At 66.7% G+C, this 57,671-nt stretch carries 49 protein-coding genes and 1 tRNA gene (2 of these 50 cut by a window edge); 15 read left to right on the forward strand and 35 right to left on the reverse strand.

Annotation, left to right across the window (positions count from 1 at the left end; all coding sequences use genetic code 11):
- From AC5JDC_RS04545 to AC5JDC_RS04570, 6 genes are all read left to right on the forward strand, one after another.
- Positions 1-596 carry the 3' portion of a glutathione S-transferase family protein gene (locus AC5JDC_RS04545; RefSeq protein ID WP_495839504.1) on the forward strand. It extends 46 nt beyond the left edge of the window, so the window shows 596 of its 642 coding nt (coding positions 47-642); the start codon falls outside the window, past its left edge; it ends in the stop codon at positions 594-596.
- Positions 593-1,582 (forward strand): threonine/serine dehydratase family protein, encoded by a 990-nt coding sequence (locus AC5JDC_RS04550; RefSeq protein WP_495839506.1) that lies wholly within the window; start codon positions 593-595, stop codon positions 1,580-1,582. Before AC5JDC_RS04545 ends, AC5JDC_RS04550 begins: the two co-directional genes overlap by 4 nt.
- Positions 1,575-3,227: a choline dehydrogenase gene (gene betA / locus AC5JDC_RS04555; protein ID WP_495839508.1), complete on the forward strand. Its 1,653-nt coding sequence runs from the start codon at positions 1,575-1,577 to the stop codon at positions 3,225-3,227. Before AC5JDC_RS04550 ends, betA begins: the two co-directional genes overlap by 8 nt.
- 49 nt (positions 3,228-3,276) lie before the next feature.
- The gene (locus AC5JDC_RS04560) at positions 3,277-3,438 is read left to right on the forward strand and encodes a CcmD family protein (RefSeq protein WP_495839605.1); all 162 of its coding nucleotides are present in this window, start codon (positions 3,277-3,279) and stop codon (positions 3,436-3,438) included.
- Positions 3,439-3,448: 10 nt separating this feature from the next.
- Positions 3,449-4,912 (forward strand): betaine-aldehyde dehydrogenase, encoded by a 1,464-nt coding sequence (gene betB / locus AC5JDC_RS04565; protein WP_495839510.1) that lies wholly within the window; start codon positions 3,449-3,451, stop codon positions 4,910-4,912.
- A 149-nt stretch (positions 4,913-5,061) separates the two neighbouring features.
- Positions 5,062-5,138: transfer RNA gene (locus AC5JDC_RS04570), tRNA-Pro, on the forward strand.
- Positions 5,139-5,286: 148 nt separating this feature from the next.
- Here the strand turns inward: AC5JDC_RS04570 and AC5JDC_RS04575 are convergent.
- The 5 genes from AC5JDC_RS04575 to AC5JDC_RS04595 all read right to left on the reverse strand — a co-directional run bounded on the left by AC5JDC_RS04575 (position 5,287) and on the right by AC5JDC_RS04595 (position 10,969).
- Positions 5,287-5,712: a helix-turn-helix transcriptional regulator gene (locus AC5JDC_RS04575; RefSeq protein ID WP_495839512.1), complete on the reverse strand. Its 426-nt coding sequence runs from the start codon at positions 5,710-5,712 to the stop codon at positions 5,287-5,289.
- An 18-nt stretch (positions 5,713-5,730) separates the two neighbouring features.
- Complete coding sequence (locus tag AC5JDC_RS04580; protein WP_495839514.1) at positions 5,731-7,359, reverse strand: ABC transporter ATP-binding protein; 1,629 nt, start codon at positions 7,357-7,359, stop codon at positions 5,731-5,733.
- A complete protein-coding gene (locus tag AC5JDC_RS04585) occupies positions 7,349-8,224 on the reverse strand; it encodes an ABC transporter permease (RefSeq protein ID WP_495839516.1) in 876 nt (291 codons plus the stop codon). Before AC5JDC_RS04585 ends, AC5JDC_RS04580 begins: the two co-directional genes overlap by 11 nt.
- Before the next feature lie 8 nt (positions 8,225-8,232).
- On the reverse strand, positions 8,233-9,216 hold the full coding sequence (locus AC5JDC_RS04590) for an ABC transporter permease (protein ID WP_495839518.1): 984 nt from the start codon (positions 9,214-9,216) through the stop codon (positions 8,233-8,235).
- A 142-nt stretch (positions 9,217-9,358) separates the two neighbouring features.
- The gene (locus AC5JDC_RS04595; protein WP_495839520.1) at positions 9,359-10,969 is read right to left on the reverse strand and encodes an ABC transporter substrate-binding protein; all 1,611 of its coding nucleotides are present in this window, start codon (positions 10,967-10,969) and stop codon (positions 9,359-9,361) included.
- 191 nt (positions 10,970-11,160) lie between these two features.
- Here AC5JDC_RS04595 and AC5JDC_RS04600 point away from each other — a divergent pair, with 191 nt between their 5' ends.
- Both AC5JDC_RS04600 and AC5JDC_RS04605 read left to right on the forward strand, forming a co-directional pair.
- Entirely contained in the window at positions 11,161-12,600 is a 1,440-nt protein-coding gene (locus tag AC5JDC_RS04600) for an amidase (protein WP_495839522.1), read from the forward strand.
- Positions 12,601-12,653: 53 nt separating this feature from the next.
- Positions 12,654-13,685 (forward strand): histone deacetylase family protein, encoded by a 1,032-nt coding sequence (locus AC5JDC_RS04605; RefSeq protein WP_495839524.1) that lies wholly within the window; start codon positions 12,654-12,656, stop codon positions 13,683-13,685.
- A gap of 9 nt (positions 13,686-13,694) precedes the next feature.
- Here AC5JDC_RS04605 and AC5JDC_RS04610 read toward each other — a convergent pair whose 3' ends face one another.
- The 6 genes from AC5JDC_RS04610 to AC5JDC_RS04635 all read right to left on the reverse strand — a co-directional run bounded on the left by AC5JDC_RS04610 (position 13,695) and on the right by AC5JDC_RS04635 (position 21,570).
- Entirely contained in the window at positions 13,695-14,339 is a 645-nt protein-coding gene (locus tag AC5JDC_RS04610) for a TetR family transcriptional regulator C-terminal domain-containing protein (RefSeq protein WP_106774808.1), read from the reverse strand.
- A gap of 140 nt (positions 14,340-14,479) precedes the next feature.
- Positions 14,480-15,343: an amidohydrolase family protein gene (locus AC5JDC_RS04615; RefSeq protein WP_495839526.1), complete on the reverse strand. Its 864-nt coding sequence runs from the start codon at positions 15,341-15,343 to the stop codon at positions 14,480-14,482.
- A gap of 3 nt (positions 15,344-15,346) precedes the next feature.
- Complete coding sequence (locus AC5JDC_RS04620; RefSeq protein ID WP_495839528.1) at positions 15,347-16,942, reverse strand: phytoene desaturase family protein; 1,596 nt, start codon at positions 16,940-16,942, stop codon at positions 15,347-15,349.
- A gap of 4 nt (positions 16,943-16,946) precedes the next feature.
- Positions 16,947-18,596, reverse strand: a complete 1,650-nt coding sequence (locus AC5JDC_RS04625) for a class I adenylate-forming enzyme family protein (RefSeq protein ID WP_495839530.1) — start codon at positions 18,594-18,596, stop codon at positions 16,947-16,949.
- Between the two features lie 56 nt (positions 18,597-18,652).
- Positions 18,653-20,143: an aldehyde dehydrogenase gene (locus AC5JDC_RS04630; protein ID WP_495839532.1), complete on the reverse strand. Its 1,491-nt coding sequence runs from the start codon at positions 20,141-20,143 to the stop codon at positions 18,653-18,655.
- A 41-nt stretch (positions 20,144-20,184) separates the two neighbouring features.
- Positions 20,185-21,570: an aminotransferase gene (locus tag AC5JDC_RS04635; protein ID WP_495839534.1), complete on the reverse strand. Its 1,386-nt coding sequence runs from the start codon at positions 21,568-21,570 to the stop codon at positions 20,185-20,187.
- Positions 21,571-21,905: 335 nt separating this feature from the next.
- Here AC5JDC_RS04635 and AC5JDC_RS04640 point away from each other — a divergent pair, with 335 nt between their 5' ends.
- Both AC5JDC_RS04640 and AC5JDC_RS04645 read left to right on the forward strand, forming a co-directional pair.
- Positions 21,906-22,208, forward strand: a complete 303-nt coding sequence (locus AC5JDC_RS04640; protein WP_495839536.1) for a hypothetical protein — start codon at positions 21,906-21,908, stop codon at positions 22,206-22,208.
- Entirely contained in the window at positions 22,205-22,570 is a 366-nt protein-coding gene (locus tag AC5JDC_RS04645) for a hypothetical protein (RefSeq protein WP_495839538.1), read from the forward strand. Before AC5JDC_RS04640 ends, AC5JDC_RS04645 begins: the two co-directional genes overlap by 4 nt.
- Before the next feature lie 20 nt (positions 22,571-22,590).
- Here the strand turns inward: AC5JDC_RS04645 and AC5JDC_RS04650 are convergent, their stop codons facing one another.
- The 12 genes from AC5JDC_RS04650 to AC5JDC_RS04705 form a co-directional block, all read right to left on the reverse strand.
- The gene (locus tag AC5JDC_RS04650) at positions 22,591-23,625 is read right to left on the reverse strand and encodes a phosphotransferase family protein (protein ID WP_495839540.1); all 1,035 of its coding nucleotides are present in this window, start codon (positions 23,623-23,625) and stop codon (positions 22,591-22,593) included.
- A gap of 38 nt (positions 23,626-23,663) precedes the next feature.
- Complete coding sequence (locus AC5JDC_RS04655) at positions 23,664-25,259, reverse strand: AMP-binding protein (RefSeq protein ID WP_495839542.1); 1,596 nt, start codon at positions 25,257-25,259, stop codon at positions 23,664-23,666.
- A complete protein-coding gene (locus AC5JDC_RS04660; RefSeq protein ID WP_495839544.1) occupies positions 25,252-26,472 on the reverse strand; it encodes an acyl-CoA dehydrogenase family protein in 1,221 nt (406 codons plus the stop codon). Before AC5JDC_RS04660 ends, AC5JDC_RS04655 begins: the two co-directional genes overlap by 8 nt.
- Positions 26,473-26,481: 9 nt before the next feature.
- Positions 26,482-27,231: an SDR family NAD(P)-dependent oxidoreductase gene (locus AC5JDC_RS04665; RefSeq protein WP_495839546.1), complete on the reverse strand. Its 750-nt coding sequence runs from the start codon at positions 27,229-27,231 to the stop codon at positions 26,482-26,484.
- Positions 27,232-27,321: 90 nt separating this feature from the next.
- Complete coding sequence (locus tag AC5JDC_RS04670) at positions 27,322-28,236, reverse strand: alpha/beta hydrolase (protein WP_495839548.1); 915 nt, start codon at positions 28,234-28,236, stop codon at positions 27,322-27,324.
- 65 nt (positions 28,237-28,301) lie between these two features.
- The gene (locus tag AC5JDC_RS04675; protein WP_495839550.1) at positions 28,302-30,329 is read right to left on the reverse strand and encodes an alpha-ketoacid dehydrogenase subunit alpha/beta; all 2,028 of its coding nucleotides are present in this window, start codon (positions 30,327-30,329) and stop codon (positions 28,302-28,304) included.
- Entirely contained in the window at positions 30,326-31,099 is a 774-nt protein-coding gene (locus AC5JDC_RS04680; protein WP_495839552.1) for an SDR family NAD(P)-dependent oxidoreductase, read from the reverse strand. The genes AC5JDC_RS04675 and AC5JDC_RS04680 overlap by 4 nt, the downstream gene beginning before the upstream one ends.
- A complete protein-coding gene (locus AC5JDC_RS04685; RefSeq protein WP_495839554.1) occupies positions 31,096-31,881 on the reverse strand; it encodes an SDR family NAD(P)-dependent oxidoreductase in 786 nt (261 codons plus the stop codon). Before AC5JDC_RS04685 ends, AC5JDC_RS04680 begins: the two co-directional genes overlap by 4 nt.
- 45 nt (positions 31,882-31,926) lie before the next feature.
- The gene (locus AC5JDC_RS04690; protein WP_495839556.1) at positions 31,927-32,886 is read right to left on the reverse strand and encodes an ABC transporter permease; all 960 of its coding nucleotides are present in this window, start codon (positions 32,884-32,886) and stop codon (positions 31,927-31,929) included.
- On the reverse strand, positions 32,883-33,878 hold the full coding sequence (locus AC5JDC_RS04695) for an ABC transporter permease (protein ID WP_495839558.1): 996 nt from the start codon (positions 33,876-33,878) through the stop codon (positions 32,883-32,885). The genes AC5JDC_RS04690 and AC5JDC_RS04695 overlap by 4 nt, the downstream gene beginning before the upstream one ends.
- A complete protein-coding gene (locus tag AC5JDC_RS04700; protein WP_495839560.1) occupies positions 33,856-35,322 on the reverse strand; it encodes a sugar ABC transporter ATP-binding protein in 1,467 nt (488 codons plus the stop codon). The genes AC5JDC_RS04695 and AC5JDC_RS04700 overlap by 23 nt, the downstream gene beginning before the upstream one ends.
- A 101-nt stretch (positions 35,323-35,423) precedes the next feature.
- Positions 35,424-36,545, reverse strand: a complete 1,122-nt coding sequence (locus AC5JDC_RS04705) for a sugar ABC transporter substrate-binding protein (RefSeq protein WP_495839562.1) — start codon at positions 36,543-36,545, stop codon at positions 35,424-35,426.
- Between the two features lie 319 nt (positions 36,546-36,864).
- On the opposite strand from AC5JDC_RS04705, the gene AC5JDC_RS04710 reads away from it, so the two are divergent.
- The 5 genes from AC5JDC_RS04710 (at position 36,865) to AC5JDC_RS04730 (ending at position 43,178) form a co-directional block, all read left to right on the forward strand.
- Entirely contained in the window at positions 36,865-37,875 is a 1,011-nt protein-coding gene (locus AC5JDC_RS04710; RefSeq protein WP_495839564.1) for a LacI family DNA-binding transcriptional regulator, read from the forward strand.
- Positions 37,876-38,336: 461 nt separating this feature from the next.
- Positions 38,337-39,596 (forward strand): sugar ABC transporter substrate-binding protein, encoded by a 1,260-nt coding sequence (locus AC5JDC_RS04715; RefSeq protein WP_106774789.1) that lies wholly within the window; start codon positions 38,337-38,339, stop codon positions 39,594-39,596.
- A complete protein-coding gene (locus tag AC5JDC_RS04720; protein WP_495839567.1) occupies positions 39,596-41,167 on the forward strand; it encodes a sugar ABC transporter ATP-binding protein in 1,572 nt (523 codons plus the stop codon). Before AC5JDC_RS04715 ends, AC5JDC_RS04720 begins: the two co-directional genes overlap by 1 nt.
- A gap of 8 nt (positions 41,168-41,175) precedes the next feature.
- On the forward strand, positions 41,176-42,150 hold the full coding sequence (locus AC5JDC_RS04725) for an ABC transporter permease (protein WP_495839569.1): 975 nt from the start codon (positions 41,176-41,178) through the stop codon (positions 42,148-42,150).
- A 14-nt stretch (positions 42,151-42,164) separates the two neighbouring features.
- Entirely contained in the window at positions 42,165-43,178 is a 1,014-nt protein-coding gene (locus AC5JDC_RS04730; RefSeq protein ID WP_495839571.1) for an aldo/keto reductase, read from the forward strand.
- Positions 43,179-43,271: 93 nt separating this feature from the next.
- On the opposite strand, the gene AC5JDC_RS04735 is transcribed toward AC5JDC_RS04730, so the two are convergent.
- From AC5JDC_RS04735 to glgA, 12 genes are all read right to left on the reverse strand, one after another.
- Positions 43,272-44,285 carry a hypothetical protein gene (locus AC5JDC_RS04735; protein WP_495839573.1) on the reverse strand — a complete coding sequence of 338 codons (1,014 nt, stop codon included), beginning with the start codon at positions 44,283-44,285 and terminating at the stop codon, positions 43,272-43,274.
- Positions 44,286-44,864: 579 nt separating this feature from the next.
- Entirely contained in the window at positions 44,865-45,113 is a 249-nt protein-coding gene (locus tag AC5JDC_RS04740; protein WP_106774783.1) for a YMGG-like glycine zipper-containing protein, read from the reverse strand.
- Positions 45,114-45,354: 241 nt separating this feature from the next.
- Complete coding sequence (locus AC5JDC_RS04745; RefSeq protein ID WP_106774782.1) at positions 45,355-46,977, reverse strand: ABC transporter ATP-binding protein; 1,623 nt, start codon at positions 46,975-46,977, stop codon at positions 45,355-45,357.
- A 2-nt stretch (positions 46,978-46,979) separates the two neighbouring features.
- Entirely contained in the window at positions 46,980-48,110 is a 1,131-nt protein-coding gene (locus AC5JDC_RS04750; protein WP_495839576.1) for an ABC transporter permease, read from the reverse strand.
- A 158-nt stretch (positions 48,111-48,268) separates the two neighbouring features.
- Positions 48,269-49,192, reverse strand: a complete 924-nt coding sequence (locus AC5JDC_RS04755; RefSeq protein ID WP_495839578.1) for an ABC transporter permease subunit — start codon at positions 49,190-49,192, stop codon at positions 48,269-48,271.
- A gap of 57 nt (positions 49,193-49,249) precedes the next feature.
- The gene (locus tag AC5JDC_RS04760; RefSeq protein WP_495839607.1) at positions 49,250-50,848 is read right to left on the reverse strand and encodes a peptide ABC transporter substrate-binding protein; all 1,599 of its coding nucleotides are present in this window, start codon (positions 50,846-50,848) and stop codon (positions 49,250-49,252) included.
- 264 nt (positions 50,849-51,112) lie between these two features.
- Positions 51,113-52,732, reverse strand: a complete 1,620-nt coding sequence (gene bglA / locus AC5JDC_RS04765; protein ID WP_495839580.1) for a beta-galactosidase BglA — start codon at positions 52,730-52,732, stop codon at positions 51,113-51,115.
- Positions 52,729-54,747 carry a glycogen debranching protein GlgX gene (gene glgX / locus AC5JDC_RS04770; protein WP_495839582.1) on the reverse strand — a complete coding sequence of 673 codons (2,019 nt, stop codon included), beginning with the start codon at positions 54,745-54,747 and terminating at the stop codon, positions 52,729-52,731. The genes bglA and glgX overlap by 4 nt, the downstream gene beginning before the upstream one ends.
- Positions 54,731-55,081 carry a type II toxin-antitoxin system PemK/MazF family toxin gene (locus AC5JDC_RS04775; protein ID WP_495839583.1) on the reverse strand — a complete coding sequence of 117 codons (351 nt, stop codon included), beginning with the start codon at positions 55,079-55,081 and terminating at the stop codon, positions 54,731-54,733. The genes glgX and AC5JDC_RS04775 overlap by 17 nt, the downstream gene beginning before the upstream one ends.
- Positions 55,078-55,308, reverse strand: coding sequence for an antitoxin MazE family protein (locus AC5JDC_RS04780; protein WP_495839585.1), 231 nt, complete (start codon positions 55,306-55,308; stop codon positions 55,078-55,080). Before AC5JDC_RS04780 ends, AC5JDC_RS04775 begins: the two co-directional genes overlap by 4 nt.
- Before the next feature lie 50 nt (positions 55,309-55,358).
- Entirely contained in the window at positions 55,359-56,984 is a 1,626-nt protein-coding gene (locus AC5JDC_RS04785) for an alpha-D-glucose phosphate-specific phosphoglucomutase (protein ID WP_495839587.1), read from the reverse strand.
- Positions 56,985-56,987: 3 nt separating this feature from the next.
- Positions 56,988-57,671, reverse strand: the end of a protein-coding gene (glgA, locus tag AC5JDC_RS04790; RefSeq protein WP_495839589.1) for a glycogen synthase GlgA. 762 nt of this gene lie beyond the right edge of the window; only the last 684 of its 1,446 coding nucleotides appear in the window; its start codon lies off the right edge, out of view; the stop codon is at positions 56,988-56,990.

Consider the following 57,671-nt stretch of genomic DNA (forward strand, 5'->3'; position numbering starts at 1 on the left):
TCATGTGGGCGCTGGCCGAGCTCGGCCTCGACAGCGAGCGCCACGACGTGGGCGGCGCCTTCGGCGGCAACGACACGCCGGACTTCCTCGCCATGAACCCCAACGGGCTGGTGCCGGTGCTGCGCGACGGCGATGGGCCGTTCCTGTGGGAGAGCGCGGCGATCGTGCGCTATCTCGGCGCCGGCTATGGCGACGGACAGTTCTGGCCGGTCTCGCCCGCGGCGCGCGCCACGGTCGACAAATGGGCGGAGTGGATCAAGACCAGCTTCGGCCCGGCCTTCCTCACCGGCATCTTCTGGCCGTCGATCGCCGTGCCCGAAGCCAAGCGCGACCTGGCGGCGATCGCGGCTGCGGAGAAGCGGCTGAAGACGCTCGCCGCCATGCTCGACGCGCGGCTGGCCGAGGGCGCCTATCTCGGCGGCGAGGATGTCTGCTTCGCCGACATGGTGGTGGGCGCGCCGCTCTACCGCTATTACACGCTCGATTTCGAACGCGCCGACACGCCCAACCTGCGCGCCTACTACGAGCGGCTCACCGCAAGGCCGGCCTATGCCGAGCACGTCATGGTCTCCTACGACAGTCTGAGGGCGAAATGATCCCCGATCTCGACCATCTTAGGCGCGCCTACGCGGCGACGTCGAAGGCCACGCAGGTCACGCCGATGCTGGAATCGGGGGCGCTGGCCGCGCGAACCGGCGCGGCGCGCGTCTTCGTCAAGCCGGAATCGCTGCAATGGGCCGGCTCCTTCAAGGTGCGCGGCGCCTACTGGCGGCTCAAGCAGCTTTCGCCCGACGAGGCGAAGCGCGGCGTGGTCGCCTATTCCTCCGGCAATTTCGCGCAGGGGCTCGCCGCCGCCGGCCAGGCGCTCGGCATTCCCGTCACCATCGTCATGCCGATCGACGCGCCGGCCGCCAAGCGCGACGCCACCGCCGGCTACGGCGCCACCGTGGTCGTCACCGACCACGGCCAGCGGGCGCGGGAAGAAGTCGCCTCCGAGCGGGCCCGGCAGATCGCGGCGGAAGAAAACCTCGTGCTGCTCCATCCGTTCGACGATCCTGAGATCGTCGCCGGCCAGGGCGGCGCCGGGCTGGAGGCGCTGGACCAGCTTGCCGCGCGCGGCGCCGAGGCCGAAGTCCTGTTCTGCCCGGTCGGCGGCGGCGGACTGATCGGCGGCGTGGCGCTCGCCTTCCATTATCTCTCACCGCAGACCGCGATCCACGGCGTCGAGCCCGAGGGTTTCAACGGCATGGGCAATTCGATCGCCCATGGCGGGATCGAGACCATGCCGCTGGTGGCGCCGTCGATCTGCGACGGGCTGATGGCGCGGCGGCCGGGCGTGGCGCCCTTCGCGGCAGCGCAGGCCGCCGGCGTGCGGGGCATGACTGTCAGCGACAGCGCGGTGCGCACCGCCATGAAGATCGCCTTCGAGCGGCTGAAGCTGGTGCTCGAGCCGTCGGGCGCGGCCTCGCTGGCGGCGCTGCTCTCCGGCCAGGTCGATGTCAAGGGCAAGAACGTGCTCGTCATCGCCAGCGGCGGCAACGTCTCGCTCGCCGACTTCACAAGACACGTCGCCGATGCTTGAGGCGGATTTCGTCATCGTCGGCTCGGGCTCGGCCGGCTCGGCCATGGCCTATCGCCTTTCGGAGGACGGAAAGCACTCCGTCATCGTCATCGAATTTGGCGGCACCGACATCGGCCCGCTTATCCAGATGCCGTCGGCGCTGTCCTTCCCGATGAATATGAGCCTCTACGACTGGGGTTTTGCCAGCGAGCCGGAGCCGCATCTCGGTCGCCGCGTGCTCGCCACCCCGCGGGGCAAGGTTCTGGGCGGCTCCTCCTCGATCAACGGCATGGTCTATGTGCGCGGCCATGCCGGCGACTTCGACCACTGGGCGGAATCCGGCGCCACCGGCTGGAGTTATGCCGACGTGCTGCCCTATTTCAAGCGCATGGAGAACGTGCGCGGCGGCGAGGACGGCTGGCGCGGCACCGACGGTCCGCTCCATGTGCAGCGCGGCGCCCGCAAGAACCCGCTCTATGCCGCCTTCGTCGAGGCTGGCGCCGAGGCCGGCTTCGAGCTCACCGACGACTACAACGGCTCCAAACAGGAAGGTTTCGGCGCGATGGAGCAGACCATCCATCGCGGCCGCCGCTGGTCCGCCGCCAACGCCTATCTGCGGCCCGCGCTGAAGCGGCAGAACGTGAGTCTCGTCAAAGGCTTCGCGCGAAAAATTGTCATCGAGAACCACCGCGCCGTAGGCGTCGAGATCGAGACGGGAAAGCGGATCCTAACCATCCGCGCCCGCCGCGAAGTGATCGTCGCGGCCTCCTCGATCAACTCGCCGAAGCTGCTGATGCTGTCCGGCATCGGCCCGGCCGCGCAGCTCAGGGCCAACGGCATCGAGGTGGTGGCGGACCGCCCGGGCGTCGGCGCCAATTTGCAGGATCACCTCGAGCTCTACATCCAGCAGGAAGCAACGCAGCCGGTCACGCTCTATTCGGTGCTGAACCCCTTCTCAAAGGCGATGATCGGCGCCGAATGGCTGTTCTTCAAGACCGGCCTCGGCGCCACCAATCATTTCGAGGCCGCGGCCTTCGTGCGCTCGAAGGCGGGCGTGGATTACCCCGATATCCAGTTCCACTTCCTGCCGGCGGCGATCCGCTACGACGGCAAGTCGGCCGCCAAGTCGCACGGTTTTCAGGCGCATGTCGGGCCGATGCGCTCGAAGTCGCGCGGCACCGTCAGCCTGCGCTCGCCCGATCCCCGGGCGAAACCGGTGATCCGCTTCAACTACATGTCGCACGCCGAGGACTGGGCCGATTTCCGCCACTGCATCCGGCTGACCCGCGAAATCTTCGGCCAGCCCGCCTTCCAGGCCTATCGCGGCGCCGAACTGTCGCCGGGATCGCATGTGCAGAGCGACGACGAACTCGATGCCTTCATCCGCGAGCACGCCGAGAGCGCCTACCACCCCTGCGGCACCTGCCGCATGGGCCGCGCCGATGACCTGACGAGCGTCGTCGACCCCGAATGCCGGGTCATAGGCGTAGACGGCCTGCGCGTCGCCGATTCCTCGATCTTCCCGCGTGTCACCAACGGCAATCTCAACGCGCCGTCGATCATGACCGGCGAGAAGGCCGCCGACCACATCCTCGGCCGCGCGCCGCTGCCGCCCTCCAACCAGCAGCCGTGGTACAATCCGCGCTGGCGCGAGAGCGACCGGTGAGGCCGCTCCCGCTGGCGTCCGCAGGCAAACGCCGCTAGACCCAACGGAAATCGGAACAGGACTGATGCAGCAGAACAAGCTCTATATCGTCATCGCCGTCCTTGCGGTGATCGTCGTCGCCCTCGGCGCCTATGTCTGGCGCGAGGAGAGCAAGCCGGACGGGGTGGAGATCAAGCTCGACGAGAACGGCGTTTCCATCGAACAGAACTAGTGGAGTGGTCGTGAAAGCCCAGCCGAAAGCCTCGCACTACATCAATGGCCGCCACGTCGAGGACGAGCAGGGCCCGGCCCTGCCGGTGATCTATCCGGCGACGGGCGAGACCATCGCCATGCTGCACGCGGCGACGTCGAACACGGTCGAACTCGCCGTCGAGGCGGCGCGCGCGGCGCAGCCCGCCTGGGCGCGGCTGAAGCCGGTCGAGCGCGGCCGCATCCTGCGCCGCGCCGCCGACCTGCTGCGCGAGCGCAACGGCGAGCTGGCGCGGCTGGAGACCCTCGACACCGGCAAGGCGATCCAGGAAACGCTGGTGGCGGACGCCGCCTCCGCCGCCGACGCGCTCGAATATTTCGGCGGCGCGGTTGCGGCTTTCGGCGGGGACTACACCGATCTCGGGGGTCCCTTCGCCTATACGCGCCGCGAGCCGCTCGGCGTCTGCGTCGGCATCGGCGCCTGGAACTATCCGATCCAGGTCGCCGGCTGGAAATCGGCGCCGGCACTCGCCATGGGCAACGCCATGGTGTTCAAGCCGTCGGAGAACACGCCGCTGTCGGCACTGGCGCTTGCCGAGATCTACACCGAGGCCGGCCTGCCGGACGGCGTCTTCAACGTCGTCCAGGGTTTTGGCGATGTCGGCACGGCGCTGGCCTCCCACGAGGCGGTGGCGAAAGTCTCCATGACCGGCTCGGTGCCGACCGGCAAGAAGGTGCTGGGCATGGCCGGCTCGCTGATGAAGCACGCCACGATGGAACTCGGCGGAAAATCGCCGCTGATCGTCTTCGACGACGCCGACCTGGAAAACGCCGTCGGCGGTGCCATGCTCGGCAATTTCTATTCGACCGGCCAGGTCTGCTCCAACGGCACGCGCGTCTTCGTGCAGAAAGGGCTGCACGATCGCTTCGTCGAGCGGCTGGTCGAGCGCACGAAGAAAATCCGGATCGGCGATCCGCTCGACCCGGAGACGCAGATGGGACCGCTGGTCAGCAAGGCGCAGCACGACAAGGTGCTGGGCTACATCGCCATCGGCAGGGACGAAGGCGCGACGCTGCGCCATGGCGGCGGCGTGCCGTCGCTGCAGGGTTTTGAAGGCGGCTGCTTCGTCGAGCCTACCATCTTCACCGACGTGGCCGATTCCATGCGCATCGCCCGCGAGGAGATTTTCGGCCCGGTCATGACGGTGCTCTCCTTCGACGACGAGGACGAGGCGGTGACGCGCGCCAACGACACCGAGTTCGGGCTCGCCGCCGGCGTCTTCACCCGCGACCTGCCGCGCGCCCATCGCGTCGTCGCCGAGCTGCAGGCCGGTACCTGCTGGATCAACGCCTACAATCTGACGCCGGTGGAAGTGCCGTTCGGCGGCTACAAGCAGTCCGGAATCGGCCGCGAGAACGCGCTGGAGGCGCTGCGTCACTATTCGCAGGTGAAGTCGGTCTATGTCGAGACCGGCGACGTCGCCAGCCCCTATTGAGCGGCCTCGCCCTGACGGAAACCTGCGGGAATTCAGCCTGTTGCGGCCGTTTCGGCAGTTTTTGAATCGGCTCCGGGAATCGGCGGCGAACCGGTCGTTTCCCGCTTGCGGCTTTTGCCGGCGACAGTTATAAGCCGCCCGTCTGGTCGCGGAGTGTAGCGCAGCCTGGTAGCGCACATCGTTCGGGACGATGGGGTCGCAGGTTCGAATCCTGCCACTCCGACCAGAAAAATCAATTAGTTAGGTTCTCTCAAATATCTGTTCAGCACAGTTTCGCAGCACAGATTGGTTTGTAGCCGCAAGCCCGCACCGGTATCGGTTTGAAAGCTCGGACACGCAAGCTTGGGTTAGCCGTTCACCGCGCCGGCTGCTCGTCAGTTCGGAATTCCGCAACTCATCAGCAGTGCGACGAGCTCGCTCTGCCGGTGCGTGCCTGTCTTGGCGAAGACGCGGTCGAGATATGTGCGACCCGTCTTGAAGGTCAGTCCGGCCGCGTCCGGCGCCTGACGCAGCGAACTGCCCGATATCAGCGATCTGGCCAGGGTAGCTTCGGCGTTCGTGAGGCCGAACACCTGCCTTGCGGTTTTTTCGAAGCCGTCCGGCACGGCTATGCCGATCGAGCGCATCATCACGACCGCACGCGAGCCGCTCATGATTCCGAACGGATCGGCATCCGTGTGAGGAGCTACCGAAAGCGACATCCTGTTGCCGGCATTGAGCGAGCCGACGCAGACCATGCCGCCCGGGTCCGGCGCCAAACCGTCAGGTGACGAGCAGACATCTTCGACAAGCCTGCGCAATTCGGCGTCCTGGCGCGGTTATGCCGCCCGTCGTTCGACAAGCCGGTCGAGCCAGTTGGGCGTCATCTCCGGCACGGATTCCAGCAGCAGCCGCGTATAGTCCTGGAACGGCGGCGACAGGACGTCCGCCTTCGCGCCCTGGTCGACCACCCGCCCCTTGTTCAGCACCACCACGCGGTCGGCGATCGCCCGCACCACCTCGATGTCGTGGGTGATGAACAGGTAGGACACGCCGAGGCGCCGCTGCAAATCCGCCAGCATGGTCAGGATGCCGGCCTGGACGATCTGGTCGAGTGCCGAGGTGATCTCGTCGCAGATGATCAGCTCCGGCTCGGCCGCCAGCGCACGGGCGATCGCCACCCGCTGCCGCTGCCCGCCGGACAATTGCGCCGGAAGCCGGTCGGCGTAGCTCTCCTCCAGCTCCACCATGCGCAGCAGTTCGAGGACGCGTCTTTCCCGCTGCGCGCCGGAAAGGCCATGGAAGAAGGAAAGTGGTCGGCCGAGGATCTTGCGGACGCTGTGGCGCGGGTTGAGCGCCGTATCCGCCGACTGGTAGATGATCTGGACGCGGCGCAGCATGTCCTTGCCGCGCTTGCGCACGACGGGCGGCAGGACGGCTCCGTCAAAGCGGAGCGTTCCACCGTCCGGCGGCAGGAGTCCGGCGATCACCCGGCCGAGCGTCGACTTCCCGGAGCCGGATTCGCCGACGAGGGCGACGGTCTGGCCGCGCCCCACCGCGAGATCGATGCCGTCCAGGGCCTTGAAGGTGCCGTACGAGGCCGAAATCTGCTCGACGCGCAAGAGGTCGTCGCCCGTGGCTGCGTGGCTGGCTCCCTGCAGATTGCGCACGGCCCACAGCGACTTCGTATAGGGATGTCTCGGCGCGTCGATGATCGACGCGATCGGCGCCTCCTCCACCGCCTCGCCGTAGCGCAGCACCATGACGCGGTGCGCCATCTGTGCGACGATGGCGAGATCGTGCGAGATGTAGAGCACGGCGACGCCATGCTCCTGGATCGCCTTGCGGATCGACAGCAGCACCTCGACCTGCGTGGTGACGTCGAGCGCCGTGGTCGGCTCGTCGAAGACGATCAGGTCGGGCTGGCAGATCATCGCCATCGCTGTCATCGCCCGCTGCAACTGACCGCCGGACACCTGATGCGGGTAGCGGTCTCCGAAGCGCTCCGGGTCCGGCAGCTGCAGCGAGCGGAACAGCGCCACCGCCCTGGCCGCTGCGTCGCGCCTCGGCATGCCGCCGCGGGTCACCGCAGCCTCGACGATCTGGTCCATCAGCCGCTTGGCGGGGTTGAAGGACGCGGCCGCGCTTTGCGCCACATAGGCTATTTTCGTGCCGCGGAGCGCGCGGCGCCGGCTCTCGGGCATGGCGAGCAGGTCGGTCCCGCCGAAGCGCACGCTGCCGCCGGCCAGGCGGCAGCCGGCGCGGAAATAGCCGAGCGCAGCAAGGCCGATGGTGGACTTGCCCGCCCCGGATTCGCCGACCAGCCCCAGCACCTCGCCGCGGCGCAAGGTCAGGCTGACGCCCTTGACGATCTCCAGCCACTCGTCCTTGACCCGCGCCTCGATCCTCAGGCCGGAGATCGAGAGCACGGTGTCGCCGGCTGCCACGACCGAACGTTCATTCGTCATCGGCGAGACCGCTCGATTTGCCGAGGAACCAGTCGGCGACGAAGTTGACGCCGACGGTGAGCAGAGCGATCGCGCCCGCCGGGATGAGCGGCGTGATGTCGCCCATGTTGATCAGCGCGGCGTTGTCGCGGACCATCGATCCCCACTCCGCCATCGGCGGCTGCAGTCCGACGCCGAGGAAGGACAGCGCGGCGATCATCAGGAAGACGAAGCAGAAGCGCATGCCGAATTCGGAGATGAGGATCGGCAGGATGTTGGGCAGGATCTCGTGCACGATGCGCCAGGTGAGCCCCTCGCCGCGCGCCGATGCCGCCTCGACGAAGTCGAGCGTCACCACGTTCATCGCCGCCGCCCGCGAGATGCGGAAGATGCGGGTGGAATCGAGCACGGCGATGATCAGGATGAGGTTCACCACCGCCGGGCCGAAGATCGCCAGCAGCATCAAGGTGAGGATCAGGTCCGGGATCGACATGACCGCGTCGACGAAGCGGCTGAGGATCTGGTCGGCCCAGCCGCGCAAGGCCGCCGCCATGATGCCGAAGAAGCCGCCGATGGCGAAGGCCAGCACCGTCGTCACCAGGGCGATGCCGATGGAATTCCGGGCGCCGTAGATGATGCGGGTCAGGAAGTCGCGCCCGAGCTGGTCGGTGCCGAGCAGGTTTTCGGAGTTCCACGGCGCGAACGGCATGTCCGAGACCGCCTGGTATTCGCCATAGGGCGCGATCCAGGGCGCCAGGGCGGCGACGAGGATGTAGGCGGTCACGATGACAAGGCCGACGATCGCCGTGGGCGGTGCGCCGCGCAGTCCCTTGAGGCTGCGGCGCACCAGGCTTTCCGGAGGCGTGACAATCGCGGAATCGGACATGGCCTGCCTCACCGCGGATGCAACAGTCGAGGATTGCTGACGATCGATATGATGTCGGCGATCAGGTTCAGCATGATGTAGGCGGCCGAGAAGATCAGGGCGCAGGCCTGGACGACCGGGACGTCGCGGTTGCGCACGGCATCCACCATGGTCTGGCCGATGCCGGGATAGACGAACACCACCTCCACCACGACGACGCCGGCGATCAGGTAGGCGAGGTTGATGGCGATGACGCTGGCGATCGGCCCGATCGCGTTGGGCAGGGCATGACGCAGTACGATCCGCATCTCCGGCTCGCCCTTCAGCCGCGCCATCTCGATATAGGGTCTTGACATCACGCCTATGAGCGCGGCGCGGGTGTTGCGCATCATGTGCGCCAGCGTCACGAACAGCAGCGTCATGATCGGCAGCGCCATGCGGTAGAGATGCTCGCCAAGGCCCATGCCGGGGCGGATGCTGGACAGCGAAGGGAAGATGTGAAGTTTTGTCGCCAGCACCAGCATCAGCACATAGGCGATGAAGAATTCGGGCAGCGAGATAGAGGCGAGCGTCGCCGAGCTGAGGAAACGGTCGATCGGCTTGTTGCGATAGCGCGCGCAGACGATGCCGAGGAAGACCGCCAGCGGCACGGCGATGACCGCCGTGGTCGCCGCCAGCGCCAGGGTGTTGAGCAGCCGCGGCCCGATGACGGTGCTGACCGGCCGCGACGAGAAGGAATCGCCGAAATCGCCGACCAGCGCGCCGCCGAGCCAGTCGACGTAGCGTTGCGGCCATGGCTTGTCCAGGCCGAGCTTCTGCTGGAAGGCGGCGACCGTTTCCGGCGTTGCCGAGCGCCCGAGAATGGCGGTGGCGAAGTCGCCCGGCAGGAAGCTGACCGCGATGAAGATGATCGCCGAGACGATCGCCAGGCTCAGCAGGCCGAGACCCAGCCGCTGCACCGTCATGTTGAGGATCGGATGGGACCGTGAAGCCAATATCGATGTCCCCGTCATTGCTCTGATTCCAGGACGCCTGTCCGTCCGGCACGCTACGCCCGAGCCGGTGCCGGCACAGCGCAGGTCCGGCTCGCCGCGTGGGCGACGATGTCCGGACCATTGCGAGCGGCATCCGTCAACGCCGCCCGGCGCGCAATGGTCAGGCCATCCACCAGCGTTCCGTCATGCGCAGGTTGTCGCACGGGAAGATGCCGCCGATCTCGCCGTGGCCGATCTTCTTCGAAATGCCGACGATCCAGTTCACGAACGCCACGGTGATGACGCCGCCGTCGTCGTGGATGATCTGCTGCATCTCGCGATACTGGCTGGCGCGCTGCTCCTGGTCGGTCTCGGAACGCGCGGCGACGAGCAGTTCGTTGAAGCGCGGGTTCTTCCAGTGTGTGTTGTTCCAGGAGGCGTCGGCGGCATAGGCCGTCGAGAACAGCCAGTCGCAGGTGGCGCGGCCATACCAGTCGCAGCCGTTGAAGGGCTTCTTCAGCCACACGTTCTCCCAATAGCCGTCGTCGGCCTCGCGGACGACGTTGATGTTGATGCCGGCCTTGGCGGCATGCTCCTTGTAGAGCACGGCCGCAGCGATTGCTCCGGGGAAGGCGGCCTCGGAAACCGAGAGATCGATGTCGAGGGACGACAGGCCGGCCTTGGCCAGATGCGCCTTGGCCTTGTCGATGTCGTAGTCATGCCGCGGCTGCGGATCGAAGTAGAACGGCATTTCGGAGGCGACCGGCGTATCGTTGCCCTTGATCGCCTCGCCGCGGAACACCTTGCGGATGACGTCGTCGCGGTCGAGCGCGTATTTCAATGCCATGCGCACGTCGGGGTTGTCGAAAGGCGCCGTCGAGGTGTCCATGTCGAAGGTGAAATGGCGCAGGCTCGGGATGCGACCGACCGCCAGGTCTGAATTGCGCTCGATCAGTGCGATGTTGTTGACGTCGAGATCGCCGATGAACTCCACCTCGCCGGTGATGAAGGCGTTGAGGCGGGCCGTCGCATCCATGATGGCGACGAACTCGACCTCGTCGAAGTGGGGCTTGTTGTCCTTGTGATAGTTCGGGTTGCGCTTCATCTTGACGGCGATGCCCGGCTCGAAATTCTCCAGGATGAAGCTGCCGGTGCCGACGCCGCGCTGCCAGTCGATGCCGCCGCCCTCCTTGGCCGGCATGATCGACAGGTGATAGTCGGCGACGAGGTAGGGAAAATCCGCCGTTCCGGACTTCAGGTTGAAGACGACCGTGTTCGGGCCGTCCGCCTCGATCGTCTCCACCTGCGACAGCAGCGACTTGGCGCCGGAAGACGAGGCGTCGCCCATGTGGTGGTGGAAGGATTCCTGGATGTCCTTCACCGTCAGGCTCTTGCCGTCGTGGAAGGTGATGCCGTCGCGGATCTTGAAGATCCACTTCCTGGCGCCGTCGGCGGGCTCGAAGCTCTCGGCAAGATCGCCGATGATCTCGCCGTTGGCGGCGATCTCGGTCAGGTTGTTGCAGAGCGAGCCGTTGAAGGCCGCCTGCGCGAAGCTGGCCGGCCATGTGCCCGGATCGAGCGTGTCCTGCTGCGAGGCGTCCGACATGCCGAAGCGCGCATAGCCGCCCTGCTTCGGCTCCTGCGCATGCAGCAGCGAGGGCATGAAGCTGGAGCCGACGCCCGCCGCCGCCGCGAGTGCCGCGGCCCGGCCAAGGAACTCGCGGCGCGAAATTCCGCCCTTGCGCAGTCTTTCGGCCCAGAATTGCATTTCACGCAGTCGAGCATCCGACATCTTTGGTTCCCCATTTTGGTGGCCGGCTCCGGCAGCCGGCGGTCTCATGCGAGCGTCCGGCGGAATGGCTTTCGGGTGCCATCTTTGTCCGGCAAGCTAGGCACCCGAAGCGTTGTTTGTCAAACAATTTTTGATTGACCGATCAATCATTTTTTGATGACTTCCGTACACCTCTCACGTCAGGGCCTTCCATGTCCGATCTCGATCTCTGCTATATGCCCGCCGCGGAAGCGCTCCGCCGTTTCAGGAGCCGCACGCTTTCACCGGTCGAACTGCTTGAGGCGCAGTTGCGGCGTATCGACGAGACCAGGGACAGCATCAACGCCGTCTGCTTCGTCTATGCCGAAGAGGCGATGGCCGAGGCGCGCAAGGCGGAGGACCGCTATACAGCGGCTGTCACCGACCTTCGTCCCCTCGAAGGGCTGCCGACGGGCATCAAGGACGAGAACACCATCGCCGGCAAGGTGACGACGTTCGGATCGCTGATCTACAAGGACAATGTCGCGCAGACAACGACGCCGGTGGTGCAGCGGCTCATCGATGCCGGCGTGGTCGTGCACGGGCGCACCACCACGCCGGAATTCTCCTCGGAGGGCTTCACCCATTCGCGCCTGTGGGGCGTGACCCGCAATCCCTGGAACCTCGACTATACCCCCGGCGGCTCCTCCGGCGGATCGGGGGCCGCCCTCGCCGGCGGCATGGCTACCTTGGCCACCGGCTCCGACATCGGCGGCTCGATCCGCATCCCGGCGTCCGCCTGCGGCCTCGTCGGCTTCAAGCCGCCCTACGGCCGCAACCCGGCGACGCCCCCGTTCAACCTCGATTTCTACAACCACCCCGGCCCGATGGCGCGCTCGGTGGAGGATTGCCTGCTGATGCAGAACGTCATGTGCGGACCGCATCCCAACGACATCGCCTCGCTGAAACCGAAACTGGAGTTGCCCGTCGATCGCCGCGGCGTCCGCGGCTGGAAGATCGCCTGCTCGCTCGACCTCGGTCATTACGAGGTCGACGACGACGTCCGCCGCAACACGCTCGCTGCCCTCGACGTCTTCCGCTCCCTCGGCGCCGAGGTGGTGGAGGTCGACCTGGGCTGGACGAAAAAGACCGAGAAGGCCGCCGACGACTACCTGCGCACGATCTTCGGGGCCTGGGTAGCCGAATATCTCGACGAGCGGGCCGCGATGCTGACCAAATACGGCAGGGCCTTCGCGCAGGCGTCGCAGACGGCGACGCCGCGGGATTTCCTGGCTTCGCTCTACACGGCCGGAGAGATGTATTCGACTTTCGGGCCGCTGATGGAAAACTTCGATGTCTTCGTTTGCCCGACGCTGGCGCTGCCGGCCGTCGGCGCCGAGCACGATCCGGCGAACGGGCTGACGATCAATGGCAAGCCCGTCGATCCACGCTATGGCTGGATCATGACCTATCCCTTCAACATGCTGAGCCGCTGCCCGGTGCTCAGCGTGCCGTCCGGCCACGCCGCCAACGGGGTCCCCACCGGCATCCAGATCGTCGGCAAGACCTACAGCGATGCGGATGTCTTCCGCGCTGGCCTTGCTTTCGAGACGGCGGTCGGCGGATGGTTCACCCGGCCCGAAGCGCGGCCGCGCATTCCCGCCGCCGCCTGAAAACGCAGTCGTGCGGCGACACTCCGCTCCCGCCCTCAATGTGATGTCCTGCGATGAAAACCGTCTACTCCCCGCGCCACGTCCTGCAGAACGCCGAGGCGGAATTCATCCGCGGCAGGAAGGTGCCGAGCTTCGAGATGCCGCGCCGGGCGGAGCTCGTCCTGGAGCGGGTCAACGCCGTTTCCCTGGGGCCTGTGATCGAGCCGAAGAGTTTCGGGACCGATCCGATCCTCAAGGTGCATGACCGCGACTTCGTCACGTTTCTCGCTACTGCCTGGGAGACGTGGTCGACCGAGAACGGGCCGATCGACGCCTTCCCCAACGCCTGGCCGCCGCCGCGTTCGTCGCGGGTGCGGACGAACCGTCCGGGCGCGGAACTCGGCCGCTATTGCATCGACCTGTCGAGCCCGATCATGGCCGGCACCTGGACGGCGGCAACCGCCGGCGCCGACACCGCGCTCACGGCCATGGAGATCGCGGCAGGGCCGGACAAAAGCGCCTTCGCTCTGTGCCGCCCGCCCGGCCATCATGCGGGCCGCGACTATTTCGGCGGCTACTGCTTCCTCAACAACGCGGCGATCGCCGCACAGGCCTGGCTCGATCGGGGTCTCGACAAGGTCGCGGTGCTCGACGTCGACTACCATCATGGCAACGGCACGCAGGACATCTTCCACGACCGCGCCGACGTGCTGACGGTCTCGATCCATGCCGATCCGCAACACGAATATCCCTATTACAGCGGCTACGCCGACGAGACCGGCGAAGGCGAAGGCGCCGGCTTCAACCTCAACATACCGCTCGCCTGGGGCTCGGACTACGCGACCTACGCTCCGGCGCTTGCCGAAGCGCTTGCACGGATCGCCGGCTTCGGGGCAGAGGCGCTGGTCGTCTCGCTCGGTGTCGACACGTTCGGCGGCGACCCGATCTCGCGTTTTCGCCTGGTCAACGCCGATTTCACCACGATGGGCCGGACAATCGCCAGCCTCGGCATCCCGACCCTGTTCGTGATGGAGGGCGGCTATGCGGTCGAGGACATCGGCGTCAACGCCGTCAACGTGCTGACCGGCTTCGAGGCCGCGCGCTGAGCAAGCGCGTCAGAAATCCTCGGGAAAGATGGCGCGCAGGAAGGCGAAGCATGCTTGCTTGGCCGCCGCCTGTCCGGCCGGGCCGGCATTGTCCATGACCAGGTTGGCGATCCAGAAACCGTCGATCATGGCGTTGAGCGAGCGTGCCACCTGTCCCGCGTCAACCTTCACGCCCCGCGCCTCGGCGAGCGCGGCGACATCGGCCTCGGCATAGGCGTTGTAGCGCGCCTTCAGCTCGGCGCAGCGCTTGCGGTAGCTCGGCACGCGCACGGACTCGGCCCAGAAGGCGAGCCAGAACGCCAGCCGCCGGGCGCTCGCGACCTTGCCGCCGAAATCGCTCTCGATCATGGTCTTGAGGCGCGCGGCCGGCGTGCCGGCGTCGAGCTTGAGCGCCTGCTCATACTCCTCGACCGTGTAGTCGAGCGCGGCGAGGATGATGCCTTCCTTCGAGTTGAAGTGGAAGGAAACGACGCCGTAGCTACATCCGGCCTCGGCCGCGATGCTGCGGATCGTGATCCCCACCAGTCCCTCGCGCGCGATCACCGCCACGGCGGCGTCCAGCAGGCTCTGGCGGCGCTCCGCCACCTGGTCCTCGCGGGTCAGGGCAGCGCCGTTGCGTCCCTTCGCTTTCTGCTTCAGCGCGGTTCGGCCCATGCGAAACGAGGTTCCATCGAGAGTTTCTTATGAACGGCTGCCGGGCGGCCAGGCAACCGTAGGGTGAGCGGCAGCAGAAACCTCTGTGTCGATACCGGAGGAATGTCAATCGAGCCGGGTTGCCATGTCCGGACGCGTTCTCATACCGGATCGGCCAGCTTGAGAAACCGCGCGGCATTGTCGTGCAGCCATTTGCGCTTGACCGCGTCTTCCATCGACAAGGCCTTCAGCTCTTCGACAGCCGCGGCGGCCGGCATCATCGGAAAACTCGACCCGAAGATCATCTTGTCCTGCAAGATGGTGCGACCGTATTGCAGCAGCGGCTCGTAGCCCGAATGCGGCTTTGCCAGCAGCTTCGGCCGCACCGCAAGCACGCCGATATAGAGCGTCGGGTGCCGCCAGCACACGCCGATCAGCTCCGTGACCCACGGCCAGCCCGGCGGCGAGGCGCAGACCCGCAGCCCCGGAAACGCGACCATCACCTCGTCCAGATATTCCGGCCGGCCATAGGACATCGGCGTCGACGTCGCGAAGTTGATGCCGCAGTGGATGTTCACCGGCACGTCGAGCTCCAGCGCCTTTTCATAGAGCGGATGGAGCAAGGGATCGTTCGGCCGCAGCTTCAGTTCGAAGCATTGCAGGTTGAGCCCGCGCAGCCCGAGATTGCGGACGGCGTGGTCGAATTCGTCGACCGCCGCCTTGCCCTTGTGCGGGTCGACGCCGGCGAAGCCGAGATAGCGCGGGCCGTGGGCACGGCAGAAGTCGGCCACGGTCTCGTTGGCAATCCTGAAGCCGAAGGTCGTCTCCACGTCGCGCGCCTTCAGCACCACATGACGCGCGCCCAGCGCCTCGTAGGTCGCGAGATAGGTCTCGACATCAGCCGCCGCGCTGCTTTCGGCCGATCGGCGTTCGCTCGCCGCATAGACGCGCCGGTAATTCTGAAGATGCGGCGCCGGCGGGTTGAAGCCGGGTGCCGGCGGGCGGCTGGAGAAGTCGATCAGCATTCCTCAGCTCCAGCGCTTGCGGTCGGCGAGGATGACCCTTGCGGCGTTGTGTCCCGGCATGCCGGTGACGCCGCCGCCCGGATGCGTCGAGGCTCCGCACTGGTAAAGATGCGCGACCGGGCTGCGGTAATCGGAAAAATGCGCGGCAGGGCGGCGGAAGAACATCTGGTCGGCGCTGATCTCGCCGTGATGCACATGGCCGTTGGGCAGGTCGAAGATCCGCTCCAGGTCGAGCGGGGTCAGTACCTGGTGATGGAGGATATGCCTGCGGATCTGCGGGAATTGGCCCTCCAGCACCCACAGGACCCTGGCGTAGAGCTCGTCGCGCCGCTCGTCCCAGGTTCCCTCCGCCAGGGTGTATGGCGCATGCCCGCCGAAGACCGTCATCACATGATGCCCCCGCGGCGCCAGCGACGGATCGGCCAGCGTCGGCACCTTGACGATCAGGAACGGGCTTTCCGCCATGCCGCCCTGGCACGACTGGCGATGCGCCTCCTCCATGTAGTCCAGGCTGGGGGCGATGGTGAGCTGGATCGGATAGTCGAAGCCGATCTCCGCCGCCGGGAAGGATGGGCATTCGGGCAGGCCGTCCAGCGCCAGATTGACGCGGAAGACCGTGGATTCGGTGCGCATCGCGCGTATGTCGCGCAAAAATTCCTCCGGCAGGCCGGCGCCATCCAGCAGCTTCAGGAAGGTCGTCCTGGCATTGGCGTTGGAAACCACGATCTTTGCGAAAAGCTCCTCTCCGCCCCCCAGCCTGACGCCGCGCGCGAGGCCGGACGTGCTCAGGATTCTCTCGACCTCGGCGCCGGTGCGGACCTCCATGCCATGCGCTTCGCCGGACCGGCGGATGGCATCGGAGATCGCGCCCATGCCGCCTTTCACGAAGCCCGACGGACCGGCGGCGGTGGTGTTGTCGCGCACGATGCCCCTGGCGAGCATATAGGCCGACCCCGGCGTCTTGAGGCTGGAGTTCGCGCCACCGCCGCCGGCGAAGAAGCCCAGCACCAGCTTGACCTCGTCGGCTTCGAACCAGCGGCCGAGATAGTCGTAGGCGCTCAGCGTCAGCAAATTGTAGATGTCGTAGAAGCGGCTGCCGATCTTTCGGAAGCGCCAGGCGAAAGCGGCGAGCCGGCCGACGTCGGCGAGCTTGCCGCTGCCGGGATCGACGGGGATCTCGAAGATGAGCTGCTTCATGAAGGGCGCCAGCCCCAGCATGTGCTCGCGATAGGCCGGATAGGCGGCCGCGTCGCGTGCCGAAAACCTGGCGATCTCGGCGTGGAATTTTTCCGGGTCGCCCCACATGGTGAAATAGCGGCCGCCCTCCAGCGGAAAGACGCTCGGCGCCGATGGAATGACCTCGAAGCCATATTTCGGCAGCTCGAGGTCGAGAATCACCTTCGGCTGCATCAGCCCCATGACGTAGGAAGCCGTGGAGACCTTGTATCCCGGCCAGACTTCTTCCGTGACCGCGGCGCCGCCGGTCAGATGGCGCCGCTCAAGCACGCACACCTTTACCCCGGCCCGCGCCAGATAGGCGCCGCAGACCAGGCCGTTGTGGCCGCCGCCGACAATGATCGCGTCATAGTGCCGGCTCATGCGCTCATCCCTGGATCCAACGGTTCTCGACACGATCGAAGCTTCCGGCGCGCAGGTCCGCCACTCCGGTGGAAAGCTGCGGCTTGGCGATCTTCAGCGATGCCGTGCGCGGGAACTCTTCGATGAAGGCATAGAAGCGCGGCACCTTGAACGGCGCCAGCCCCTGCCCCGCCCCGGCGATGATGGCGCGGACCGTCTCGTCGGAGCGGGCGAAACCGTTCTTGAGCTTGATGTAGGCCTTGACCTCCTCGCCGCGCAGCGCGTCGGGCACGCCGATCACCGCGGCCTCGGCCACCATCGCGATGGCGTTCAGCACCGACTCGACCTCGCGAGCGGCGATGTTTTCGGCGCTGCGGCGGATCATGTCCTTCTTGCGGCCGACGATGTAAAAATTGCCGTCGCGGTCCGTGCGAAACAGGTCGCCAGTGCGGAACCAGCCGTCGGTGAATACCTCGGCCGTCGCCTCGGGATTGTTGTAGTAGCCGAGCATGATGCCCGGCCCCCGCACCAGCAGCTCGCCGGTCTCGCCGGCGGCGAGCGCGCGGCCCTCGTCGTCGACGATCCTGCATTCCCGGAACGGGCAAGGCACGCCGCAGGAGCCGGACCCCACCATGTCGCTGCGCTCAATCGGCATGAACATCGCCGGTCCGAGTTCGGTCATGCCGAACGCTTCGCGGGCGTTGAGGTCGTAGCGGGCCTCCAACTTCGCATGCAGGTCGCGCGGCACGCCGTAGACGTTGGAACGGATGATCTCGTTGTCGGCATCGTCCGGATGGTCGGGCTGGCTGTGCAGCACCCAGGGCAGCAGGCAGAACTGGATGCGGTAGCGCCGCACCCACTCCATGAAACGGCTGGTGCTCTGACGAGCCGCCACATAGAGCGTGCCGCGCTGAAAGATGGTCATCAGCAGCAGCCATTGCGGGTCCATATAGAAGAACGGGGTCGAGGCGAGGATGCGCCGGTAGTCCCGGCCGTCGCGCAACGCGTTCACCTTGCCGGCGCTGATCCAGTAGCGCTGCGTCAGCATGCAGCCCTTCGGGAAGCCGCTGGTGCCGGATGTGAACTGGATGTTGAGCAGGTCGTCATGGCCGACCGGCTCCGGCGCCGCGAAAACGCCGCGCGGCCGCGCCGCCAGTTTTTCCCAGGCCACCATGCCCGGCTCGGCGCCGCCGACCACGATTATGTGCGAGAGTGCAATGTCGATCTGGCCGCTGTCGCGGGCGGCAAAAATCACAGGCAGGCAGTCCCTGTGGGTGACGATCCAGGTGAGCTCCGCCAGGTTGACCACATGCGCCAGCTCGCGCTCGCGATAGCTGACGTTGATCGGCGCCATCACCGCGCCGATGCGGCCGATGGCGAGCCAGGTGAGCGGCATGGCGGCGATGTTCGGCAGCATGACGCCGACATGCGTACCCTTGGTCATGCCCGCCGCCAGCAGCTCGGCCGCGAGCCCGTTGACGCTGCGCCGCATGCCCTCGTAGGTGATGGACTCGCCGGATTCGAAGAAATCCCACAGCAGCGCGTCGCCGGCCTCCTCCGCCGCGGCGTCGATCAGCGCGCCGATGTTGTCCGGCAGCGGTTCCGCCTCTATGCGCCGCCGCCGTTCCGCATAGTCGGGCACCGGCGTCGCCAGCACCTCCTGCCTCTTGCCCATCTTCCGCTCCGTGCCGGATATGGAAAAGCCTCCCGCCGCGGCAGGAGGTTTTCTGCTCAGTGGGCGAACCAGATCGCCTTGAGGTCGGAATATTTGTCCATCGCGTGCAACGACTTGTCGCGGCCGAAGCCGGACTGCTTGAAGCCGCCGAACGGCACGGAGAACAGGCCGCGGTCGAAGCAGTTGACCCAGACGACGCCCGCCTTGATGGCCTTGGCGGCGCGGTGGGCGTTCTTCACGCTGCCCGTCCAGACGCCGGCGGCGAGGCCGTAGATGGTGTCGTTGGCAACCGTCATCGCCTCGTCGAAATCGCGCACCGTGATGGTCGAGAGCACCGGCCCGAATATCTCTTCCCGCGCGATCTTCATGGTGTTGGCGACGGAATCGAACACGGTCGGCTCGACGTAGAAGCCGCCGCTCTCCTGTTTGACGCGGCGGCCGCCAGCCACCACACTGGCGCCGTCGGCACGCCCGGCGTCGATGTAGCCGAGCACCCGCGTCATCTGCTCCTCGGTGACCAGCGAGCCGAGCCTGGTCGCGGGATCGAGCGGATCGCCCGGAGTCAGCGCCGCTGCGTGCGCCATCACCTTTTCCAGCAGCTTGTCCTTGATCCTGTCCTCGACGATCAGGCGTGAGCCGGCATTGCAGACCTGGCCGGCATTGGCGAAGATGCCGGCGGCGATCGTCTGCGCGGCCAGATCGAGATCGTCGCAATCGGCCAGCACCACCTGCGGCGATTTTCCGCCCAGTTCCAGGCCGATGCGCTTGATGTTGGACTGGCCGGAATACTGCATGAAATAGGCGCCGACCTCGGTCGAGCCGGTGAAGCCGACGCAATCGACGTCCATGTGCAGGCCGAGCGCCTTGCCGGCGATGTGGCCGAGCCCCGGGACGACGTTGAGCACGCCCTTGGGGATGCCCGCCTCGATCGCGATCTCGGCGATCCTCAGCGCCGTGAACGGTGACTGCTCGGCGGGCTTCAGCACCACCGAATTGCCGGTGGCGAGCGCCGGGCCGAGCTTCCAGGCCGCCATCGACAGCGGATAATTCCACGGCACCACCGCGGCGACAACGCCGAGCGGCTCGCGCACGACCAGCGTGGTCATGTCGTGCGCCGTGGCCGCCACCTCGCCATAGACCTTGTCGATCGCCTCGGCATACCAGGCGATGCAGTTCGCCGCGCTCGGCACGTCACCGTTGAAGCTGTTGGCGATCGGCTTGCCGACATTCAGCGTCTCCAGCAGCGCCAGCTCCTCGCGGTTGGCGAGAATGAGCTCGGAGAAGCGCATGAGCACCTTCTTGCGCTCGACCGGCGGCACGCGCGACCAGACGCCGGCTTCGAAGGCCGCGCGCGCGGACCGGACCGCCGCATCCACGTCGGCATCGCCGCAGGAGGCCACCCTGGCAACCAGCCGGCCGTCGCCCGGGAAAATGCAGTCGAACGTCTCGCTGGTTCTCGCATCGACAAAGCCGCCGTCGATGAACGGGCGCGACGGAAGCTTTGCGGCCTTCGCCTTCTGATGCCATTCGGTCGTCGTTATCGTCATTGCCGCTCTCCTTGGTTCCCGGATGCCGCGCTACCCGCGGCCTAGAAAATCTCACCGCGCGCAAGCTCGTCGGCCGCCCGCAGGATGCCCTGCCTCAGGATGGCGACCATCTCGTCGATCTGCGCGCGCGTGATGATCAGCGGCGGCGACAGCACGCACATATGGCCGATCGGCCGGACGATGAGGCCAAGGTCGAAACAGATGGCATCGATGCGCGCGCCGAGCCTGCGGTCCAGGTCGCCGGCGACCGCGCGTTCCGTATCGGCGAGGCATTCCACGCAGCCGACCAGCCCGCTCGCCCGCACGTCGGCGACCAGCGGCAGGCCGGACAGGCTGTTCAGCGCCTCGGCGAAATAGCCGGACACGTCGCGAACGTGGTCGAGGATGCCTTCTCCTTCAATGACCTTGATGTTGGCCAGCGCCGCGGCGCAGCTCACCGGATGGCCGGTATAGGTATAGCCGTTGGTGAAGGAGCTGCCCCGGGCGTTGTCGCCGCTGACGCGCGCCAGCAGCCGTTCGGAGATCGCCAGCCCGCCGAGCGGCACGTAGCCGGAGGTGACGCCCTTGGCGAAGGTGATGATGTCGGGCACCACGCCGAACACTTTTTCCGACGCGAACCATTCGCCGCAGCGGCCGAAGGCGGTGACGACCTCGTCCGAGATGTAGACGATGTCGTTCGCCTCGCAGATCGCCTTGATGCGGGCGTGATAGCCTTTCGGCGGGATGATGACGCCGCCGGAGGCCTGCAGCGGCTCGGCGAGAAACGCCGCCACCGTGTCCGGCCCGAGCTCGGCGAGCTTGCTGCTGAACTCGTCGACGAGAAAGTCGAGGAACTCGGCCTCGGACCGGCCCTCGGCCAGCCGCATGTTGGGACTGGAGATGAAGGCGATCCGGTCCTGCCGGATATCGAAATTGGGCCAGTTGCCCTCGCGGCCCGAGCAGGCGGCCGTCAGGCTGGTGCTGCCGTGATAGCCGTCCTTGCGCACGATGATGCGCTTCTTCAGGGGCCGGCCGAGCACGTTGTTGAAGAACTCGGTGAACCTGAGCGCCGTGTCGACGGCGGTCGATCCGCCGGTGGTGAAGAAGACCCGGTCGAGGTCGCCCGGCGTCATCGCCGCGATCCGCGCCGAGAGTTCCGCGGCCGGCGAATTCACGGTGTACCAGGGCGAATTGTAGGAAAGCCGCAGCGCCTGCTCGGACATCGCATCCGCGATTTCCCTGCGGGCGTAGCCGATCTGCGTGCACCACATGCCGGCCGGTCCGTCGATCAGCCTGCGGCCGTTCGTTCCGACCACATGGATGCCCTCGCCATAGGCCAGAAGCGGGCGGCTTGTGGAGCCAAGCTTGGCCATTTCTTCCGCCGGCGACAGGAGATGACGGCGCGCGTCCATCTCCCGCTCCAGCGCGCCGACTTGTGCCCCATCCATGATTCCGCCCTTCGTACGTGTTCGTGCGCCGCACGAATAAAATGCTGTTCCGTCAAATGGTTACGCGCAGATCGGTATTCGTCCGAAAACGCAAGATCGGCTTCATTCGAGATCGGAAACGAGCCGGCCTGATCGGGCGGCATATTGCTTCGGGGCGCCTATCCTGTCAACAAATTGATTGCTTGATCAATCAAAATTTGACGCGGATGCTGCGTATCGGGCGTCCGGGTCGGCAATCCAGGAACTGGCCTCGGAGGTCGTAGACGATCAACGCTCTGGCCAAGCCGCTCCCCTACGGATTATGTAACGGCTGGGGACTGGAGGGGGCGGCTGGGATGGCAGGAGACGAGGACAAGCTCGAGGCGGAGATCCTCGCGGCCGAAGCGGAGCGTCTGCGCCGCGAGGGCGAATATACCAAGGAACACGGCAAATATGTCGCCGCCTCCTGGGATAGAGCCTCTACCGGCCTCATCACTATCGGCGTATTTACGCCCATGATCGGCTTTCTCTACCGGATCAGCAACGTGGTGATGCTCACTGCACTGGATCTTGCCTTTGCCGTAGCCGTTTGCCTCGCTGGGGCATTTGCCCTACATATGTTTGGACGACGTGCGCTTGAGAAAGGACTAGGCACATGACGCCGGATGTCCTCGTGCTTGCCGCAGGTGTGGTCGCAGTTGTCGCCTGGGCGGGCATCGGTCTGTGGAAGTTCGAGAAGCGCGTGGACAGACTCCGCGTCGATCGAGAGAATTTGGACGTTCGGTTCAGAGCCTACCGAGATCGCCAAGCTGCGACAGCTGAGGGCGATAAAACCTCGGAAACGGCTCTTTCGGAGGACTTCCGAAATCTCGGAGATCAAATCCGGCGTCTTGCCGATGAGCTAAGCCTCGTCGATGAGCAAAAAGGAAAATCGGGCGAACCGTCACCGACAGCGACCGAGCAGCCACAGCGGAACATCCAGGACACTCGCCAGCGCGCGTCCCTGCTGATTTCACGATAGCTCGACCTTCGCTCCCCGCTTCAAGCCTCGCCTGTCGCCCGACCGGCGCCCATCGCAACATCCAGTCCCCGCCGCGCGAACCGGCCTGCGAGCGGCGCGAGGCGGGCGGCGTCTTCGCCTGACGCATTGCCCTGGCGGGCGCGGTCGGTGATGCCGACGAAGATCACGGCGAAGCGGAACAGCGCAAAGGCGACGTGAAAGGGTTTCAACGCCGCCGTCGGCATGGCATTGGCGAAGTAGTGTTCGACGAACGTCACCTGCTCGGGAATGCCCAGGGCGGTGCGGTCGAGGCCCAGTATGCCGCCATATTCGTCCGGCGCGGTGTTCCACGGCATGCAGCAGAAGCCGAGGTCGGCGAGCGGATGGCCGAGCGTCGACAGTTCCCAGTCGAGGACCGCCACGACGCGCGGCTCCGCCGGATGAAACATCAAATTGCCGAGCCGGAAGTCGCCATGGGCGATCGACACCTGGCCGTCGTCCGGCGGCAGGTTGCCGGCCAGCCAGTCCGAGAGCTCGTCGAGGTCCGGAATGTTCTTGGTCGGCGAGTCCCGCCACTGCCCGCTCCAGCGCGCGAGCTGGCGCTCGAAATAATTGCCGGGGCGGCCGAAATCCGAAAGACCGACGACGTCGGGCCGCACGGCGTGCAGCTTCGCCAACGTCCCGGCCATGGCGCGATAGAGAGCCTCGCGCTCCTTCGGCGTGCAACCGGGCAGAGCCGCGTCGTGGAAGACGCGGCCTTCCACCCGCTCCATCAGATAGAACGGGGTTCCCAGCGGCTCCGCCTCGGCATGGAAGAGGATCGGTGCAGGCACCGGCACGTTCGTGCCGGCGAGCGCGCGCAGGACGCGGAACTCGCGGTCGACGGCGTGCGCGCCGCGCAGGATCGGCCCCAACGGCTGCTTGCGCAGCACCATGCGCCGTTCGGCGAAATCGACGAAATAGGTCGGGTTGGACTGGCCGCCGCCGATGCGCTCCAGCCCGAGCGCGCCGTCCCCGCCGAGCTCCGCCGCCAGGAAGCGCGAAAGCGCCGCCGGATCGAAGTCAATCTTGTCCAAGACCGTCCCCGTTCACCGCAGGTATTCTCCGTCGCCGATCAGGATGCCGCCGCCCGATCGCGCAGCACGAATTTCTGGATCTTTCCCGTCGCCGTTTTCGGCAATTCGCCGAAGACGAAGCGGCGCGGCACCTTGAAGCCCGCCAGCCTTTCGCGGCAGAACAGGCGCAGTTCATCGGGATCGACCTGCGCGTCCGGCTTCAGCTCGAGGAACGCGCACGGCACCTCGCCCCATTTCGGATCTGCCGCCGCGACCACCGCGGCCAGCATCACGGCCGGATGCTGGTGCAGCACGCTCTCCACCTCCAGGCTGGAGATGTTCTCGCCGCCGGAAATGATGATGTCCTTGGAGCGGTCCTTGAGCTCGATGGCGCCGTCGGCGTGGCGCACGGCGAGGTCGCCGGTGTGGAACCAGCCGCCGGCGAAGGCGGATTCGGTCGCCGCGGCGTCGCGGTAGTAGCCGGCCATCAGCGTATTGCCGGCAAGCACGATCTCGCCCATCGACGTGCCGTCGGCGGCGACGTCGGTGCCTTCCGCGTCGACGACGCGGACGCGGTTCGCCGTCGCATGGCTGACACCCTGGCGGGCGAGGAAGGCCGCCTTGTCGCCGGCCGGCGCGTCTTCCAGGGCGTCGGACAGCGTGCACAGCGTCGCCGGCCCGTAGGATTCGGTGAGGCCGTAGAGATGGACGATGTCGATGCCGAGCGCGTCGAGCTGCTCGATCAGGGTCGCGGTCGGCGCTGCACCACCGGTGCCGACCAGCACCCGCCTATCCGGCCGGCGCAGCGCGCGGTCGGGGTGGTAAAGCAGCATGTAGAGCACCACCGGCGCGCAGGCGAAATGCGTCACCCCTTCCGCCTCGATCGCCCGGAAGATCAGGCCGGGCTCGACCTTGTCCAGGCAGACATGGACGCCGCCCGCCGCCGTCACCGCCCAGGTGTGGCACCAGCCGTTGCAGTGGAACATCGGCAGCGTCCACAGATAGACGCTGTGCCGGGTGAAACCGAGCGCGGTGACGTTGCCCAGCGCGTTCAGATAGGCACCGCGATGATGGTAGACCGCGCCCTTCGGCCGGCCGGTGGTGCCGGAGGTGTAGTTGATGCAGAGCGGCTGCCATTCGTCGGTCACGCCGGTGACGGCGAAGTTCTGCGCCTCGCCGTCGTCGGTCAGCAGGTCCAGCGTCTCGGCATCGTCGGCGCCGGCATCGGCAAGCAGCACGACGCGTACCCCGGCGCGACGGCCGGCATCGCGGGCAACGACGGCGCAGGACGCGTCGGCGACCAGCACGCGGCTTTCGCAATGGCCGAGGATGTAGGCGACCGTGTCGGCGTCGAGCCGGGTGTTGATGCTGTTCAGCACGGCCCCGATCGCCGGCACGGCATAGTGGGCTGCGAGCATCTCGGGCCGGTTGACGCACATGAACGAGACGACGTCGCCCTGTCCGATCCCTTCGCCGGCCAGCCAGGCCGAAAGCCGTGCCGCGATCCCGGCGAAGCCGCGATAGGTCCAGCGCCGCTCCCGCCAGATCACCGCGGTGCGCCCGCCATGCGCCTCGACGGCACGCACCAGGAAATCGGCGGGCGAAAGCGGCCGGAAGTTGGCGGCGCGCGGCGTCAGATGCGGCTCGCTACGCACCGGACCCCTCCCCTTCGACCGGCCATGACCAGAAGTCGGCGCCCTCCTCGGCAAGCTGGCGGTTCAGCACCATCTTGTGGACCTCGTCGGCGCCGTCGACCAGCCGCGCCTGGCGGGCGTAGCGGTAGATCCATTCGAGCACGGTGTCCTTGGAGTAACCGCGCGCGCCGTTGATCTGGATGCCGACGTCGGCCGCGTCGTGCAGCAGGTTGGCGACATGCACCTTGCCCATCGACACCTCCTTGCGGGCGAAGCCGCCGCGGTCGAGCTCCCAGGCGGCCTTCATCACCAGCAGCCGGCCGATCTCGATGCGCATGGCGAGATCCCCCAGCATCATCTGCACGCTCTCGCGGTCGGCCAGCCGGACGCCGAAGCCGCTGCGCTCGGCGGCGTATTCCCGGGCGATCTCGACGCAGCGCTTGGAAAGGCCCAGCCAGCGCATGCAGTGCGTCAGCCGCGCCGGCCCGAGCCGCACCTGCGTGACCTTCATCCCGCGGCCCAGCCCGCCGAGGATGTTCTCCTCGGGGATCTCCAGCCCGTCGAACTCCAGCTCGCAATGGCCGCCGTGCTCCTCCGGCCCCATGATCCCGATGCGGCGGACGATGCGCCAGCCCGGCTGGTCCTTGTGATAGAGGAAGGCGGTGAGGCCGTGGCGCGCATCGTCGGAGGAGCGCGCGATCAGGATGAAATGGCTCGCCCCCTCTGCCCCGGTGATGAACCATTTTCGGCCGGTCACGACATAGCCGCCGCCGCGCTTCTCCGCCCTGGTGCGGATCATCGAGGGGTCCGAGCCGCCGCCCGGATGCGGCTCCGTCATGGCGATTGCGGATCGCACCTTGCCGTCGACGATCGGCTTCAGCCACTTCTCCTTCTGCCCGGGCGTGCCCAGCGCCTCCAGCACCATCATGTTGCCGTCGTCGGGCGCGGCCGAATTGAACACCACCGGCCCGAAGATCGAGCGGTTCATCGCCTCGTAGCAGACCGCCATGCCGACCTTGCCGAGCCCCTGTCCGCCGCTTTCCGGCTTGAGCTGCAGGCACCACAGGCCTTCGGCACGCGCCTTCTCGCGCAGCGGCTCCAGCACGGACAGAGCGATGTTGCCGTGCCCGTCATAGGCGGACGGGTCCGCCTCCAGCGGCAGGATGTGCTCGTCGACGAAGGCGGCGATGCGCGTACGGAAATCCTCGACGCGAGCCGGAATGCGAAAATCCATGGTCCGCTCCTAAAGCGAGGACAGCAGATGGCCGCCGTCTACGGCGACCACCGCACCCGTCATGTAGCCCCCGGCGTCGGAGGCGAGCAGCAGCAGCGGGCCGTCGAGGTCTTCCGGCCGGCCCAGCCGCCGCTGCGGTATGCGCCTGATCATCGCCTCGCCGGCCGGCGTCGCGAAGAAGTCGCGGTTGATGTCTGTCTCGACATAGCCCGGGCAGAGCGCGTTGACGCGGATGCCGAAGCGCGCCCATTCCAGCGCCAGCGCCTTGGTCAGCTGGATCAACCCCGCCTTCGACGCCGAATAGGCGGAGAGGTCGCCGGCGACGCGCAGCCCGGCGATGGACGCGACGTTGACGATCGCGCCGCCGCGCCCCGCTGCCTTCATGGCCGCCGCCGCATGTTTTGCGACCAGGAACGCGCCCTTCAGGTTGACGTCGAAGACGGCGTCCCACGCCTCCTCGCTGAGCTCCAGCGCCCGGCCGGCGCCGCTGACGCCGGCATTGTTGACGACGATGTCGAACGGCTCGGCGCCGGCGAAGGCAGCGGCGACGCTGCCGGCATCGGCGACGTCGAGCGCAATCGCGCGAGCCGTCCCGCCGGCCTCGCGGATATCGGCGCAGACCTTCTCCAGCGCATCGATACGGCGGGCCGCAAGCGCGACCGCCGCGCCCTGCGCCGCCAGCAGCCGCGCGAAATGCAGTCCCAGCCCGCCGGAGGCGCCGGTCACCAGGGCGGATTTGCCCGAAAGGTCGTTCGTCATCCTCGCCTCCCAGCGCGGGCCGGCATCAGGCCGCCCGCCGATGGAAAGGTGGCACGCGAAAAATCCGCGCGCCAGCCGTTCCAGCATCCATCAGGGCTTCAGCGTCTCCACGAACCAGTCGCGCGCCATGGCGGCGGCCACCTTCACCTTCGACTGATCGGAATAAAGCGTCATGTGCGAGGTGTGCGGCAGCACCTCCAGCTTCTTCCTGGCCGACGGAATCTGGTTGAAGGCGCCGATCTCCAGGTCCCACAGGGTGAGATCGTCGCCCTCCGCCACGATCATCAGTGTCGGCGTGTTGTAGATGCGCTTCACGAACGGGCCGACATCGTAATTCATGAGAAGATCGACCGACTCGACGGAACTCCTGTTCTCGTAGAGCGGCGCCTCCGAGGCCTTGATGGCCAGGAACGTGCGCACGGTCTCCGGGAAAGGCCAGGCGGAAACCTCCTCCGCCGAGTTCTCGGTGGCGTGCGGCAGATAGAGCCGCTCGCCGGTCTCGTAGCGCTGCTTGCGGTCGCGCAGCACCAGATCCCAGAGCGCGCGATATTCCATGGTCCCGTGGGCGCGGCGCATGTTCTCAAAGCCGTCGATCACCGGGATCTGGCTGACGATGGTTTTGACGCGCGGGTCGATGGCCGCGAGGATGAGCGCGTGGCCGCCGGAATAGGAGATGCCCCAGACGCCGATGCGCTCGGGATCGACGAGGTCGTGCCGCTCCAGGAAGCTGATGGCGTTCTGGTAGTCCTTCACCTGCGCCCACGGGTCGAGATGCTGGCGGTCGTCGCCGTCGCTGACGCCGAGATTGCGGTAGTCGAAGATCAGCGCGTTGATGCCGGCCTCGGCGAAGGCCTTGGCATAGGTCGGCATGACGATCTCGCGCACGTAGCACCAGCCGCCCGCCAGCACCACGGTGGGCGAGCGTTTCGTTTCGCTGGCGAGATACAGCCAGCCGCGCACCGTCGTGCCCTCCGACTTGAATTCCACGTCCACCCGTTTTGTCATTGCTTTCCTCTGCAGTTCGACAATCGATTGCATTTTCGTCCGAGAAATGAGTCCGCGCCGCGCCGTCAATTTCGATAGCAGACGTCGCGGGCGGCGCTCACGATCCGCGCCGCGTTGGGAATGAGATCGCGCTCCAGTCCGGAATGGTAGGGCATGGGCACCTCGGCCATGCCGACGCGCGCCACCGGCGCGTCGAGCCAGTCGAAGGCCTCTTCCATGATGCGCGCCGAGATCTCGGCACCGAAGCCGTAGCTGGCCCAGCCTTCATGCACGACGACGCAGCGGTTGGTCTTGCGCACCGAGGTCATGATGGTGTCGCCGTCGAGCGGCCTCAGGCTGCGCGGGTCGATCACTTCCGCCTCGATGCCGTCGCGCGAAAGCTCGCGCGCCGCCGCGAGTGCCACATCCACCATGGCCATGGTGGCGACGATGGTGACGTCCTTGCCGGGTCGCCGGATCGACGCCTTGCCGATCGGCAGGGCGTAAGCCGCCTCCGGCACCGTTCCCCGACTCTGCTGGTAGAGCAGCTTGTGCTCGATGAAGACCACCGGGTTGTCGTCGCGGATAGCTGCGGCGAGCAGGCCCTTTGCGTCATAGGGATTGGACGGCGCCAGCACCACCAGGCCAGGAATGTGCGCGAACCACGTCTCCAGCGACTGCGAGTGCTGCGCGCCGAGGCGGATGCCGCCGCCTTGCGGCCCGCGGATCACCAGCGGGATACGCGCCTCGCCGCCGAGCATGAAGCGCAGTTTCGCCGCCTGGTTGACGATCGCGTCCATCATGTGGGTGACGAAGTCGAAGAACTGCACCTCGACGATCGGCCGCAGGCCGGTCAGCGCCGCGCCGACGGCGGCGTTCGCCATCACGTTCTCCGAGATCGGCGTGTCGCGCACGCGCTCCGCCCCGAACGCCTGCTGCAGGCCGACGCTGCACTGGAACAGCCCGCCGATGCCGCCGACGTCCTCGCCGAGCAGGATCACGCTGTCGTCGCGCGCCATCTCCTGGTGCATAGCCTCGCGCAGCGCCTCGACATAGCCGATTTGCCGCGTGCCCGGTTCCGGCTCGGCTTCGGCCGGGGCGAGCGGCGCAATCACCGCCGGAAACAGGATATCCATCTCCGGCTCGGCCGCGGCTTCCGCATCGGCGATCGCCTGCTCGACCTCGGCATCGGCCTCCGCCCTGATGGCGTCTAGCCGCGCCTGGCCGACCTGCCGCTGCCGCAGCAGCGCCGCCATCGCGCCGATCGGGTCGCGTTGGCGCCACGCCTCTTCCTCCGCCTGCGGGCGGTAGCGTGGCAAATTGGTGCGCATCGAATGGTCGCCTGAGCGATAGGTCATCGCCTCGATCAGGCTCGGCCCGTCGCCGGCACGCGCCCGGACCACCGCCGCCTCGACGGCGGCCTTCACCGCCACCGCGTCGTTGCCGTCGATGGTCTCGCCGGGAATGCCATAGGCTGCGGCGCGCGCCGAAATGCGCGGAACGGCCGAGGCGCGCTCGACGGCAAGCGACAGGCCGTAGCCGTTGTTCTCGCACAGGAAGATCACCGGCAGTTTCCATAGTGCCGCCAGATTGAGCGCCTCGTGAAAAATGCCTTCGTTGGCGGCGCCATCGCCGAAGAAGGCGACACATACCTGTCTGGTGCCGCGGATGCTGGCCGAAAGTGCGGCACCCGTGCCGATGCCCAGTCCGGCGCCGACGATGCCGTTGGCGCCGAGCACGCCACGGTCGAGCGCGGCGATGTGCATCGAGCCGCCGAGCCCGTGGCCGTAGCCGGTGACGCGGCCGAACAGCTCGGCCATCATCTTGCCGGTGTCGGCGCCCTTGGCGATGCAGTGGCCGTGGCCGCGGTGGTGCGAGACGACGAAGTCGTCGTCGTCGAGCGCCGCGCAGGCGCCGACGGCGATCGCCTCCTGACCGACGCAGGAATGGGCGGTGCCCTTGATGACGCCCGACTTGAACAGTTCCGCCGCCCGCTCCTCGAAGCGGCGGATGCGCCACATGTCGAGAAGGAAGGTCTCGAGCCGGGCCGTCTCCAGCATGGGAGACACGCCCTGCCTGGCCGAGACCGCCCTTTCCCGACGCGCCAGGCTCATGAGAACAGGCACCCGCCGTTCACGTCGATGGTGGCGCCGGTGAGATAGGAGCCGTCCGGGCCGGCGAGGAAGGAAATCGCCGAGGCGATCTCCGACGGCTCGGCGGCGCGGCCGACCGGGATCTTGTCCCATTCGGTTTTCTTCATCGCCTCGAACGTGACGCCGCGCTTGGCCGCTTCCTCGTGCAGAGCGTCGAGATGCATGGAGGTCGCGACGTTGCCCGGCGCCACCGAGTTGACGCGGATCCTGTCGCCGGCGAGCTCGGCGGCGGCCGTGTGGGTGAGCGAGATGACCCCCGCCTTGGACGCGCAATAGGCGCCGAAGAAGCCGTGGCCGCTCTTGCCGTACCAGCTCGACACCGTGACGATCGAGGCGCCGTCGGCTGCCCTGAGCGCCGGGATGAAGTGTTTCATCAGCAAGAGGTTGGCGCGCAGGTTGATGTTGAAGACGCGGTCCCATTCCTCGACGTCGAGCGTCTCGATCGAGCCGACCTTCTGCAGCACGCCGGCGACCAGGCCGAGGAATTTCAGCGGCGCGCCGATCGCCGCGATCTCCCTGTCGATCGCGCCGTACTGCGCCGGGTCGGTGATGTCGGCGGAAACGCCGACCACCGTCGCCCCGGTGGAGGCGGCGACTTCCCGCGCCACCTCCTTCACCTTGTCGGTGAGGTCGACCAGAACCAGCGAAAAGCCGTCCCTGGCCAGCCGCTCGGCGGTGGCGCGGCCGATGCCGCCGGCAGCCCCCGTCAGAACTCCGGTGCGCGCGCTCATTGCAGGATCATCCCGCCGTCGATCAGCAGGACTTGACCGGTCATGTAATCCGACTGTTCCGACCACAGGAAGCGCACCGTGCCGACGACGTCCGACGGCTTGGCGACGCGGCCGAGCAGGATCTGGCTCGCCAGCGAGTTCATCGCCTCGCCCGGCACCGAGCTGGCACCCATGGCCAGCAGGTCGGCGTCCAGCTTTTCCCACAGCGGCGTGTCGACGACGCCGGGGCCGAAGGCATTGACGGTGATGCCCTTGCCGGCAAGCGCGCGCGCCGCCGCCTGGGTCAGGCTGATCACCGCCGCCTTGCTCGCCGAATAGGGTGCGAAGTCGGCAAAGCCGGTGCGCCCGGCCATAGAGGCGGTGTTGATGATCTTGCCCCTGGTGCCGTCCGCGATCATCGCCTTGGCGGCTTCCTGGATGCCGATCAGCACGCCCAGCGCGTTGACGTTCATGATCGCGTGCCAGGTCTTCTCGGTCGCTTCCAGGAAAGGCTCGGGCTTGTTGAAGCCGGCATTGTTGACCATCACGGCGATGCCGCCGAACTGCTTGCGGCAGGTGGCGATTGCGGCCTTCTGGTCGTCGCGGCTGGTCACGTCGACCCTGGCGAAGACGACGCGGCCCGGATGCGCCTGGCCGAGTTCGGCCACGGTGCGGCCGCCGACCTCCGGATCGATGTCGGCAATGACGACGCCGTAGCCGTCCTCCAGCAGCGTTGTGGCGATCTGCCGGCCGATGCCTCTGGCGGCGCCGGTGACGACGGCGCCCTTCCCTTGTGTGCTCATCTTCTCTTCTCCTCTCGAAATTTCGGATACTGGTCCGTCCGCCCGTCAGGCTTGCGCATGGCGCGTCCCTCCCTTGCGGCGTAGCTGATAGTCTAGCAGGAGCATCGCCAGCAGGATGGCGCCGGTCACGATGCTCTCGAACGATCCCGGAATGCCGCCGAGCGCCACCGCCGACGAGATCAGCCGGATGATGAGCGCGCCGAGCAGCACGTTGACGATAGTGCCGCGACCGCCCTCCAGCGGCACGCCGCCGACCACCGCGACGGTGATGCCGGCCAGCAGGAAGCCGTCGAAGCCGATGCCGGACGCGGAGCCGGAGCGCAGCGCGGCGAGGATGCCGGCCGTGGCGCCGAGCATCGCCGAGCCGGCGAAGGCGGCCATGTAGACCCGTGTGGTCGACACGCCGGAACCCCGCGCCCGCTCGACATTGCCGCCCACGGCATACATGGAGAGCCCGAGCTTGCTGTTGCGCATCAGCCAGCCGACGGACAGCACGATGGCGAAACCGATGATGCCGAGCAGCGTCACCGGTCCCCACGGAATGACCAGCGCGTCCGAAATGTGGAAGAGGTCCCCCGGCAGGATCGCCGGACGTTTCGGCGCGAGCACCAGCGCCAGGCCGCGCAAAGCGATCAGCATGCAGACCGTCAGCACCAGCGAGTTCACGCCGGTGCGGTCGATGACGTAGCCGATGACGGCGCCGTAGAGACCTGCCGTCAGCAGGGCGACGACGATGCCGAGCGTCAGCGAGGTTTCCGCCAGCGACAGCGCCACGATCGCGGCGACGGCGGCGACCGAGGCGACGGCAAGGTCGAGCTGTCCGACCACCATGGTCAGCATGATGCCGGTGCCGACCAGCGCGATCAGCCCGATGTTCTCGGTGATCGAGGCGGCGTTGGAGATCGTGGCGAAGCCCGGGACGGTGGCCGACAGCACGACCAGCAGGACGGCGCAGACGGCAAGCCTGACCTTGAAGCCGGCGTCGAGATCGAGCAGCCTGGTCATGGGTTGCGCGCCTTCAGCAGCGTCATCGACAACAGCACGCCGCCCGCCAGCAGACCTTTCATCAGATCGCGCACGCCGGCATCGATGCCGAGCAGCAGCATGATGTTGCCGAGCATGGTGAGCACGATGGCGCCGAAGCCGGCGCGCCAGAGCTGCCCTTCCCCGCCCTGGATGGCGATGCCGCCGACCAGGATGGCGGCGACCACGTCGATGGTGAGGCCGCGGAACATGTCGCTCTTGGCCTGCGAGACCTGGCCGACCACCAGGATGCCGACCAGGGCTGCGGCAAGCGCGGCGGCGACGAAGGCGAAGACGACGATCCGCCGCGTCGGGATGCCGATCAGGTCGGCGGCGCGCGCATTGGCCCCGGTCAGCACCATCTGCCGCCCGAGTTTGGTGCGCGACAGGAACAGCGAGCCGAGCACCAGCAGCACGACGAAGACGATCGCCTGGTTGGGGATGCCGAAGGTCGTGCCGCCGCCCAGCCAGGCGATCGGGTTGGGGCTGAGCGTGATGGTGCGGTTGTCGGCCAGCATCACCACGGAGCCGAACAGCACGGAGCCGAAGGCGAGCGTCGTGACGATCGGATTGAGGCCGCGCGACACCAGATAACCCTGCGCACCGCCGAGCAGGACGGCGGCGGCGAAGGCCAGCAGCACCGCGACGAGGGCCGGCTGGCCGGCCGAGACGGCCGCGGCGAAGATATAGGCCGCCGTCACCGCCTGCTGCTCGATCGCCAGGCTGACAAACTTGCCGCTGATGGTGATCGCGGCGGTACCGATGGCGGCGATGCCGGTGATGGCCGAGGCCTGCACGACGGCGATCAGGTTGGGCGCGGTGCCGAAGCCGTCAACAGTTAGCGCCGCGACGCCGGCCAGAGCGAGGATTGGCAGGAACGGCGCGGCGCGGCGCAGCCAGGCGCGCCCGCCGCCCTTTGCCGGCTGCGCCGAACCCTGCCGTGCCGCGACGTCATTCACGCTCAAGTCCGCCATGTGTGATCCATTTGGCGAGCCCGTCGCGGGAGAACGTCCGCGACGGCGCTTCGTGCACCAGTCGGTTGCCGTGGAAGACGAGCACGCGCTCGCCGAAACCCAAGACCTCGTCGAGATCGGTGCTGGCGAACAGCACCGCCAGCCCCTCGTCGGCAAGCGCGCGGAGCAACCGGTATATTTCGGCGCGGGCGCCGACATCGACGCCGCGCGTCGGCTCCTCCAAAAGCAGCACGCGCGGATTGTTGGAGAGCCATTTGCCGATCGACACCTTTTGGGCGTTGCCGCCCGACAGCGCCCGCACCGGACGTTCGCGATAGGCCGGCAGGATGGTCATGCGCTCGGCGATACCCTCGACGGCGCGGCGCAGTTTTGAGGCGCTGGCGATGCCCCAGAGACCGGAGGCGGCGAGGCCCGGCGCGCTCAGGCTCTCCCATACCGGCAGGTCGCGGAAGAAGCCGTCGAGCTGCCGATCGTCGGAGCAATAGGCGATGCCCGCCTTGGTGCGCTCCGACTCGAAGGCGATGCTGCCGGCGGTGACCGGACTGACGCCGGCGATCGCCCGCAGCGGCTCGACGAACCCGCTGCCGAGCTGTCCGCAGGTGGCGACCACCTCGCCGGGGCGCAGGTCGAGGTCGACGGGCGACGCCAGCCCGGCGGTGGTAACTCCCCTCAGGCTGACCGCCGGCTGCGCGCCGGGTTTTCTCCCGGACAGACCGGAATTCGGGTAAAGTTCATCCAGATTTCGCCCGATCATGGCGTGGACGACCCGCGTTATGGTCGCATCTCCGGTGGAAAAATGGTCGGCGAGGCGGCCGTTGCGCAGCACCACCGCCTGGTCGCAGATCTCGTCAAGCTCGTTCAGCCGGTGGGTGATGTAGAGGACGACATTGCCCTCCCGCGCAAGCCGGCGCACGGCCTCGTGCACCAGCGCGATGTCGCTGTCGGCCAGCGCCGCGGTCGGTTCGTCGAGGACGAGCACCCGCGCGTCCTGCGCCAGCATGCGGGCGATCTCGACGAGTTGCCGCTCACCGATGGTCAGCTCCCCGACCGATCTCGCCGGGTCGACATGGCCGAGGCCGAGGCGTTGCAGATAAGGCCTGCAGAGCCCGGGTGCGGCCCGGCGCGACAGCCAGCGCGACGGCTGCGCCAGCATGAAGTTCTCCGCCACGCTGAGGTTCGGCAGCACGCTGATTTCCTGCTGCACCACCGCCACGCCGGAACGTCCGGCCCGCCCGGGCGTGGACAGATCCACCTTCTCGCCGTCCAGGCGGATGCTGCCCCCAGTCGGCGCGATCAGCCCGGACAGGATCTTGACCAGCGTCGACTTGCCGGCGCCGTTCTCGCCGAGCAGCGCCGTGACCTTACCGCGCTCCGCCCGGAAGCTCACATCCGTCAGCGCATGGACCGGTCCGTAGGACTTCGATAGGCCGCTGATTTCCAACATGCTTTTCGTGCCGCTGTCTGTCTGGCTGGTCGGGGCGCCGCACCCGGCGCCGTCGATCGCGGGGCGGACGGACCCTGGGCCCGTCCGGCTCGGGAGTGCGTTCAGTAGACGCAGTGGTCCTGGAAGGTCTCGCCCCACAGCTTGAAACTCGACAGCACCTCGCCCGCCTTGTCCTTGTCGGTGCCGACGACGACCTGCGGGTTCGGGATGATGTTGATCTTGCTCGGCGCGAAGTTGAACTCGGGCCGCGCGTCGGCCGTGTCCGGCGCGACATACTGGCCTTCCGTCACCTGCTGTCCGTATTCGAAGTAGCGGGCGACCACGTTGAGCGAGAACCAGCCTTCGAGCCCCGCGGCCTGCACGCCGGTGGCGAACTCCTTGGCGGTCTGGATGGCCGAGATGTCGGCGATGCAGGTGGCGCTGACCAGATAGACGTCCTTGCCGGGCACCAGGCCGACCTCCTCCAGCGCCTGCACCGCGCCGGTCACCGGCCCGTCCGACAGGCCGTAGACGAAGTTCACGCCCTTGCCGCGGATGCTGGGGATGAGCTGGCTCATCGCCTTGTAGCCGCTGGCGTTATCGAAGCCGGCATATTCGGTGGCGATGACGTTGAAGGGCTTGTCCTTGGTTGCCTCCAGGAAGCCGGCCTCGCGGTCGTCGCCGGCGGAATAGCCGGGAATGAATTTCAGCATGACCAGATTGCCGCCGTCGGCGGCGAGCTTGCCGCCGGCCGCCACATAGGCGTCGCGCGCGGCGATGGCGTTCTTGCCCGCCACCTGGCCGTTGAAGAAGTCGTCGACGCCGGCATACGCGACGACCAGGTCCTCGGCCTCGGGGCGCAGCGCCTGGTTGACCTGGAACACCGGCACGCCGGTGCGGCTGAGACGCCGCAGCGTCGCCAGTCCCGCCTGGTTGTCGGCCGGCCACCACACATAGGCGGCCGGCTGGCTGGCCGAGCCGATACGCTGCTGCGTCTGGGCATCCTGCTCGGTCTGGTCGAAATTGTTCTCGATGACCGTCAGCTTGTAGTTGGCCTCGGCCGCGCTCTTCTCCGCGCCGCGGATCCACTGCGCCAGATAGGCGTTGCTGCGGCTCGGCATGAGCACGACGATTTCCTTGCCCTCGCCGTCGAGCTTTCCGTCCGGCGCCTGCGCCAGGGCGGGCACGGCTGCGGTCGTCAGGGCGAAGGCAATGGCGAAGCGCGCCAGTCTGTTCGTATCCATCCGTTCCTCCCAAAGTGGATGCGGGACTGATTAATCCGCAAGAAAACGCTTGTCAATCGATTGCAAAGGATGTTTCGTGCGCTTGTCGAACTTGTTACCTGCGGGTTCCGGGCCGCACAGGGCACGAAATCGGATGGGCGCGAGGGTAAGCCCCAGCAGGATGGCTGCGGGGGAAAAATATGTTCAAAATGAAAAATCCACCTGTGGTAGCAAGCCGGCCCGGCCGCCCGTCACCGGCGAGCCGGGAGAAAAGGAAGACGCCGATGGCGGAACGAAACATCGCGTGCGGGCAATGCGTTAGCGAGAGGCCCCAGCGGGCATGACACGGCTCAACATGCGCGAACTGGCGCGCAAGCTCGGCGTCGACCGCTCGACGATCTCGCGCGCGCTCAGCGACGACAAGGCCCATCTGGTCGCGGCCGAAACCCGCGAGCGCATCCGCGAGGAAGCGCGCGCGGCCGGCTACCGGCCTGATCTGACCGCTGCCTCGCTGCGGCGCGGACGCTCGCACACGGTGGGCGTCCTCGTGCCCGATCTCGGCAACGAGACCTTCATCAACGTCATCCGCACGATGTTCCGGCATCTCGACCAGCGCGTCGTGCCGCCGCTGACGCCGCTGATCGCCGAGACGCTCGACCAGTCGGGGGCGACGCGCCACCTCGTGCAGACCTTCCTGTCGCGCCGCGTCGACGCCATCGTCTCGCTGGCCTCCACCGAGACCGATGCCGACGTGCTGCGCGAGGCGGCCAGGGAGGCGCCGGTCGTCCTGGCGATCCGTGCGATCTCCGGTGCAAGCTTCCCGTCGGCGCTCTGCGACGACCGCGCCGGCGGCGCCATGGTCGCCACGCATTTCGCCGATCGCGGCCACAAGGTGGTCTGCCAGGTCCAGGGCCCGCCGATGGCCGCCACCTTCAAGCAGCGGGCACGCGGCTTTTCGGAAGTGTGCCGGGACCGCGGCATCGCCGAGATTCCCCACGGCGTTTTCGCCGAAAACGCCACATCGGCCGCCGGCAAGCGCGCCCTCGACGCCCTGCTGGCGGCCAGTCCGCGGCCGACCGCCGTGTTCGCCCACAACGACGCGCTCGCCCTCGGCATCATCGAGGCGATGCGGCATCGCGGGCTGCGCTACCCCGCCGACCTGGCCATCGTCGGGTTCAACAACACGCATCTGTCGCGCGTGCTGGCGGTGCCGCTGTCGACGGTCGACTATCCGGTCGAGGAGGTCAGCCGGCACGCGGGCGAGCTCGTGCGCAACCTGATCGGCAATCCCGGCTACACGGTCGAGAGCCGGTCGTTCACCCCATCGCTGATCGTAAGGGCTTCTTCGTAGTCATTTCGCTCGGCAAATCACATATGCGTCGCGGAGGATCATCTCTTTCTCGTGCCAATCCGGTGCACCGCCCGCCTCCGTCCAGATCTGACTGCGATAATTCGCAGAGCCCTCGACCGGCCCTGACGCCGCCGCCGCCGCGGACGCAGCCCGACCTGCCGACGATGGAGTCCGTCAAGGGCCGCTCTCGGCGCGGTGCACCACGATTCCGGGCATAGCCGGGCGAGGCGCGGCATTACCGTTATGAGAATCTTTGCAATCGATTGACAAAACGTCTTCTCGTAAGCATAAAATATAGGACAGCATGCCCTTCTGAGGAACCGAAATACCTTCGATAAGGAACGGCGTCTGGCAAACCAGGTCGATTCGATTGTTACCCTGATCGCTCTCGGGAGGTTGCGGCGGGTTTTCACAACACATACTGCAATCGATTGTTGATCCACGAAGCAAGGGGAGTGAGCATGTCTCGGGAAGAGGATATCGTCAGGGCCATACCGGCAATCCGGAATTCGGTGTCGCGCCGCGCCTTCATGCAGCTTGCGGCGGCCGCCGGCATCGCGGTGCCCGTCGGCGCGGCAGCGGGCGCCTTCGCCAATCGGGCGTTCGCGGCGCCGGCCGGCAAGGCCGCCACCTGCGTCGCCACGCCGGCCAACGACTATTGGGCGGCCTTCATCAAGGGCTTCAAGGCGACCGCCGGGGCGCTCAACGTCGAACAGGTCGAGCTCTATCACGACAATGACGCCGCCCGCGAGATCAGCCAGGTGCGAGGCCTGCCGACCCAGGGCGTCAACATGCTGATCAACACCGTCGTCGCCGCCGGCGAAGTGCCGATGATCGCCAAGCTCTGCCAGGAGAACAAGGTCTACTACACCGCGATCTGGGAGATCCCGGCGTGGTTCACGCCCTCCGACGTCGGCGACTACTTCGTCAACTACATGACCGCCAACTCCGTCGAGGCCGGCTACCAGGTCGGCAAGGAACTGTTCAAGTCGATCGGCGGCGAGGGCGAGGTCGTCCACATCAAGGGCCTCGCCACGCCCACCGACGATGCCCGCACCGCCGGCCTGATGAAGGCGGCGGCCGAGTTCCCGGGCATCAAGCTGGTCGGCGGCCTGCGCGGCGACTGGGTCCGCGAGAAGGCGCGCACCGTCATGCTCAGCATGGTCACCGCCTATCCCAACATGAAGGCGGTGTTCGCCCAGAACGACTCGATGGCGCTGGGTGCCCTTAGCGTGCTCAAGGAGCGCAACCTGACCAACGTGAAGATCGCGGGCATCGACGGCCTGTCGGAAGGCCTTCAGGAGGTCGCGAAGGGCGAGCAGTTCGTGGCCACCAACACCTCGCTCGCGCCCTACCAGGCCGGCTTCGCCGCCGTGACGCTGTTCGATGCGCTGTCCGGCTGGAAACCCCGCCTGGCGGAGCGGCTGCTCTACACCGGGTCGCTGACGGCAACCGCCGAAACCGCCGCCTCCATCAACGAGAAAATCTACCAGGGCGCCGAGCTGCCCTTCGACTGGGCGAAGATGAGCCGCACGCTCAATCCCGACAATTGGGACCCGCAGAACAACATCTATCCGATCGATCCGGCCACCCAGTGGGCCGGCCAGGACGGACAGGACAAGCTCAACCCCGCCTATGCCGACGCGGCGGCGTGGAAGGCCGAGTTCGACGCCGTCACGAAACTCTACGCCGACCACTACAAGAGCGGCCCGTTCAAGTGATGGCACAGACCGTGGCGGGTCGTCCGGACATTCCGGACGATCCGCCGCCGGCCGGCGCGCCGGTTCTCGAGCTTCGCGACATCTCCAAGACCTATCCCGGCGCCAGGGCTTTGTTCGGGGTGAGCTTCGTCCTGCGCCGACACCAGATGCTCGGCCTGGTCGGCGAGAACGGCGCGGGGAAGTCGACGCTGCTGTCGATCATCAACGGCACCGTCCGCCCGGATACCGGATCGATCGCGATCAACGGCCAGGCCGTGCGCTTCGGCCATCCGACCGAGGCGGCGCGCAACGGCATCGCCACGGTGTTCCAGGAACAGGGCCTCATCCCCACCCTGCCGGTGTTCGAAAACATCTTTCTCGGGCGCGAGCGAAAATTCACCATCGCCGGCGGGCTGCGCCGGCGCGCCATGATCGCGGAAGCCCGAAGCGTGCTCGACGAATTGCAGGTCGATGTCGCCCCGACGGCGCTGACCGGCTCCCTGTCGTTCGGCGAGCGGCAGCTCGTCGAGATCGCCAAGGCGTTCGCGCTCAGCCGGATCTACCCGGTCGAGCCGATCATCCTGCTCGACGAGCCGACCAGCGCGCTTTCCGACAACGAGGCCGCAAAACTGTTCGACGGCATCCGCCGCTGGCGTGCGCGCGCCTCCTTCGTGCTGGTCTCGCACCGCCTGTCCGACGTCTTCGCGGCTTGCGACGAGGTCGTGGCGCTCAAGGACGGGCAGGTCGTCGACCAGCGGCCGATCGGCAGCATCGACGAGACAGGCCTGCACGAGCTGATCGTCGGGCGGCAGCGCAACGACGCCTATTACCGCGAGGCCAGCCAGCGCGAGCCGGCCTCCGCCATCGTGCTCAGAGCCGCCGGTCTCGCCAAGCCGGGACATCTGCGCGGCGTTTCCCTGGCACTGCGCGAGGGCGAGATCCTCGGCGTGGCCGGCGTCCTCGGTTCGGGCAAGTCGACGCTGGCCAGGATCGTCGCCGGGGCCGAAGCGCAGAGCGACGGCGATGTCGTTGTGGCAGGCGCCCGCCTGCGGCGCGGCTCGCGGCGCGACGCCATCCGCCACGGCATCGGCTTCGTGCCGGCCGAACGCACCGTCGCCGGCATCATCGGCACCGACACGGTCGACTGGAACCTCACCCTGCCCAATCTGAAGCAGATCGCGCTGGGCGTGCTCGGTCTCGTATCGTCGCGGCGCAGCCGGGCGCTGACGCACGAGTGGATGCAGCGCCTCAAGGTGCGTGCTCCCGGCCCCTCCGCCGCCTGCCGGACGCTGTCCGGCGGCAACCAGCAGAAGATCGTCTTCGCCAAATGGCTGGCGCGCGGGGTCCGCATCCTGGTTCTCGACGATCCGGGCCGCGGCCTCGACGTCGGCGCCAAGGAAGACATCTATTCGCTGATGCGCGAGATCGCGGACGCAGGCGCCGCGGTGCTGCTGGTCTCCGACAACCTGCCCGAACTGATCGGGCTCTCCAACCGTATCATGGTGCTTCGCGACGGCGCGGTCTCCGCCGTCGTCGAGGCGCCCAGGGACGCCAAGCCACGCGAAGTCGACGTGGTTTCGGCCATGCTATAGGGGCGAAGATGGCCGACAGACCGGCAAGCGCAGTCAAGACCATGGGCGACCTCGACCTCCGAACGATCATCCTGCCGCTGGTGGCGATCGTCGTGCTGATCGCCTACTTCACCTACGTCAACCCGCTGTTCTTCTCCTCGGCCAACGCGCTGAACATCGGCCGTCAGTCGGCCGTGCTGCTGATGGTCGCGCTGGCCGGCACGGTGGTCATCCTGATCGGCTCGATCGACCTGTCGGTCGGCGCGCTGGTGACGCTCGCCGGCATCCTGGCGGCGCTCACCGTCGACCGCTTCGGCGTGCTCGGCGCGATACTCACCGGCGTCGGCGTCGGCGCACTGGTCGGCCTGATCAACGGCAGCCTGGTGACGATGCTGCGCGTCCCGTCCTTCCTCGTCACGCTCGGCATGCTGTCCATCCTCTCCGGCGTCACCAACCAGATATCGCAAGGACAGTCGATCCTGTTCATGGACAGCCTGCTGCCCGACATCGTCAACGGATCGGTGGTGCTCGGCGTGCCCAACGTCATCTGGTTCGCGCTGATCGCCACGGCGGTGCTGACGGTCGTCGCTTTCCGTACGAAACTCGGCCGCTATCTCTATGCGCTCGGCGGCGGCGAGATCGTCGCCGCGCATGCCGGCGTACCCGTCACCTTCTACAAGATCCTCGCCTTCGTGCTGGCCGGCGCGATCTGCGGCCTGGCCGGCGTCATGCTGACCGGACAGGTCGGCGCCGGCACGCCGACCGCCGGCGGCAGCCTGCTGCTGAATTCGATCGCTGCCGTGGTCATGGGAGGCACTGCGCTTTCCGGCGGCATCGGCGGACCGCACCGCACCTTCCTCGGCGTGCTGGTCATCGCCATCTTGACGAACGGCATGGATGTGACCGAGGTCAATAGCTTCACCCAGGACATCGTCAAGGGCGTGGTCATCATCCTGGCGGTCTCGCTCACCATCGACCGCTCGAAATATCTCTTCATCAAGTGACAGGGAGTGAGAACATGAAGGCGTCGCAAAAGAGGAAGTTCGGGCGCACGGGGCTCGACGTCACGGCGATGGGCCTCGGCACGGCACCTCTCGGCAACCAGTTCCGCGCGGTGCCGGAGGAGGATGCCCGCGCCGTGATCAAGGGAGCCTGGGATGCAGGGCTCCGCTATTTCGACACCGCACCGATGTATGGGCACGGCCTGTCCGAGCATCGCCTGGGCGAATCGCTGCGCGCCTTTCCGCGCGATGAATACGTGCTCTCCACCAAGGTCGGGCGGCTGCTGAAGCCGGTACCGGCGGGCGGCCTCACCTCCTTCTTCTGGGTCGACATGCCGCCGTTCGAGATCGTCCACGACTACAGCTACGACGGCTGCATGCGCTCCTTCGAGGACAGCCTGCAGCGGCTCGGCGTGTCGCGCATCGACATCGCCTTCATCCACGACATCGATGTCTTTTCGCACGGGCCGGAGCTGCAGAAGCAGCATTTCCGCACCGCCATGGACAGCGGCTGGAAGGCGCTGGAGAAGCTGCGGTCTGAAAAGCTAGTGTCGGCCATCGGCGTCGGCTGCAACGAATGGCAGGTGTGCGAGGCGGCGCTGCGCGAACGCGATTTCGACTGCTTCCTGCTCGCCGGCCGCTACACCCTTCTGGAGCAGGACGCGCTCGACACCTTCCTGCCGCTCTGCGAGGAGCGCGGCGTCGCCATCGTGCTCGGCGGCGGCTTCAACAGCGGCATTCTCGCCACCGGAGCGGTCAAGGGCGCCCATTACAATTACAGCGAGGCGGGGCCGGAAATCCTCGAACGGGTCGCGAAGATCGAGGCGGTGTGCCGGGACTACGACGTGCCGCTCAAGGCGGCGGCGCTGCAGTTCGTGCTCGCCCATCCGGCGATCCCGACGAACATTCCGGGCACCCGTACGAAAAGGCATCTCGACGAGAACGTCGCCCTGATCGGGCATCCCATTCCCGGCGAGTTCTGGGCTGCCTTGAAGAAGCAGGGCCTCATCCGCGAGAACGCGCCGACTTAGGGCGATCCGCAGCTTCCGGGCCGCCAAAAGTGCGGACCGGCCTAGCGCCGGCAGCGGAATGCGGAACCTCCCGCGTCCGAGCGCCCTACGCGCTCAGGCCAGGCGCTCGAGATGCAGCAGGGTCGACGGGTTGAGGACATTCGCCGTGCCCGAGAAGTCGTATTCCCGCTTGACGAGCTTGAACTTCTCTCGGGCGGTATAGTCCTCGACGATCGACAGCAGGTTGGTGTTGTAGGCATTGCGCCAGGACCACCATGCCGCGTTGGCCATCTGCCGGTCGACCGATTTTACGTCGCCGCCGAGGCGCTCGCCGATCTTGTCGAAGAATTTGTCATCGTCGGCCGCGCGCCTCGCCATCAGCGCGGATGATCGCTGCCAGCCGACAGGCTCGAAATGGACGAGCGTGACGTCGGCCTGCAACTGCCAGAGCTGCTCGTACAGATCGGGGTCGATGAGGTCGACCTGCTCGACGGAGTGCTTGGTGAAGACCAGGACGTGGCCCTTACAGTCCTTGAGAAACGAGGCGTCGGGCTTCCTGTAGTCGAACGGATGGGCGGTATAGTTGATCTTGCCGTCGTGCTTGGCGATCTTCCTGCCGCATTCCTGCCCTTCGTCGGTATATTCGGCGCCGTGATAGTGGATACGCCGCGAGCGTGTGGTGCCGAGGGCGACATAGAGCTGGAACAGATTGCTGGACCAGCCGCTGCCGAATTCGACCACCGCCCGGGTATCCGAACGGATGCAGCCCATCAGATAGCGGATCACGCTGACTGTCGAGGTGGTGTAGCGGCCTTCGCATACGTCGGGATAATACAAGGTATCGTCAAGATCGTAGCCGCCCGAGGCGGCGATGCGTTCGCCGAGCGGCCTGACCAGATTTGTCTTTTTGTAGAAGAGCTTCGGATCCTTCCTGCCGATGTCCAGTTCGCGGAAGCGCGCCAGCAGGCTGGCTATGTGGTCGTCCGGCCGCTCGACGACAAATTTCTCGACCTTGTCGAGCACCCTCTGCCAGCTCTCGCCCTGACTTTCCTTCGAACGGCCCCTTTTCCGGGTAGGCGTCTTCTCCGGCGAGGCAGCCTTCTTTTTCAGGGTCAAACCGAAAAGCATATTCTGTCTCGCATGGGTGAACGCCGAGGCCGGACCCGCTTTCTGCCAAGGAAATCCGTTTTCTGCTATCCAAAATCGCCATTATTCGAAGAATTTGCGGCACAATTCACCCGCTATATCCAAGTTTTCGACGAAAAAAGGGAACGCGGTGCCACGCCCGCAGGTGACTGCGACATCTCTTTGGGGAACAGACTTCAGATAAGCGGCCGATCGCGATCCTCTCCGCGGCTCATCAGACCATCCTCGTCCGGCCGTGCCTCGTCGGTGTTGGCGTAGCCGCCGTCTTCGGTGTCGCCGGCGATTTCCGGGTCCTCGGCCTGGTCGACGGAACTGCGTTGCGACTGCTCGCCCGTGCGGCGCGGCTGCTGCGGCTTTCCATCCGGGGTCAGGCGGGCGGTCGTGCGAAGCTGGACATGGCAAGTCTCCTCGGGATGGAAACGTCCATACTTGCACCCGGTTGCACACCGCGTCCGGCAAGCCGTCCGAGGGCAAGCCAGGCTCCGCCGAAACGCAAAACGCCCGCGCAAGAGGCGCGGGCGTCGTCGCGGCAAACCTTACCGGCCGGCGAACCTTACCGGATCAGCACCGGGCGATGTAGACACGGCCGTAGCGGTCGCGATAGCGGCACTTGCCCGGCTCGCTCGCGTTGCCGATCAGCGCGCCAGCCGTGGCGCCGGCGATGCCGCCGATGATGGCGCCGCCCGCGTCGCCCGAAATCGCCGTGCCGAGCGCAGCGCCACCCAGACCGCCGATCGCTGCGCCCTTTTCCGTTCTCGTGCAGCCGGCGACGGCGGCCGCGACTGCCAGGACGATCAGTATCTTCTTCATGCGCGGAACTTCCTCTCTCTGTGACGCGTATCAACGCCATCTCAAGCGTAACGTTCCATGGGCCGGCCCGCAAGCTGCGCCCCCAGCGGGCACATGACCAATCTTTTCGCATGGTTACATTCGACCGGCACCGCGCGGCACGCAGCCGTTACACGAGCCCGTTACTGTTCGGGCTTCCAGATGGATATGCCTTAGGGACCCGGCTACTTGCCCCAACGCCGGGTCCTTTTTTCTTCAAAGCTCAGCCGACGGCGACCCGGAACCGGGTGGCGTCCATGGCAGCGGCCATCAGCGTACGGGTATAATCCTCGCGCGGTTCGTCGAAGATCGCGGCCGTCTCCCCCTGCTCGACGATCCTGCCGTCGCGCATGACGATGATGTAGTCGGCCATGGCGCGCACCACGGCGAGATCGTGGCTGATGAACAGGTAGGACAGCTCGTGCGCCTGCTGAAGGTCGCGCAGCAGCTCGACGATCTGCTTCTGCACCGAGCGGTCGAGCGCCGAGGTCGGCTCGTCGAGCACGACCACCTTGGGCTTGAGGATCATGGCGCGGGCGATCGCGATGCGCTGGCGCTGGCCGCCGGAGAACTCATGCGGGTAGCGGTTGCGCATCGCCGGGTCGAGCCCGACCTCGCGCAGCGCCTCGATCGCGCGCCGGTCGCGCTCGGCCTTCGACAGGGAGGGCTCATGCACGAGCAAACCCTCGGTGACGATCTGGCCGACGGTCATGCGCGGCGACAGCGAGCCGAACGGATCCTGGAAGACGAGCTGCAGCTCGCGCCGCAGCGGCTGCATCGCCTCGCGGTCCAGTCCGTCGATGTCCTTCCTGCCGAAGCGGATGACGCCCTGGCTCGGCAGCAGCCGGAGCAGGGCGCGGCCGAGCGTCGACTTTCCCGACCCGGATTCGCCGACGATGCCGATGGTCTGCCGCTGCCTCAGCGCCAGCGAAATCCGGTCGACGGCGCGCAGCATCATCGGCGGACCGGCGAACAGCCCGCCGCCGATCTGGAACGTCACCTCGACATTGCGCCCCTCCAGCACCACCGGCGCACCGGCCGGCGGCGACGCCTTGCAGCCGGTCGGCTCGGCCGCCAGCAGCATCTTCGTGTAATCGTGTCTCGGCGCCGCGAAGATCGCCTCCGTCGCGCCCTCCTCCACCACCTCGCCAGAGCGCATGACGTAGACGCGGTCGGCGAGCCGGCGGACGATGCCGAGATCGTGGGTGATGAAGACGATCGCCATTCCGAGCTTACGCTGCAGCTCCGCGAGCAGCTCCAGGATGCGCGCCTGCACGGTGACGTCGAGCGCCGTGGTCGGCTCGTCGGCGATCAGGATGTCTGGATCGTTGGCGAGCGCCATGGCAATCATCACGCGCTGCCGCTGGCCGCCGGACATCTCGTAGGGGTAGGATTTGAAGCGGCGCCGCGGCTCGGGAATGCGCACCAGCTCCAGCAGCCGGATCGCCTCCGCCTTCGCCTGCGCCGCCGAGAGGCCGCGGTGCCGCCGGATCGGCTCCATCAGCTGGCTGCCGATCGAATAGAGCGGGTCGAGCGAGGTCATGGGCTCCTGGAAGATCATGCTGATCCGGGAGCCGCGGATCCTGTTCAGCTCGCTTTTCGGCAGGTCGAGCAGGTTGCGTCCGCGATAATCGACCGTCCCTACGGCACTGCCGTTGGACGCAAGCAGGCTCATAGCCGCCATCATTGTCTGGCTCTTGCCGGAGCCGGATTCGCCGACGATCGCCACCGTCTCGCCGGCGTCGACGTGAAGGTTGATGCCCCTCACCGCCTCGACCGTGCCGTCGAGCGTGCGGAAGCGCACATGCAGGTCTCTTACCGCCAGGATCGGATCGCCCCCGGCCATCGTCAGCGGTCCTTCGGGTCGAGCGCGTCGCGCAGCCCGTCGCCGACGAAGTTCAGCGCAAACAGCGTCGACACCAGGAACACCGCCGGGAACAGCAGCAGCCAGTTAGCCGTGCCGATGTTCTTGGCGCCGACCGAGATCAGCACGCCCCAGCTGGTCATCGGCTCCTGCACGCCGAGGCCGAGGAAGGAAAGGAAGCTCTCCAGGATGATCACCTGCGGCACCAGCAGCGTCATGTAGATGACGACGACGCCGAGCAGGTTGGGCACGATGTGGCGGGCGAGGATGCCGCGCCGCGACACGCCCAGCGCCTCGGCCGCCTGCACATATTCCTGCCGTCGGATCGACAGCGCCTGGCCGCGCACGATGCGCGCCATGTCGAGCCACAGCACCGCGCCGACCGCCAGGAACATCAGCACGAAGTTGCGGCCGAAGAACACCACCAGCATGATGACGAAGAAGATGAAGGGCAACGAATAAAGCACGTCGACGACGCGCATCATCACCTCGTCGACGCGGCCACCGAGGAAGCCCGCCGTGGCGCCGTAGAGCACGCCGATCGCCACCGCGACAACGCCTGCAAGCAGGCCGATCGCCAGCGACACGCGGCCCGCCATCAGCGTCCTCGAAAGCAGGTCGCGGCCGGTGTTGTCGGTGCCGAACAGGAAGTATTGCTGCTTGATGGCGCCGCTCACCACCATCGTCATGCCGTCGGCCGACTTGTCCTCGACCCTGGCATCGTCGAACGTGTCGGAACGGTCGACATAGCGCGTGACGCGATCGTCGATCTCGCGCGAGGAGGTCACTGTCGCGTAGACCCGCTCCTCCTCCTGCCGCCATTCCTTCAGATCGACGCGCATGCGCTTGACCACGTCGCCCAGCGCTGTCTCGATCATCTCGGCCTTGGGATAGGCGGACAGGCTCGGCGGCGTGCGCACATAGTCGGCATAGATGGTGGTGTACTGGTGCGACACGAACCACGGCCCGACGATGCAGACGACGGCCATCAGGCAGAGGTAGATCAGGCTGACCATGGCGGCGCGGTTGGCCTTGAGCCGCGCCCAGGCATCGCCCCAGAAGGAGCGGCCGACCACGGTCTGCTCCAGCATGGCTGCGGCGGTGAGGTCAGTCATGGTCGTGCCCCGCAAATGCCCCCTCCACCACGCTTCGCGTGGTCCCCCTCCCCCGCTTCGCAGGGGAGGATCCAGGGTCGCGGCCGGCCGCGCCGTCGATCCTCCCCCGTTTACGGGGGAGGGGGACCACGCGAAGCATGGTGGAGGGGGCACGCGCGTCAGTCATAACGCACCCGCGGGTCGACGACGGCGTAGAGGATGTCGACGATCAGGTTGAACAGGATGGTGAAGATGGCGATCACCACCACCGTTCCCATGACCAGCGTGTAGTCGCGGTTGAGCGCCGCATCGACGAAATAGCGGCCGACCCCGGGCACTGCAAAGATCGTCTCGACGATGATCGAGCCGGTGAGCAGCGCCGCCGCGGCCGGCCCGGCGTAGGAGACGATCGGGAGGAGCGCGCCGCGCAGCGCATGCCGCACCACCACCGACCATTCCGAGAGGCCTAGCGCGCGGGCGGTGCGGATGTGGTGCGAGCGCAGCGATTCGATCATCGAGCCGCGCATCAGCCGGGCGACGATGGCGATCTGCGGCAGGGCCAGGGTGATGGTCGGGCCGATGCGGTTGAGGAAGGCGCCGTCGTTCCAGCCGCCGATCGGCAGCAGGCTCCAGGTGAGCCCGAACAGGAGCTGGATGACCGGCGCGACGACGAAGGTGGGGATAGTGCTGCCGGCCGTCGCGGTGGCGATCACGGCGTAGTCCGCCACCTTGTTCTGATTGAGTGCCGCAATGATGCCGAGCACCGATCCGATCACCAGCGCCAGCGCCAGCGCGGAGGCGCCGAGCTGGATCGAGATCGGCAGGCCGTTGGCGAACAATTCACCGACGGTGAAATCGGGCAGGTTGTAGCTGGGGCCGAAATTGCCCTGCAGCAGGTTCTTCAGATAGTTGAGATATTGCAGCCAGAGCGGGTCGTTAAGGCCGAACTGGGCTTCCAGGTTCGCCTTGATTTCCGGCAGCAGCCCACGCTCCTGGTTGAACGGCCCGCCGGGCGCCACCCGGATCAGGAAGAACGCCAGCGTCACGATGACGAACAGCGTCGGAATCGCGGTGAGCAGGCGCCTGAGCACGTAGAGAAGCATGGACGCTCCTTCAGCAGAGAGCGGCCGCCGCACTCAGCGGAGCGGCGGCCGGCGACGCTATTCCGTCTTGCTGATGAAGCGGCTCGGATGGATGTCCATCACGTTGGGGCTGTAGCCCTGCAGCTTGGCCGACACGAGGTTCTTGTAGCTGTAATAGAGCAGCGGCAGAAAACCCTGATCGTCGATCAGGACCCGCTCGGCCGCGGCCAGGTCCTTCATGCGCTCCTCCGGCTTGCCGCCGGCGGCGACAGCCTTGTCCATCAGCTCCTCGAATTTGGGGCTGTCATAGAGCGAGTAGTTGTTGCCGCTCGCCTTGCGGGCCACGCCGAGGAAGCTTTCCGGGTCCTTGTAGTCGGCGATCCAGCCGACACGGGCGGTATCGTAGTCGCCCTTCTGCTCGAGGAAGGCGTAGTGGGTCTTGGTGTCGGTGTTGAGCAGCGTCACGTCGACGCCGAGCGGCTTCAACTGCTCCTGGATGGCGATGGCGGTGTTCTTGTGGTTCTCCGATGTGTTGTAGCGGATCTCCATCTTGAGCGGCTTCTCGGGCGTATAGCCGAGCTTCTCGAGGATCTTCTTGGCCTCGTCCTCACGGTCGATCTGCGACATCTCGGCGAACTTCGCCAGTTCCGGCGTGTAGCCCTCGATGCCGGGCGGCACCAGCGAGTAGCTGGGGATCATCGAGTTCTGCCAGACCTTTTCGGCCAGGAAGTCGCGGTCGATGGCCATGGATATGGCGTTGCGCAGCTCGACGTTGGTCCACGGCTCCTTGTCCCACTTCATCGCGTAGTAGTAGGAGCCGAGATAGGGGCCGAACTTGAGCTGATCGCCGAACTTCGCCTTCAGGTCGGCCATCTGCTCGGTCGGGATGTCGTCGTTGAACTCGATCTCGCCGGCCTCGAAGCGCTTGATGGCCGTCGAGCGGTCCTCGGTCGGGATGTAGTTCACCGCGTCGAGCTTGACGGTGTCGGCGGCGTGGAAATTCTCGTTCCTGACCAGCTTGATGTGGTCGTTGGGCACGAATTCGGCGAGCTTGAAGGCACCGTTGGAGACGAGATTGCCGGGCTTGATCCAGTCGGCGCCGAGCTTTTCGATCGACGCCTTGTTGACCGGATAGGTCGACTGGTGCGTCAGCATTTCGAGGAAATAGGGCGTTGGCGCCTTCAGCGTCACCTCGAAGGTGGAGGGGTCGATCGCCTTCACGGCGAGCTCTTCCGGCTTCATCTTGCCGGTATTCACTTCCTCGCCGTTCTTCACGACATAGAGCATCGAGGCATATTCGGCGCCCGTCGCCGGATCCTCGAGGCGGCGGAAGGAATAGACGAAATCCTCGGCCGTGACCGGCGAGCCGTCCGACCACTTTCCGTCGGGGCGCAGCTTGAAGGTGTAGACGAGGCCGTCGTCGGAGACCGTCCAGCTTTCGGCGGCGCCGGGGATCATCTCGGCGTTCTGGTCCTGCATCACCAGGCCTTCGAACAGGTCGCGCAGGATGTTGGCCTCATAGACGGTAGAGGTCTTGTGCGGGTCGAGCGATTCCGGATCGGCCGAGTTGCCGCGGTTGAACACCATCTCGGCATAGGCAGGCGTGGCGTAATAGGTTCCGCCAGCCGAAACCAGCGCGACGGCAAACACCGTCGCCTTGAGGAAATTGCGCATCATCATGGTTCGGTCTCCCAACTCGGTCGAAGCCCCTCAGCGACGACTTTGCCTCGTTGCGCAGGGTTATCCCGGCGCGGTTGACGCGGCTCGGCTGTTCCCGAAGCCGCTCCTGTGGCGCCGACAGTAGCACCCGCAACCGCCAATTCAACCGGGCGTCGGTTCACCCAAAGTAAGCTGCCGCTGCCAACCGGATGTCAGGAGGCAGATCGAAGCGCGGATGCCGATGCATGTTGCCTCAAGCCGGGAGAAGCGTCCTGCGTGCCTCTATCCCACCCGCCCGACAAAGACGCCCAGCGGCGGCAGAAGCAGGTTGGTCCCGTCGAGCCGTCCCGCCGCGCCGGGAAAGCCGAGCGCGGCCACGCCCGTGGTTTCACGCGGCAGCGGCACCGCGGTCTCGGCATCGGCAAAATTGAAGGCGCACAGCAGCCGCTCGTTGCCGTGCTCGCGCAAGAACATCAGCACGTCGGCCGGCGCGTCGAGCAACGCGATCGAGCCTTTCACCAGCGCCGTCTGGCCGCGCCGGAAGGCCAGCGCCCCGCGGTAGCGGGCGAGCACGGAAGCGCCGTCCTGGCGGTCGACGGCGCGCTCGCGGTGCGCATCCGGCACCGGCAGCCACGGCTTTCCCGTGGTGAAGCCGCCGGCCGGCGCTTGCGCCTGCCAGGGCATCGGCGTGCGGCAGCCGTCGCGTCCCTTGAAACCCGGCCAGAAGCGGATGCCGTAGGGATCGCGCAGGTCCTCGAAGGCAAGCTCGGCCTCCTCCAGCCCGAGCTCCTCGCCCTGATAGATGCAGATCGAGCCGCGCAGGCAGGCGAGCAGGGAAATCGCGAACTTCGCCGTCTCATCCGGAGAGTCGCCCGGCTTGGTCCAGCGGGTCACATGGCGGATGACGTCGTGGTTGGAAAAGGCCCAGCAGATCCAGCCGTCGGTGACGGCGGCCTCGAAGGCGCGCACGCATTTCGCCACATAGGCGGCGGAAAAATCCGGGCCAAGCAGGTCGAAGGTGTAGCTCATGTCGAGCTTGTCGCCGCCTCCGGTATAGGCGGCCACCGTCTTCAGCGAGCGTTTGCCGTCGCCCACCTCCCCCACCGAGGTGCGCTCGCCATACTCGTCGAGCAGCGCCCGGAAGCGCCGGAGGAAGGCGAGATTCTCCGGCCGCGTCTTGTCGTAGAGATGGTCCTGGTATTCGTAGGGGTTGGTCTGCTTCGCCTTGGCCGCGGCGCTCAGCTTCAGCGGCGGGTTGTCGCGCAGTTTCCGGTCATGGACGTAGAAGTTCACGGTGTCGAGGCGAAAACCGTCGACGCCGCGTTCCAGCCAGAATCTTACGCTCGCCAGCAGGGCATCCTGCACGTCCGGGTTATGGAAGTTGAGGTCGGGTTGGGCGGCGAGGAAGTTGTGCAGGTAATACTGTTTTCGTACCGAATCCCATTCCCAGGCCGGGCCGCCGAAGATCGACAGCCAGTTGTTGGGTGCCGAGCCGTCGGGCTTCGGGTCGGCCCAGACATACCAGTCGGCCTTCGGATTTTGCCGGCTGGCGCGGCTCTCGAGAAACCAGGGGTGGCGGTCGGAAGTGTGCGACAGCACCTGGTCGATGATGATCCTGAGGCCGAGCCGGTGGGCCTCGGCGATCACGGCGTCAAAATCGTCCAGCGTGCCGAACATCGGGTCGACGGCGCAATAGTCTGAGACGTCGTAGCCCATGTCGGCCATCGGCGACTTGAAGAAAGGCGACAACCAGACCGCGTCGACGCCGAGCGAGGCGATGTGGCCGAGCCGCCGGGCGATGCCCTTGAGGTCGCCGCTGCCGTCGCCGGTGCTGTCCTGGTAGGAGCGCGGATAGACCTGGTAGATCGCCGCGCCGCGCCACCAGTCGGATTTTTGCGTCATTCGGCGGTCTCCATGAGGCAGAGGCAGGCGCGGCCGGGCACCAAAAGCGGGTTTTGCCCGCTGTCGTCGGGGCCGGGCATGAGGTTCTTCCAGCGGAAGCCGGGCCGCTGCGGCAGCGCGACGCTGGAGGCGCGACGGTCGCCATTGACGACGACGGCGACGCGAAAGCCGTCGGGACCGGCCAGCACCATGGTCAGCCGGGCACGGCCGGGATCGGTCCAGTCCTGTTCCGTCATCGGCGCGCCGGCTTCGGTCAGCCATGCGACGTCGGGAAAGCCGGCCGAGGTCGGCTCGCCGGTCAGGAAAGTGCCGTCGCGCAGGACCGGCAACCGCTCGCGGATCGCGGACAGCGCGCAGGCGTAGCTTTCCAGTTCGCGGTCGCGGCCGGCCCAGTCGAGCCAGGTGATCTCGTTGTCCTGCGCATAGGCGTTGTTGTTGCCGTGCTGCGTGCGGCCGAACTCGTCGCCGGCCGTCAGCATGATGGTGCCGCGCGAGAAGAAAAGGGTGGCGAGCAGGCCCATCAGGTCGCGGCGGCGCTCGCCGGAGATGCCAGGATCGTCGGTGTCGCCCTCGACGCCGTTATTCCAGGAAAAATTCTCGTTATGGCCGTCGCGGTTCTGCTCGCCATTGGCCTCGTTGTGCTTGCGCTCGTAGGCGACGAGGTCGGCGAGCGGGAAGCCGTCATGGGCCGCGAGGAAGTTGACCGTGCGGGTCGCCGCGCCAGAAAAAATGTCCGACGAGCCGGCGAGCCGGGTCGCCAGTTGGCCGACCATGCCGCGGTCGCGGCGCCAGAAGCGCCTGACATCGTCGCGGAAGCGGTCGTTCCATTCGAGGAAGGGTGTGGGGAATTTTCCGAGCTGATAACCGTCCGGGCCGATGTCCCAGGGCTCGGCGATCATCACGCGGTCCTTGAGCACGGCATCTTCAGTCAACGCCCGTAGCAGGGGCGCGTCGGGGTCGAAGCCCCCGCTGGTCCGTCCCAGCACCGGCGCGAGATCGAAGCGGAAGCCGTCGACGCCGGCACGCAGGACGAAATGGCGGAGCGAATCCAGCACCAGCCGCGCCACCGCGGGGTGGCCGCAGGCGAGCGTGTTGCCGGTGCCGGTGTCGTTGACCAGCCGGCCGGGTTCGCCGGGCGCGTGGCGGTAGTAGGCGCGGTTGTCCAGCCCGCGCAGCGACAGGGTCGGCCCGAGCACGTCGCTCTCGCCGGTATGGTTGAAGACGAGGTCGAGGATGACGCCGATGCCGGCGTCGCGCAGCGCCTCGACCGTGTCGCGCAGCTCGGCGATGCCACCGGGCGCCAGCCGCGGATCCAGGGCCATGAAGGACACCGGGTTGTAGCCCCAGGCGTTGGTCAGCCCGAGCGGCGGCAGATGGCGCTCGTCGATCCAGGCCGTCACCGGCATCAGCTCGACCGCGGAAACGTTCAATCTGCGCAGGTGATCGATCACCGCCGGATGGGCGAGCGCCGCGATGGTGCCGCGTTGCGCCTCCGGGACGTCGGGATGCAATTTGGTGAAGGCCCGCACCTGGACCTCGTAGATCAGGCCGCCCGGCGAAAACAGCGGCGGTTTCGGCTCGACCGGGTCCGGCAAAGCCGTCACCACGGCCTTCGGCATGATCGGCGCGGTGTCGACGCCCGCGCCGCGTTTCAGCGCCAGCCGGGGATCGTACACATAGGGCCGGTCGATCGTGACGGCATAGGGGTCTATCAGCAGCTTGTCTGGATCGAACCAAAAACCCTGATCGGGCGCGTAGGATCCGTCGGCGCGAAAGCCATAGCGCGTGCCGTCCCTGACACCGGGAACGAAACCAAAGAAAAGAGTTTGCGGAGCTAGCGCCGGTATATCCGGAAAGCGACCAAGTTCGATGCGATCGAGTTCGGTGATCCCGTCGTCGCCGAACACCGACACCCACAACCGAGTGGCGCGGGACAGCACCGAGAAGCTGGCGCCACGACCAGCGTGATTGAAAGACAGCTTCGAGCCGAGACCGCTGTCAACGTTCGGCGGCATTGGTGAAATTCGCGATTCCCAGGAAAATCATGATCGCCTTGTTCAATTTCGTGATGTCGGTGGGATGGAGGTCGCCGATCTTACGACCGAGCTTACTCCGTGGCACCGTCGATATCTTGTCGACCATGACATCGCATGGAACGAACAGACCATTCTCCACGGTCGGCTGGACCGTGAAGCGGATGAATGGGGCCGCGGCGAGATCGGATGTGAAACCGCATATTGTGATGGAATCGGTCGCGTCGAAGGCTTCGTCCTGGACAATGAGTGATGGTCGAGGCTTGCCTGCATAGTCCCTCGCCCCCGCAACCGTCCAGATTTCACCCCGCCTCACTCATCCTCCCACCACTTTATGGTAATGGAATCGATGAATTCCTGATCGTCCCTGGCGTGAGGCGTGTTCGCGACGGCCAAGGACTGCCTATGCGCCTCGGCCTTGAACTCCGGCGAGCTTGTGTCGGGCAGCCAGAACTGCACGAGCTTCAAGCCCTGCTTGCGCTTGCGCTCGCGATAGTCCCGCACCCGTTGGGCGGACGACTTGCTGCTTGTCGACGAGGCCATCGGCGTTTTCCGTTACTGTAACGTAGTGCTGCCGGCTCTCGCTGTCCAGATCACGTAATCACGCTAGGCTTCTGCCGCCCCGTATGGCTGCGGATGCCGGCGACGTCGTCGGCGGCGGCGATCAGGTCGGCCAGCGCCTGCTGCGTGTCGAGGTCGAGTCGGTCCTTCTCGTAGCGCTCGACATAGAGCCGCAGCGTCGCGCCCGACGTGCCGGTGCCGGAGAGCCGGATGACGAAGCGCGATCCGCCCTCGAACAGCACGCGGATGCCCTGGTTCTTCGAGACCGAGCCGTCGACCGGATCGTGATAGGCGAAATCGTCCGCCGCCTCGACGGTGAGGCCGCGTACCTTGGTACCCGGCAGCGACGGCAGTTTTGCGCGCAGCTCCGACACCAGCCGGTTGGCGGCGTCGGACTCCACCTCCCCGTAGTCGTGGCGCGAATAGTAGTTGCGGCCGTAGGTCGCCCAGTGCTTTTCGGCGATCGCCTTGGCGCTCTCCTTGCGGACGGCGAGAATGTTCAGCCACAGCAGGACCGCCCAAAGCCCGTCCTTCTCGCGCACATGGTCGGAGCCGGTGCCGGCGCTCTCCTCGCCGCAGATGGTAGCCATGCCGGCGTCGAGCAGGTTGCCGAAGAACTTCCAGCCGGTCGGCGTCTCGTAGATGCCGACGCCCAGCGCCTCGGCCACCCGGTCGGCGGCGGCGCTGGTCGGCATGGAGCGGGCGATGCCCTTCAGCCCCGCCTCGTAGCCCGGCGCCAGATGGGCGTTGGCGGCGAGCATCGCCAGCGAGTCCGACGGCGTGATGAAGATGCCCTTGCCGATGATCAGGTTGCGGTCGCCGTCGCCGTCGGAGGCGGCGCCGAAATCCGGCGCGTCCGGCCCCATCATCTCGTCATAGAGATGTTTTGCGTGGACGAGGTTGGGATCGGGATGGTGGCCGCCGAAATCCGGCAGCGGCACGAAATTGCGCGCCGTTCCTTTCGGCGCGCCCAGCCGGTTCTCGAGTATCTCCTTGGCGTACGGACCGGTCACCGCATGCATGGCGTCGAAACGCATGCGGAAGCCGCCGGCAAACATCGCGCGGATCGCGTCGAAGTCGAACAGCGTCTCCATCAGTTCTGCATAGTCCTCGACGGGATCGATCACCTCGACCGTCATGCCGCCCGCCTGGACGGTGCCGATGCTGTCGATGTCGACCTCGGCTATGTCCGCTATCTTGTAGCTCGTTATCGCCTTGGTGCGGGCGAAGATAGCGTCGGTGATCTTCTCAGGCGCCGGGCCGCCATTGCCGATGTTGTATTTTATGCCGAAATCCTCGCGCGGGCCGCCGGGATTGTGGCTGGCCGACAGCACCAGCCCGCCGAAGGCCATGTATTTGCGGATGATGTGGGAAGCCGCCGGCGTCGACAGGATGCCGCCCTTGCCGACGATGACCTTGCCGAAGCCGTTGGCAGCGGCGATGGCAATCGCCTTCTGGATCACCTCGCGGTTGTAGTAGCGGCCGTCGCCGCCGATCACCAGCGTCTTGCCGGAAAAGCCGTCGAGCGCATCGAACACCGACTGGATGAAGTTCTCGGCATAGTTCTTCTGCTGGAACACCGGCACTTTCTTGCGCAGCCCCGAGGTTCCGGGCTTCTGGTCGTCATAGGGTGTCGTCTCGACCGTCCTGATGGTCATGGTTCAGGCCGCCTTTCTTGCCAGCAGTGATTTGTACAGCCCGGCATATTTCGCCGCGCTCCCGTCCCAGGAGACATCGGCCTTCATGCCCTGTTTCTGGATCGTGCTCCAGACCGCCTTGTCGGCATGGAGCGCAATCATCCGTCGCACCGCGTGCAGCAGCGCGGCGCCGCTTTCCGGCGCGAATTGCAGGCCGGTAGCGACGCCCGCCGAAACCGCCGCCTCATTGGCGTCGATGATGGTGTCGGCCAGCCCGCCGGTGCGCGCCACCAGCGGCACGCAGCCGTAGCGAAGCCCGTAAAGCTGGGTGAGGCCGCAGGGCTCGAAGCGCGACGGGATGACGATGCCGTCGCAGCCGCCCTGCATGACATGCGACAGCGCCTCGTCATAGCCCACGACCACGCCGACCCGGCCGGGATGGCGGGCGGCGGCGGCATGCAGCGCGCCTTCCAGCCCGGCATCGCCGGAGCCCAGCACCGCAAGGCGCGCGCCGGCGGCGACGATCTCGTCGAGCACGGCCGCCAGCACGTCCATGCCCTTCTGCCAGGTCAGCCGGCTGACCACGCAGATCAGCGGGCTGTCGTCGCGGTCGAGGCCGAAGCGCTGCTCCACCACACGCCGATTCGGCTTGCGCGCCGCCAGTGTCGTGCGGGTGTAGCGGGAGGCGAGATGCGGGTCGGCGGCGGG

The organism is Kumtagia sp., assembly GCF_059502445.1.

Coding starts and splice junctions, on each gene's coding strand:
- AC5JDC_RS04550 (WP_495839506.1), top strand. CDS start 593: ATGATCCCCGATCTCGACCATCTTAGGCGCGCCTACGCGGCGACGTCG.
- betA (WP_495839508.1), top strand. CDS start 1,575: ATGCTTGAGGCGGATTTCGTCATCGTCGGCTCGGGCTCGGCCGGCTCG.
- AC5JDC_RS04580 (WP_495839514.1), bottom strand. CDS start 7,359: ATGACGAATGAACGTTCGGTCGTGGCAGCCGGCGACACCGTGCTCTCG.
- AC5JDC_RS04585 (WP_495839516.1), bottom strand. CDS start 8,224: ATGTCCGATTCCGCGATTGTCACGCCTCCGGAAAGCCTGGTGCGCCGC.
- AC5JDC_RS04590 (WP_495839518.1), bottom strand. CDS start 9,216: ATGACGGGGACATCGATATTGGCTTCACGGTCCCATCCGATCCTCAAC.
- AC5JDC_RS04595 (WP_495839520.1), bottom strand. CDS start 10,969: ATGTCGGATGCTCGACTGCGTGAAATGCAATTCTGGGCCGAAAGACTG.
- AC5JDC_RS04600 (WP_495839522.1), top strand. CDS start 11,161: ATGTCCGATCTCGATCTCTGCTATATGCCCGCCGCGGAAGCGCTCCGC.
- AC5JDC_RS04605 (WP_495839524.1), top strand. CDS start 12,654: ATGAAAACCGTCTACTCCCCGCGCCACGTCCTGCAGAACGCCGAGGCG.
- AC5JDC_RS04610 (WP_106774808.1), bottom strand. CDS start 14,339: ATGGGCCGAACCGCGCTGAAGCAGAAAGCGAAGGGACGCAACGGCGCT.
- AC5JDC_RS04615 (WP_495839526.1), bottom strand. CDS start 15,343: ATGCTGATCGACTTCTCCAGCCGCCCGCCGGCACCCGGCTTCAACCCG.
- AC5JDC_RS04620 (WP_495839528.1), bottom strand. CDS start 16,942: ATGAGCCGGCACTATGACGCGATCATTGTCGGCGGCGGCCACAACGGC.
- AC5JDC_RS04625 (WP_495839530.1), bottom strand. CDS start 18,596: ATGGGCAAGAGGCAGGAGGTGCTGGCGACGCCGGTGCCCGACTATGCG.
- AC5JDC_RS04630 (WP_495839532.1), bottom strand. CDS start 20,143: ATGACGATAACGACGACCGAATGGCATCAGAAGGCGAAGGCCGCAAAG.
- AC5JDC_RS04635 (WP_495839534.1), bottom strand. CDS start 21,570: ATGGATGGGGCACAAGTCGGCGCGCTGGAGCGGGAGATGGACGCGCGC.
- AC5JDC_RS04640 (WP_495839536.1), top strand. CDS start 21,906: ATGGCAGGAGACGAGGACAAGCTCGAGGCGGAGATCCTCGCGGCCGAA.
- AC5JDC_RS04645 (WP_495839538.1), top strand. CDS start 22,205: ATGACGCCGGATGTCCTCGTGCTTGCCGCAGGTGTGGTCGCAGTTGTC.
- AC5JDC_RS04660 (WP_495839544.1), bottom strand. CDS start 26,472: ATGGATTTTCGCATTCCGGCTCGCGTCGAGGATTTCCGTACGCGCATC.
- AC5JDC_RS04665 (WP_495839546.1), bottom strand. CDS start 27,231: ATGACGAACGACCTTTCGGGCAAATCCGCCCTGGTGACCGGCGCCTCC.
- AC5JDC_RS04670 (WP_495839548.1), bottom strand. CDS start 28,236: ATGACAAAACGGGTGGACGTGGAATTCAAGTCGGAGGGCACGACGGTG.
- AC5JDC_RS04675 (WP_495839550.1), bottom strand. CDS start 30,329: ATGAGCCTGGCGCGTCGGGAAAGGGCGGTCTCGGCCAGGCAGGGCGTG.
- AC5JDC_RS04680 (WP_495839552.1), bottom strand. CDS start 31,099: ATGAGCGCGCGCACCGGAGTTCTGACGGGGGCTGCCGGCGGCATCGGC.
- AC5JDC_RS04685 (WP_495839554.1), bottom strand. CDS start 31,881: ATGAGCACACAAGGGAAGGGCGCCGTCGTCACCGGCGCCGCCAGAGGC.
- AC5JDC_RS04690 (WP_495839556.1), bottom strand. CDS start 32,886: ATGACCAGGCTGCTCGATCTCGACGCCGGCTTCAAGGTCAGGCTTGCC.
- AC5JDC_RS04695 (WP_495839558.1), bottom strand. CDS start 33,878: ATGGCGGACTTGAGCGTGAATGACGTCGCGGCACGGCAGGGTTCGGCG.
- AC5JDC_RS04700 (WP_495839560.1), bottom strand. CDS start 35,322: ATGTTGGAAATCAGCGGCCTATCGAAGTCCTACGGACCGGTCCATGCG.
- AC5JDC_RS04705 (WP_495839562.1), bottom strand. CDS start 36,545: ATGGATACGAACAGACTGGCGCGCTTCGCCATTGCCTTCGCCCTGACG.
- AC5JDC_RS04710 (WP_495839564.1), top strand. CDS start 36,865: ATGACACGGCTCAACATGCGCGAACTGGCGCGCAAGCTCGGCGTCGAC.
- AC5JDC_RS04715 (WP_106774789.1), top strand. CDS start 38,337: ATGTCTCGGGAAGAGGATATCGTCAGGGCCATACCGGCAATCCGGAAT.
- AC5JDC_RS04720 (WP_495839567.1), top strand. CDS start 39,596: ATGGCACAGACCGTGGCGGGTCGTCCGGACATTCCGGACGATCCGCCG.
- AC5JDC_RS04725 (WP_495839569.1), top strand. CDS start 41,176: ATGGCCGACAGACCGGCAAGCGCAGTCAAGACCATGGGCGACCTCGAC.
- AC5JDC_RS04730 (WP_495839571.1), top strand. CDS start 42,165: ATGAAGGCGTCGCAAAAGAGGAAGTTCGGGCGCACGGGGCTCGACGTC.
- AC5JDC_RS04735 (WP_495839573.1), bottom strand. CDS start 44,285: ATGCTTTTCGGTTTGACCCTGAAAAAGAAGGCTGCCTCGCCGGAGAAG.
- AC5JDC_RS04740 (WP_106774783.1), bottom strand. CDS start 45,113: ATGAAGAAGATACTGATCGTCCTGGCAGTCGCGGCCGCCGTCGCCGGC.
- AC5JDC_RS04745 (WP_106774782.1), bottom strand. CDS start 46,977: ATGGCCGGGGGCGATCCGATCCTGGCGGTAAGAGACCTGCATGTGCGC.
- AC5JDC_RS04750 (WP_495839576.1), bottom strand. CDS start 48,110: ATGACTGACCTCACCGCCGCAGCCATGCTGGAGCAGACCGTGGTCGGC.
- AC5JDC_RS04755 (WP_495839578.1), bottom strand. CDS start 49,192: ATGCTTCTCTACGTGCTCAGGCGCCTGCTCACCGCGATTCCGACGCTG.
- AC5JDC_RS04760 (WP_495839607.1), bottom strand. CDS start 50,848: ATGATGCGCAATTTCCTCAAGGCGACGGTGTTTGCCGTCGCGCTGGTT.
- bglA (WP_495839580.1), bottom strand. CDS start 52,732: ATGACGCAAAAATCCGACTGGTGGCGCGGCGCGGCGATCTACCAGGTC.
- glgX (WP_495839582.1), bottom strand. CDS start 54,747: ATGCCGCCGAACGTTGACAGCGGTCTCGGCTCGAAGCTGTCTTTCAAT.
- AC5JDC_RS04780 (WP_495839585.1), bottom strand. CDS start 55,308: ATGGCCTCGTCGACAAGCAGCAAGTCGTCCGCCCAACGGGTGCGGGAC.
- AC5JDC_RS04785 (WP_495839587.1), bottom strand. CDS start 56,984: ATGACCATCAGGACGGTCGAGACGACACCCTATGACGACCAGAAGCCC.